Below are 57,671 nucleotides of genomic sequence, written 5' to 3' on the forward strand. Positions count from 1 at the left end.
TTTTTTGGCGCTACTTTTTATAGCGATAGCATTCCAATAGAAGAAGAAATTCCACTTGCTTTAGAAAAAACTGAGACAGCAGAAAAACTGATTAAAGGTGTTATTAATAACTTATTAGAAAGAGAGAGATTAGAGATTCAACCCATCCAGGAATTGGCTGAAATTCTTTCTGATACCATAATCAGAAATCCCGATGCCCTTTTGCTGATTCGCCAATTGAAAAAAGAAAGAATAGAGCAATATGAACGATCGTTGGATGTTTCAGCTTATCTCATCGCTTTTGGACGCCACCTTTGTTTATCTCGGGAGGAATTATCTGATCTTGCTATTGGTGGTTTTCTAATGGACATTGGTTTGATAAAAAATAGAAATCTTGAATGTCAGGATCCTGAACATGTGATAGATGGAGAGCAAATTCTTGAAAAAAATCATATTCAATCTGTCATAGTACAGAATGTTCTTTCACAACATCATGAACATGAGGACGGCACTGGTTTTCCGCGACACTTAAAGGGAAATGAACTATCTCCTATGGGAGGATGGCAGCTATTGTCGATAAGTATGAGTTATTACGGGCAGGTAATAAGAAAACCAGAGCTGTATCTAATGACTCTCTGGAGGCGATAAAAACATTAACTGATTGGTCTAGACGATGGCTAAATATGGCACTTGTAAAAGAATTTATTTGTTCTGTTGGTGTTTTTCCACCAGGGAGCCTGGTGGAATTGAACACTGGGGAATTGGCTATTGTATTGAGCCATAATCGAACCTTGCGCTTTCAACCTTGTTTGATGGTTATTACAGATAATAATAAAAACCCTAATATAACGCCATGGATGCTTGATCTTCGTGAAAGTTGCGAAACTTCCTATTCTATCATCAGGGAGGTCAAGCCAGAGGAATACAATATTAATCCTGAAGCATTTTATTTATAATTTAGGTTTATTTAATGGCAACTAGAGTGGACTACGATGCTTTTTTTAAAAGCTTGGAAAATATGGCTAATGGCTCAGAATCTGCTGCTGTATTAGTGATTGAGTTCACTGGTATGTCAGAATTGGATAGTGTCTTTGGTTATCGGTCAATGGATGAAGTAAGAGATAACCTGTTGGGCAAATTAAGCCAGGAATTGCCATCGAAAGATATTCTCACCTCATTAGGAAGATCACAGGTTGGTATTATTTTGCCGAAAATTGCAAGCGTTCAACAAACTCTTCTTGCTGCCCATAAAATTATCCGTCTCTTTTCATTTCCCATACAATACAAGCAGAATAAGTTAGTTTTTTTACCTATCATTGGAACCGCAATAAAGCCAAAAATCAAGAATTTTAATGCCGATTTATGGTTGGGGCAGGCAAGCATAGCTATGAGAGAAGCTACTAAAAGAAACAAACGCTTTCTTTTTTATGAGGATATCAAACAGGAAGAGCAATTATTAGAATTTAGCCTCTTGGCTGATATTGAAAAAGCCATTGAGGAGAGCGAGTTCTACTTAATGTTTCAACCACAGGTTTCAATAAACACAGAGAAGGAAATACTCTCGTGTGAAGCATTATTACGTTGGGTACATCCGCGGCATGGCCTGATAAATACGGGTAATTTAATAGCATTTATTGAACATAGCACATTAATCAGTAAATTGACTGCATGGGTTATAAAAACCGCAATAAGACACTGTGCCACTTATCGCAAGGCAGGCTTAAAAGGAGGCGTTCACATCAATTTATCCAGTTATAACTTGCAAGAACCGGATCTGGTTGATCTCATTGCGCGAAGTATGGAAATCTGGGAAGTACCTGGAGAGCACATCACTTTTGAGTTGACTGAAACTACTTTCATTACTGAAGAATCTTATGCTTACGAGCAATTACTAGCCCTTAAAAAGCTAGGTCTTCATGTAGCCATGGATGATTTTGGTATTGGTTATTCCTCATTTGAGCGTTTAATTACTCTACCATTCGATGAAATAAAAATTGATCGCTTTTTCATTCAACAAATGGAGCATAATGCTAATGCGAGGGCATTAGTTGAATCTCTAATTTTATTAGCACATAAAATGAATATAAGGGTCGTAGCTGAAGGCATAGAGTGTTTTGAAGAGTTACAAAGATTAAAATCATTTGGTTGCGATTTGGGACAGGGTTATTATTTTTATAAGCCTCTGTATTTGGATGACCTGATGGTTATTATTAAAGAACAGCACCAATAGCTTGTTCGTTGCTCCTGCAATTTGATAGTTGAAAATTGGGCTTCAATTCGCTAAGGGGAATGAGAACAAAATCTCGTAAGTGAAAACGAGGGTGAGGTATTGTTAAATTTTTGGTCCGGATGGATCTGCTGCCGTATAAAATGATATCAACATCTAATGTTCTGGGGCCCCAATGTTTTTTCCTGATTCGCTTATGTTTGTTTTCAATTTTTTCACACCACTTAAGCAGGGTATGTGGCAACAAAGTAGTTTTAATCTCAACCATAACATTGCAAAAATCTTGTTGATTCTTAAGCCCCCACGCCTTATTCCAATACAAGTGAGATGTTTGGGTAAGAAACGTTGAGGGGATTTGTTTAATTTCTTTAATAGCCTGTCGTATTTGACGTTCAGGACATTTTTGATTTGACCCTAGGCTAAGATAACACACATTCATTTTATGACTTTTAATTTACGGCGTTTTCTGGTTTTTTTGGAGTGGTTGTAGCTAACTGAGTCACCATTTGGCTTCTTTCATCATCATCTACTTCTTGAAAAGTAGTCCACCATTGCGCTAAATCCATTGATTCGTCACCGGACAATGCCCTTAATGCCATGAAATCATATGCTGCTCTGAATCGTGGGTGTAAAAGCAAATTGAAGGCTCTTCCGCCATGTCTTTTTTCAAAGCGGTATTGTAAAAGCCAAATTTCTCTTATAACTTGGCTATAACGCTTTGGTATAGAAATAATTTCACTTTGCTCGCTAAGTACTATGGACATTGCTTTTTCAATAGATGGTAGAGGATCAAGCCCCGATTCTTGGAGTTTTTTGGAGCACTCTATCATTGGAAACCATAGTAAAATAGCAATAAGAAACGCTGGAGTCACTGGTTTTTCATCATGTATTCTTGTATCCGTATTTTCAAGAGCAATACCGAGTAGTGGGTTGATTGGATAGCTACTTTCAAATAGGGCAGCTGTTTGAGGGAATAAATGATGAAATAGACCATACTGGACAAGCAGCTTCTGAACTGTTTCAGCCTCTCCACATTGATAAAGTTTAGTTATTTCATCAAATAGTCGCGAATTTGAAACATGAGTAATAAGATGGCTTATTTGAGGAAATGGTGCCTCTGTTTCCGGCGATAAACGAAAATGCAATTTTGCACTAAACCTGACAGCGCGCAACATGCGTACTGGATCCTCTTTATAGCGCGTAATAGGATCACCAATTATTCGAATTAGTTTTTGTTGGATGTCTTGGACCCCCCCTGTGAAGTCAATAATTGAAGAATCAGAAATATTATAATAGAGGGAGTTAATGGTAAAATCTCGTCGCCATGCATCTTCATCCAGGGAGCCGTAAACATTGTCTCTTACAATCATACCGCGCTCATTAAACTGATGGCTAGAATTATCCGAATCATGGCCTCGGAAAGTCGCGACCTCAATTATCTCACGATGAAATAAAATATGAACGAGCTTGAAACGACGACCGATTATGCGGGCATTTCTAAATAGATTTTTAACCTCATTAGGTGTTGCATTCGTTGCAATATCAAAATCTTTAGGTGCTTTATGAAGCAATAGATCTCTGACACTGCCACCAACAATGTATGCTTGAAAGCCATGACTGATTAGGCGGTTAAGAACCTTCAGAGCATTACTACTTATATCCGCTTTGGAAATGGTGTGTTTATTTCTTGGGATAACATAGGCCAAGTTAACAGCATGTCCATGCGACCTGTTTTTTCTTAACAGCTTTTTGATAAACTTGATGATTGTTGTTTCTCTCTTGATTGATTAAACAATTTAATTATAACGAAGCAAATAAACAAAGTGAATCATTTACCTTTACAAATATTTTAGAGAAAATGGTATAACAATACTTATCAACAGGATAGTAAATGGATTTTATTGATGCAGCCCTGAGTTTATCAGCGTTAATTATTCTAGAAGTAGTTCTTGGGATAGATAATTTGGTTATCCTATCAATTTTGACAGAGAAGTTACCGCGTGAAAAACGAAAAAAGGCACGCAGGTGGGGGTTGACCTTTGCATGGATGACCAGATTACTCTTACTGGGATCTGCGGTATTCTTGGTCAAACTAGTAAAACCGATTATGACACTAGGTAGCATGTCTTTTTCTGCCCGCGACTTGTTTTTGATACTTGGCGGCGCTTTTTTAATTTGGAAGTCAACCGATGAAATCCATCAGGATGTAATGGACGAGCCTTCCATAGAGCCTGTTTCACAAAGCATTCATTCTGCAGCGACATTCAGAGGAGTTGTGATTCAAATAGCTTTATTGGATATTGTTTTTTCATTAGATAGTGTTCTTACGGCGGTGGGATTAACGACGCATTTTTGGGTGATGGCATTGGCTATTACGGTTGCAATCATTATAATGATTTGGGCAAGCGAACCTGTAAGTAAGTTTATTAGCGAACATCCTACTATTAAAATGTTGGCACTTAGTTACTTAATATTAATAGGAACAGTATTGGTAGCTGATGGTTTTCAATTCCACGTACCTAGAGGTTATTTGTATTTTGCTATGGGCTTTTCATTAGCTGTAGAATCTCTCAATTTAATTAAAGGTGAGCGATTGAAACGTAAAAAATTAGCAAGGAAATAGAGAGATGTTATTTATTAAAGCATTTCATGTCATTGCATTGGTTGCCTGGTTTTCTGGTTTATTTTATTTGCCGAGACTTTTTGTTTATCATGCCGAGTCTCAAGATGGTATCAGCATTAATCGATTTAAAATAATGGAAAAAAGGCTATATTATGGAATTACCTGGCCTGCTGCTCTTGCTACTACTATCTTGGGATTATGGTTGTTGACCTATAATATGGAATATTATCTTAAAGCAGGATGGATGCATGCCAAGCTTACCTTGGTTTTAGTTTTGTGGATATATCATTTAATTTGTGGCCACTATTTGAAACTATTTTCGATCAATAAAAATGCAAAAAGTTCTCGATTTTTCCGATTTTTTAATGAAATGCCCACATTATTACTTGTAGGCATAGTTGTTCTGGTCATTGTGAAACCATTTTAGTTCATTTCAACCATTTCAAAATCTTCTTTACCTGCTCCGCAATCGGGGCAGAACCAGTTTTCAGGCACATCTTCCCATCTTGTACCAGGCTCAATGCCATCTTCTGGCCAACCTTCAGCCTCATCATAAATAAAGCCACAAATAACACAAATATATTTTTTGTACTCTTGCATAATCTAAACTCAAAAAAAAATGGTAATTTATCTACTGTTATCAGTTATGTAAAGTCAAACTTTATTTAATATTCAAGTCCATTTATAATTTGACTTGTTTTTAAGAAAATTGTTTTTATTTTGTACCAAAATCAATATTAAATAAGTTAAGCATTTTAATTTTTAAAGAATCAATTCCTACATTTTAAGGCAAAAATAATATCTTGCATATTATGTAAATGAATAGCGTCATTCCTACCTGGGGAGTTACCATTTTCATAGAATATTTTTGAATCAAAATAATATGATCTTATTCTGACATCCTAAGATCATTTTTTTGCAAAATGAATGAAATACATGTACCATTGCAAGCCATAATGAATTTAGCTTTAGTTATTATGCCGATGACTTCCTACTTAAGTCATTCTTCGCTTTAGTATTTATCATATGTTGGATCTATTATGAATCGTTCTTCAGATTTGTTTCATCAAGCACAAGCTGTTATTCCTGGTGGAGTTAACTCTCCTGTGCGAGCATTTAAAAGTGTAGGTGGCGAACCTATTTTTTTCAAAACAGGGAAAGGAGCGTACCTGACAGATGTAGACGACAGAGTATATATTGACTATGTAGGATCATGGGGGCCACTAATTCTTGGCCATTGCCATCCTGTGGTTATAGAAGCTGTTAATAAGGTACTGCATAGCGGCATGAGTTTTGGAGCTCCCACAGAACTGGAAATACAACTAGCTGAAAAAATTATATCTCTTATGCCATCAATAGAAAAGGTCCGTATGGTTAATTCAGGCACTGAAGCGACCATGACGGCAATCCGCTTGGCAAGAGGATTTACTAACAAGAAGAAATTCATCAAATTTAATGGTTGTTACCATGGTCATAGTGATGGCCTGTTAGTTAAAGCCGGGTCTGGTTTACTGACACTGGGCATTCCATCAACTCCGGGTATCCCTGAGAGTATCACTGAACATACTTTAACTGCTGATTTTAATGATCTGGATCAAGTGTCTCAATTATTTGAAAAATATCCGGATGATATCGCTACAGTAATTCTTGAGCCTGTTCCAGGTAACATGGGATTTATATTACCCAAGCCAGAATTCTTAAAAGGACTTCGCGAACTTTGTAATCAGCATCATGCTTTATTAATTTTTGATGAAGTAATGACTGGATTTAGGTGGTTTGCATGGTGCACAAGGCTATATGGTATTACTCCAGATATAACAACACTTGGGAAAGTGATAGGCGGGGGTATGCCTGTAGGCGCTTTGGGTGGTAAACGTGAAATTATGTCCTTCTTAGCCCCTGAAGGCCCCGTTTATCAAGCAGGTACTCTTTCTGGTAACCCCCTAGCAATGGCGGCAGGGTTGGCTACTTTAAATGAAATTGAAAAAAATCATTTCTTTAAAAACTTAAGCGATACCACTAAAAAGTTAACTATGGCATTAGCAGCTGCTGCTGAAAGTGCAAGTGTTTCGCTTTTTACTGCATCACTGGGTGGAATGTTTGGATTTTCTTTTACTGCTAAAAGGACTGTTGAAAACTATTCAGATATTGCTTCGTCCGATGAAGCTTTATTTAAAAGATTTTTTCATGCGATGCTTGAGCAAGGTGTGTATTTTGCCCCATCTATGTATGAGGCAGGGTTTGTCTCTGGTGCTCATGGTGATTGGGAAATACAAAAAACATATGAAGCGGCTGAATTAGTACTTAATAAATTAAAAGGTTAAATAATTTATAAAATACTAGACAGTAATTTTTCCCTATGTCATATTCCTGATTTTAGGTCACAAGTATGGATTCTTGTTGGAAAGTCAGATTTAGACCTTAATGAGTGAAAAATACCCAACCGAGTATAGTATAGGCATTAATTTTCGCTATCTTGAAATAGCAAAATCTAAAAAAGCTGCTAAAAATTTTTAAAGATACTTTTCACTCAGATAGGTTTTATATGATTTTTCCTTGATTTATTCACAAGAGACAATGTCGTATTGGGAAGAACTCAGCTAGGAGCAAAGGAAGGCATATTATGTCTATATTGGGTAATAGAAAAAGAGGACTATGGAGTTCCATGCCACAAGGAACAATCGCATTATTTTTTATTCAAGTCGTTTCTACTTTAAGTTTTAGCGTTCTTTACTCAACACTTGTTTTATATATGAAAGGGAAACTTGGTTTACCAATCATTACCGCAAACAGTATAATGGGCGTGTTTATAGCATATAATTTTGCCTTGCACTTATTAGGTGGTTTTTGGGGTGGTCGACTTTTATCCAATCGTTCATTATTTTGCGTTGGCATGGTGGCACAAACTCTAGGATGTGTCTTGCTGTCTGTAGGAGATACTACTTTTTTATATTATGGTTTAGCTGCTTTTTTAACCGGTTCTGGGTTAAATGTTACATGCGTTAATTGCATGTTGACTCAGCAGTTTACACCTGAAGATTCACGACGAGAAACTGCTTTTTTATGGAATTATGCAGGGATGAATATTGGCTTTTTCATTGGATTCAGCTTGAGTGGCGTGTTTCAAATTTCACAAAATTATCAAAGGCTTTTTCTTTTAAGTAGCCTGGGTAACCTTATCGCGTTGTTAATTTGTCTTTATTGTTGGCAGCAACTTTCCGATAAGAACACTGTATACTCAAGAAAAGATAAATCGGCACAAAGAAAAGCAACCATTCTTGGAACTGGATTAATTATTCTGCTTCCCTTTATGCTAAGTCAATTATTGCAATATGCCGATTGGGCAAATAAATTAGTTATTATTACTGGTATTGCAATGCTCATGCTGATATTGGTAATTGCTCGCCAGCAACCCACTAAAGAGGCAAAAGATAAAATTTATGGATTTGCGATGCTAATGATGGTTGGCACAGTATTTTGGATGCTATATCAAATTGGTCCTATGGGGCTAACGGTATTTATCGATAATAATGTGCAAAGACAATACGGTAATTGGGTTATTCCACCTCAATGGTTTCAAAATATTAATACAGTAGTTATAGTGCTAGGAGGACCATTGTTAGGTTTCATATTAAGCAGAATGCGCCAGAAAGGGGCTCAGGTTAATATTCCTACACAATTTGCTTTTGCATTACTATTTATAGGGGTTGCCTTCGCAATATTGCCAATAGGTATTGTTTATGCGAGTTCAGAGGGTCTAGTCCATCCTGGGTGGGTTGTAATGAGCTTCATATTGCAAAGCCTTGGAGAGCTTCTAATATCACCTATTGGTTATGCTATGATTGGTGCTTTGGCTCCAACATCTCTTCAAGGTATAATGATGGGGATGTGGATGTTAAATACTGGGGTAGGGGCTACTTTATCTAGTTACAGTTCCAATTTAATGATTATTGGTCAAGAAAGCACTTCTCCCATATTAACCAATGATGGCTACAGTCATGTTTTTCTAGTGCTTGGTTTATTTGCAGTAGTCTCATCAGTTATACTATTCACTTTAGTTCCTAAATTAAGAAAATTAATCAACGAAAAGAGTTTGAATAACTATAAAGAATCAGACTTGGAAGTACCTGAAAGAGTAGCTTTATGTGAGTAATCCTTTTATCCCAATTAAAACGGCAGATATTGATTGGCGTCATGATCTGCCATATTCCTTACAATTTGATGATATTTATTATTCGGCTGAAAGTGGAATTAAGCAAAGTCGCTATGTTTTTATTGATGGGAATAATTTGATTGATCGTTGGCAACGATTGCCAGTTGATAAATCCAGTGTATTTACTATCGCAGAAACAGGCTTTGGGACCGGTATGAATTTCTTATTAACTTGGAAATTATGGGAGCAATTTGCTCCTCAAAAAGCTCGCTTGCATTATATTTCCTGTGATAAACACCCTTTAAAACAGAGTGATTTAATCAAATGCTTGCAAAAATGGCCCGAATTGGATGCGCACGCAACAAAATTAATAGAGCACTATCCCATTTTAACCCCAGGATATCATTACCTGACTTTTAATAATGGTCAGATTGTTTTGACGTTAATGTTAGGAGATGCATTGGAGTGCTATGAACAATTGCTGTTATGCGGAGACAATAATCTTGAACCGAGATTAAGAAACTCTCATATCGATGCTTGGTATCTTGACGGTTTTTCACCTTCAAAAAACCAAGCCATGTGGTCTGATAACCTATTGGCTGTTTTTGCTATGTTATCCAAGGAAGGCACAACTTTAGCAACCTATACTGCAGCGAGCAGAGTTAAGACAGCTTTAAATAATGCAGGATTTGCTATCGAAAAAAGAAAAGGATTTGGCCCTAAACGCCATATGATTTGTGCTTCCTACCAAAAAACACCCTCATTTTTTAAAAAATATCGTCATACTCCCTGGCATGTAGGCTGCCCAGTCAAACAAAATACCAATTCAGCCATTGTTGTTGGTGGAGGTTTAGCTGGTTGCTTTACTGCAAGTGCTCTCGCTAAGCGAGGATGGACAATCACATTAATAGAAGAGAAACATGAGGTAGGGCAATGTGGTTCAGCTAATCAGCAGGCGGTTTTATTTCCTAAATTGTCTTCTTATAATTCGCCATTCACACAATTTATGCTTTTTGCATTCCTATATGCCAACCAGGTTTATAAGAGAATTCTTGATCAATTTAAAATCGGTGAGCTAAAAGGTTGCTTATTATTAGCACATAATGATAAGGAAAAAAGAACTCAACACAGTTTGATCCAGTGGCTAACTAGCTACCCGGAGTTAGGGCGGCTAGTTGATGAGCAAGAGGCTACTGAACTGGCTGGGCTACATATACGGCATTGTGGTTTACATATTCCTCTTTCTGGATGGATCAATTCACCAGAGCTTTGTAATATCTTAATTAATGATAAAAGAATTTCTTTAATAAATAATATGAAGATTAATTCAATACACTTTGATAAGAAAAACTGGGTAGTTAATAATTTTAATGCTCCTATACTTATTTTGGCTAATGGCCAAAATGTAAACCACTTTCGGGAAACTGAATATTTACCAGTTAAAGCCATTAGAGGGCAAATGACAACTATTCAATCGACTCAAAGCAGCTCTAGATTAAGGATCCCTCTATGCGCAGAAGGACATGTTCTTCCATCAAGAAACAGCACCCATATGGTTGGAGCTACTTATGGTATTGGCATATCGGAACCTCTGATTTGCATTCAAGATGATCAAGCCAATTTAGAAAGATTGAAACAAATAGCTCCTGAAACCACTTGGTCCGACCATGCTTTAGACCACTGGGCTGGTGTACGGGCCGCTTCACCTGATTATTTGCCAATAGTTGGGGCAATCCCAAAGGTGAGTGAATTTGAAAAAGTTTACTCAGGGTTACACACGAACTCAAAGCGGTGGATTGCTCAATCAGGACCGTATTATCCTGGGTTATATGCCTGCGCCGCTTTTGGATCAAGAGGATTAACCACTATCCCTCTGGCAGCAGAGTGGCTGGCTTGCTTAATTAATAATGAAATTTCAATACTACCTAGAAAGCTAATACAGGCGATATCGCCAGCCCGGTTCTTGCGGAAAAGAATAATACAAGGATTGTAATAGATATTCTGCATTCTTGCTGTTATTAAGAATTTTCATTGAAGATCTGAATTGACGTTAATTTAATAAAATCATTGAGATGCATTCACCGTTGAAGCATAATATGAAGCCTATTGAAGTCTATTGGGGGGAAATCCTTAAAAATAGGCTACTGCTTTATTTTTTGTAAACGCCTGTGTGGGGTTTTGGCTGCTTTGCAAAATTATTAAACATCAAAATATGTAAAAAAACTAGACCGACTGATGGAGGAATAAAATGAGTAACAAAAGTGGAGGTTTAGCCGGTGTAGTTGCTGGTCAATCAGCAATTGCCACAGTTGGACTGGCAGGCAAAGGATTGAATTATAGAGGGTATTCAATAAATGATTTAGCTGAATACGCCAGTTTTGAAGAAGTAGCCTATTTATTACATTATGGTGAACTGCCAACTCAAAAAGAGCTTGATGACTATATAAAAAAGCTAGTTAACCTAAGACATATACCAGAAGAGCTTAAGATTGTTTTAAAACTTATACCCAAAAATACGCACCCAATGGATGTTTTAAGAACTGCGAGTTCATTTTTAGGCACTATTGAACCTGAAGAAAACTTCAAACAACAGTATCACATAGCTGACCGCTTGCTTGCCCTTTTCCCTGGAATCATGTGTTTTTGGTACGCTTACCATTTCAAAAATGAAGAAATTTCTGGACTAAGTGATGAACAAACAATAGGAGGACACTTCCTGGCTTTATTACATGGTCGGAAACCCAGTTCAATTGAAAAAGATATGATGAATGTTTCACTTATTTTATACGCAGAACATGAATTTAATGCCTCTACTTTTGCTGCCAGGGTGACTGCAGCAACACTTTCAGATTTTTACTCAGCAATTACAAGTGCTATAGGAACATTACGTGGCCCTTTGCATGGTGGTGCTAATGAAGCTGCCATGGAACTGATTGAGCGTTTTAAAACTCCCGCTGAAGCAGCAAGTGGCGTAAAGCAAATGCTCGCTAACAAAGAGTTAATTATGGGATTTGGCCATAGAGTGTATACCACCTCTGATCCCCGTTCAGATATTATAAAAAAGTGGTCATTTAAATTGGGAGAAGAAAAGGGTGATCTACTTTTATATCGTATTTCAGAATGCATTGAAGAAATAATGTGGCAAGAAAAGAAATTATTCCCCAATCTCGATTTCTACAGCGCATCAGCCTATCATTATTGCGGGATTCCTACTCATTTATTTACCCCAATTTTTGTGATGTCACGAACTACAGGATGGGCTGCTCATATATTTGAACAAAGAGCAAACAATAAATTAATAAGACCTACTTCTGAGTACATAGGCCCTGATCCCCGATCATTCCCCGCTATTGAAACACGAGGTTAATATGCACAAGTATGTAGAAGATAACGTTAAGCCAGATTATGATCAGGTTATAGCGGATATTGCTGATTATGTATTGAATAAAAAAATTGATAGTGCCTTGGCCTATGAGACTGCCAGGTTGTGTTTAATGGACACTCTTGGTTGTGGTATGTTAGCTCTTAATTTCCGAGAGTGTACTAAATTATTAGGTCCAATCGTTCCAGGAGCAACTCTTCCTGGTGGTGCACGTGTACCAGGCACTCATTATGAATTGGAGCCGGTTCAAGCGGCCTTTAACATTGGCGCCATGATTCGTTGGTTGGACTTTAATGATACTTGGCTTGCTGCAGAATGGGGGCATCCTTCAGATAATCTAGGAGCCATTTTAGCTGTTGCAGATTACTTGTGCCGAGAAAACTGCTGTCAAGGAAAAGCTCCAATTTTAATGCATGATGTTCTTACTGCAATGATTAAAGCGCATGAAATACAAGGTTGCCTGGCATTGGAGAACAGTTTTAATCGCGTTGGTCTTGATCATGTCATATTAGTCAAATTAGCGAGTGCTGCTGTTGCGGCGCAATTATTTGGTGCTGATCGAGATATGATGCTAAGAACGCTCTCTCAAGTTTTTGTTGATGGACAAAGCTTGAGAACTTATAGACATGCACCTAATGCTGGTTCCAGAAAGTCATGGGCTGCTGGTGATGCTACTTCTCGTGCAGTTCGTTTGGCTTTAATTGCTAAAGCTGGTGAAATGGGATATCCAAGTGCTCTGACAGCACCAACATGGGGATTTTATGATGTACTGTTTGGTAAGAAGCATTTTAAGTTTCAGCGTCCTTATGGCAGCTATGTGATGGAAAATGTACTATTCAAACTGTCTTACCCTGCTGAATTTCATGCCCAAACAGCAGTCGAATGTGCAGTAAAATTACATCCTCTTGTTAGAGAGAGATTTGAAGATATTGCTAAAATTGAGTTAGTTACTCACGAATCTGCAATAAGAATAATAAGTAAAAAGGGCGCTTTACATAATCCTGCTGACAGAGATCACTGCTTACAGTATATGGTTGCAATCGGACTTCTTTTTGGTGATTTAAAAGCAGAGCACTATGAGGATGATGTGGCATCAGACCCTAAAATAGACGCTTTGCGTGATAAAATGCATGTAATAGAGAATGAGCAATTTTCTCGCGACTACCATGATCCTGAAAAACGTTCTATCGCAAATAGCCTCAAATTAGTTTTTAAAGATGGCTCAGAAAGTGATTTAGTAACTGTCGAATATCCCATTGGTCACAAGCGTAGAAGAGAAGAGGGCATCCCTGTTTTAATATCTAAATTTAAGAAAAATATAAGCACAAGATTCCCTGCAGAACATGTAGAAAAAATTGTTTATGTTATGAGCGACACCAAAACTTTATCTGCCATGAAAGTGAGCGATTTTATGGCAATGTGGGTGATTGATTAAGGACTAGTGATGTCTTGAGAGCATTATCTACTATTTATCTGCTCCCTTTTTTCCAGGATTATAGTTTAACTTGAACTGCACGAAAGGGAGTGAATAAATATCAATAAAACCCATATAAAGATAGTTCCTTTAAATTTAAAAAAGGCCTAATTTTTATTGACAAAAATAGGGTTTTGCCAACCATATTGCCATATTAAGATTTTTCGAAAATTTATTATAAGGTAAAGTCGATGCCGTATTCAAAAATTGATGTACTTGAACGCAAATGGAGTTCATTAGAGGCAATAGTAAAATCATATACAGATCCTGTTGAATATCATTTACCCGAAATCAAAAAATTAATGACGGCAGAGTTTGTTGTTGATTTTAGTAGCCATGCTATTTATCTCCATACCGAATATGTGCATCGTTTCACCCAGCAATTAATTATTTTGCGAAATACCTCGCCAAAGGATGAAGGATTACTTTACATTCATCAGTTATGGACAGATCTGTTAAAATGCAGAAATCAAAATCCTCTTAAAATTAGACACCACAAAAAGTTAGATGGCGAATGTACCTTTAATTTTTCGTTAAAAATGATGGAAAGTAAGCCTATGGCTTCAAAGAAATTCAGATTTTAGATCCCAATAATACTGATGAACTTAATAAAGCAATGGATGAAATTAAACGTGTGGATTCTTTAGCCCATGGAGTAAATTTTGGCGATTTGCCTTTTATAGGGGATATCGTCCTATCTTCCATGTTACATTATAAAGAGACAATTTGTTTTATTGCCAAGGATAAAAACGACGAAGTTATTGGGTATTCTTGGGGAATAATGTTACGAGATATTCCTGCTGGTGAAAAGGATAAAGTCAATGTATTTTGGGTAATGAATTTAGCCAAACATCCAGATTTTTATGATCCTAATATTAAAGTTGGGGAGGCATTGCGACAACATTTAGCAAATACCTTATCTAAAAATCCTGATTGTCATTTTCTGGGTTATGAACATGTTTTAAATCATAACTTTCATTTAGCAATAGTCGATGGAGGAGTACCGAAAAAGCAAGAAACAATTAGCATTGGCCAGAATCAATACCAGGCTAAATCCTTGGTTAAATATGAATCTTTAAAAATGCAATATGATCGCAAACATATCATTAAAGCCAATAACCATCAGTATCCCTACCCCAAAGTGGACGTCATTAGATCCCATTTCTACACGGCTCTTTGGCATGCAGCTCCAACTGCTTTGGATTTTATTTTGGGTGGCATGTTAATTTACGGTCGGGCTTATTATCAGCAATGGACACATTCCATGTTGGGGCAACCGGTAACACATAGAATTGAGAAATCTATTTCCAAAGAGCAACAAATTTGTGACATGAATATTTTAAAGAGAATTATATTGAGCGAAGAATGGGGCCAGCAAGGCACCACGTTGTTTTTTGATGCATGTATCCCTAACACGATTCAAAAGCTACAACAATTAGTCAAAGAAGATCAATGTGAATTCGCTAGTTTACAACAATGTGTCGCAAAAAGTGGTTGGGCTTTATGCAGAAGCAAATTGACCGCTTACTTTTATTTAGCCATTACACAAAGTCCAGTTCCTAGTGCAGCGATTAACTTATTGATAGAAAACGACATTACACCTAAAAAATGGATTGAGTTAATTAGCGAGGAACGTCAAATATCTGCTCATCAAAGCAATGAAAGAGTTCCCATCTAAAGGTAGATTAAATACTCCATCATCCAAGTCACGCTCCACATGAGATGATTTCAATTAAACGAAATAAATCTAGTAATAATAATCATTTGATTTAGATTTTCCTTGACTTAAAAAAGGAAATAAAAACATTCTGAATAGGAAAATACCATACTAGGAAATATCTCAATTAATAAAAAAATTAATACTGGAAGCTGATTTGGTAAAGCGTATGCAAAAGGGTAAAAAATTATTTACCATCCTGCACGAGCCCCTTTATTTGATTTATTCAAAACCATATAAATCTTTATTGTGACAATTAGCCCAAGTATAATTCTTTCATAAATTAATCTGAATGACTTTGGATAATCATCACCAAGTTTTTCAGAATTGACCGTGGAAAAATCAGGGTATTTCAATATATTTCAATGTGCTACATATGATTGACTCCACTGTTTTTACTAAATGTCAGGCTTTTTATTAATCATGCGCTTAAAAGTATTTTCGCAGACTGGTGCCGCATTTCTTGGCGTGATAAAATGGATGTAACAGAAAATGGACAATTTTCTCGCGGCTATCACGATCCTGAAAAACGTTCTATCGCGAATAACCTCAACTTAGTTTTTAAAGGTGGCTTAGAAAGTGATTCGGTAACTGTCGAGTGTGGAAACTTTAATTCACTTAGGGAGCTCTACTATATTGTCAAAGAATTTTAACACGGGACTAGGTAAGATGGACAATAATCCTAAATCAAAGCCTTTTTCAATGAGTTGATATTTTTTCGTGCAGTTAAATTTTTGCTTAAGACAAGCTATGTAAAACTCGACTGTTTTTGCAGAAATTGACAATTTGTTCCCTATGGCTTTGGCAGTAAGCCTCGCAATAAATAAAAATAGCATTCGGCTTCTCGAGAAGAAAGGCCAAATTTACTATAATTATCAATCTCATAAGTCGTTTTAGTTTTAAACTTTAACAGTTCTTGTAAATGCCCAAAGTAAGAGTCTTGAAGCAATAATGCTTGGCCCAATATTCCTTGCAGTTTTCCTTCATCATCAAGAAGAGGAGCTTTGCAACCATACATAATGAATGGCTTGCTATGCGAAATATTATCAATACTTAAGATATGAATAGCTTTAACCGATTCAAGGACTTGGCGATCATGGGCATCATAGAGTTCAGCAAAGTGGGCAACATATGAATTCGGAACTTCTTCATAATTGATCCCAATGTATTCTTGAGGATTCTTAAATCCTAAATAAGAAGCATAAGCTGGATTGCAAAATTGGCTATATAGATTCTTATCACGCACAAAAACAAAACCGGGCAAATTCTTTAGCAAAAGAGACGTTACGGACATCATAAGTACTTTTCTTGGTAACCAATAATGTTTTATACATTTAGATAAAAATTAAACCATTTTAACATACCAAATGGGAAAAGTAATCAATTTTAACGTCTACACAATCTGAGCCACTAGTATTTTTCCCGGGTATGATGATTTAGAATATGAAGATATCATCTCATTTTGACTATAAAGAAATCAATAAGAATTAGGCTAAACAAGGAGCGTAAAACACCATTATCGGAGATAATTGATGAGTTATAAAGAAGAAATTAGAGAGTTACAAGAAGCTTTAAGTAAAGAAGATAAAAATACAAATAAAAATGCTAACAGACTAATCGAATTAATAAAATGTTTGCCAGGTGGAGACGTCAAACGAGAATTCATAGTTGCTTTAACTAGCCGGGCGCTGGATGCAACCAAAAGAGATGAAACATTAAATGAACTTGCAAAATGTCTTGAACAAGTTCGGCTGGTTATGCAAAGAACATATAAGAGACGCAGTGGTAGTCCAGTCACTGAAGAAGAATGGGATAGAGTTGCGGGCATTATCCTTTTGGGCTCGTCTCTGACAACCATACTTGCACCGGTTGTATTCCCACTGGCTATGACATTAAGCCTCGTAAGATACGCTAACCAAGAGGAAAGACAGGCACAAAAAGATGCATATCTTTTGAAGGAATTAAAATCTGCCTGCATCGATTTGGGGTTATTGCCGGAGTTTAAATCTACAATACATAACTTTTTTATTAGTCATTCTGGGAAAATAATTGGCGAGAAACTAGAGCATTCGCCAAAGAGTTATTCCGTAGCCATTTATTGTAACAATACGAGGATCTAAATATGCATTGCGATAATAAAAAATTTCAATATTCAGGTGAGCAAGAGTCTGATATTCGCTTAGTGGAAATTAAAGCAAGTGTTTATGGAACAACAATGACTCTTAATTTTCCATGGAACAAAAAAGAGTATGTAATTGAAACATTATCTAAAATCCCTTTAGATTCAGTTGGATTAACCCGGCTATCAATTAGAACTCCGTTGCATAATACTACTTACATCAAAAAGGCTTTAGAGAAGTTATCTAGTAATGGACTTATAAGCCAGGATTTTGCCCAAGAGATAATTACTAATTATCCCAATGGTCATGGTGGGAAAATGGACTTAAATGATCCTTTTAGAGGGCAAAATAGATTGTTAATGTTGGCCGCATCGAGTATTTTGCATTTTAATGCCCAGTTAGAAGAACAATCACGACGAGAGGAGGATACTTATTTTAGATTTAAATGTGATTGAGAATTTGTAATTTTAAGGGATATGTATTAACTTTCATATCCTAGTAGGGGTCGAAATGAATAGTCCATTGCTAGCCCCCAGCGAAGAGCGCTTAACGTCGAGCTTTGTAGTATGTTTTTTACTTAATGTCAGGCTTTTTGTTAATCATGCGCTTAAAAGTTTTTTCGCAGACTGGTGTCGCATTTCTGGTTTCAAAATATTTAAGTGGTGTAAAAAGTGCTATATCTATATTTAAAGCGGGACATAAAGTTACCCAATCTGCAAAACACTTCTCATCAAACTCATCTTTTCCATACCCAATCAGGGGATGTCCCAGCTTACAATAGGCGATGGAGGCCATAGCCTGTTCTAGTTTTGAAAGCTCTTGTTGTTCATTAGTATTATTATCCATTTCGTGAAATAAAAAGTGAGTGCCACAAGCAACGAGGGCCTTTTTTAAACCAGCGTGGTATCTCTGTAAAAACATAGGCGCAGTAGTATCTTCCTGATTAATACGTTGATCTGATTGCGATATTCGACCTTGGGCAAAATCCTGATAAAACCAAATTAATCTTCGAATAATAATGGCAGTATTTAAGTCTATTTTTAGTGTGGAAGCATCGTCTCCTTCTAAAAATAGACTACCTGGACTTTTTGCTAAATTGAAGGCAACAAATAACCGATCAGCAGAAATTTGAGCCAGACCAAAATTCGTTTGATAATTAAATTGAATTCGATTTTTTATTGCGTTGCTAAACAAGTTTCTCCAGTTTTGTAAATTAGTATGAGCACTATAGGTAGACATCGAATGACCCTGCATGTCAGAGATATTAGTTGAATCCCCGCTGCTCTCTTTTAGGATCATTGCAAGAACATGTGCCCATTTACGCGCAATTTGCTCGTCAAAATAAATATTTTGTTTATTGGCAATATATTGGAAAATCACAAAATGTTGGAAAACCATCATTCTTAAATGAGAATCGATTTGATTACACTGACTGTCTTCCTCTTCTAACACCAAGTCCACTATTGAATTAGTGAGTTGGTCAACCTGTTCTTTATCAGGTAATCCAGTAAGGTTAGGAAGCCAACTATCCTGAAGCTCTTTTGATTGCGGCGAGTGATATGCAAGCCAAGAAGGAGTGTCTTCATCATAGCTTGGAACAGCATAGACCATCAATGAGGCAAAAGTAAAAATTGCCAGCATTTTAGTATATCTTTTCATATTGATCTAAATTAAATCTCAACTAATTAATTATAGACCATAGGTGGCATCTTAGGGTTCGTGCCACTGGCCATACTCCTGTCCGCCACTTTACAAGCATATTCCAGCCAATATTACGCAAAATGTTTACAAAAGAGCAAAAAATAAAATTTAGTCTAAACTTTTATTAACCCGAAAAAATAATGAAGGAGCATTTATGAATAAGTCGTTGAATAAGATTTTTGCCATTCTAATCGGAGCTATAGTTTCTATTGGCTTTAGTCATTTGGCAATTGCAGATGATGTATGTAAAGCAAGATGTGAAGTCCATTCTAAAGGTTGTGTAAAAGGATGTGATGGGGATACTGATTGCATACTAAACTGTTCCGACACTCGAGATGGTTGTGTTAATGACTGTGGTGATTAGCAAGAGGTGTTCTTTTTTCAGCACAAGATGAGTCTTACTCAATATAGAAAAAGGAGTAGTAACATGAGAAAGCAGATCTTTCTGTTCTTATTGCTATTCCTTGTAACCTCTATTAGTTTTGCCAACGAAGTTTCATTCAGTAGCTATTCCAATGCCCGTTATAATTATCAATTAGACTATCCATTATTTTTAATTCCTCAAGGTGAATCTGAAAATGGAGATGGACAAAAATTTATTGGAAACGATGCTGAATTAATAGTTTATGGCTCTTTTTTTCCAATCCTTGACTCGCAAAAAAATCAAAACCAATTCAATCTTGAAGAAGAATTTGATTATGAAAAAAAACGACTGAAACAAGAGGGGTTCGAACTGGATTATACTTATTTTAGTTTAAGCAAAAATATTTTTGTTATTTCAGGTACCAGCAACACTCAAGTTGTCTATTTTAAAAAAATATTTGTTCCCTCTTGTGGCGTACATCTTTATTTTTGGCTTTATTATCCCAAAACAGAAAAAAAACAATGGGATTCATGGGTAACAAAAGCCAGTAAATCGTTTAAATACAGCACCAAAAAATGCCAGGGAGATTTCATACAGAATTGATAGGAGCATGCTGCAAAGAGATCAAATAGGAGTTGTTTATTTTACATCAATTCGAGGTTAAGCCCGACTAAAAACTTTATATTTTTCTTTGCAAGCCAGCAATAGCAAGAACTTTTGTTGATATTTCTTCAATCGAATATTTTGTTGAATTAATATAAGGAATATTTTCTCTTTGATACATGGCTTCTACTTCAGCTACTTCCAGACGGCATTGTTCAGCAGAAGCGTATTTACTATTTGGCCTTCGTTCTGATCGAATTTGTTGTAGGCGTTGTACATCAATTGTAAGACCGAATAATTTGTGTTTATAAGATCTTAATACTTCAGGTAAACGAAAATTGGTCAGATCTTCTTCAGTGAAAGGATAATTGGCAGCTAAAATACCATATTGTAGCGCCATATAGAGGCAACTGGGTGTTTTACCGCAACGCGAGACCCCTATGAGAATAATATCAGCCTTATCGTAACCTCTTGTTTTTATTCCATCATCATGTGACAAAGCAAAATCAATTGCTTCAATTCGGTGAGAATAAGATTTAACATTCGCCACTCCATGAGTTTTACCTACTGTATAAGAAGACTTTTCCCCAAGCTCATTTTCTAATGGTCCAATAAAAATGCTAAACAAATCAAAGACACAGGCATGGGCTTTTTTAATGGCCTGTCTAATTTCTGGATCAATCAGAGTCATAAATACCAAAGGTTTGGTTCCATGCTCAGCAAAACATTGGTTGATGCGGGTTACAACACTGCCAGCTCTCTGTATTGAGTCAATATAGGGTATTGTTATTTTTTCAAATTGGGTATTTTCGAATTGAGTAATCAAGCTATTACCCAATGTCTCAGCCGTAATTCCTGTTCCATCAGAAAGCATAAAAACATAACGCTTCATAAGTAACCCTATATTAATTAAACACAAATTAAATCATGAAATTGAATCAGCAAGTGTACATCTTTATAGTCATCTGCTATCTTAAATTTATAATATTACATCACTTTAAATAAATCGAACTATGGATAGGTACTATGCAAGGTAATATGTATGAAAATAGTAAATTACACATTGTAGGGATTATTTGCTTAGTAATTTCCTTAGGTTTATTCTTCTTTAGTATTTATATCATACCTTACTTAATTTGGGGATTGTATTATGATGTTCCCGATTTTGTAAGCAATATGATCTCCTATGCGGAAGATCAATACTATTACAGCACCGCTACTAGTCGAGTTATTGTTTGGTTGATCTTTTTTGTGCCAAGCTTAATTACCGGTTATTTTTCTTATTACATCTCTAATTATATTGATAAAAAAAACTTAAAGCTTACAGAAGAATTTGAAGAAAAAGCACAGGAAGAATTGAAATCTAAATCGCTCGGGCAGATAAGAGATTCCACTATACTAGGAATTAAAATTATTTTGTTGATGATTTTAATCCTAGCAGTAATTTTTTTGCTACAGACATTAATTAGCTTCTAATAGCTTAAGCAAGGAGTACGAATGTTTAATTTCACACGTTGGAAAATAAAGAGAATTACAAAAAAGATTAGAGCTATGCAATCTAATAGAGTAAGCAATCAACCTGGAGATGAAGCCCTCAAGAAAGAAATTCTCTATTACTTTGAATTGGCTGGAATTTTTAAGAGATTAAAAGGGCATAAAAAATTCCCTTATGCAGAAATCATGATGGTTGAATGCTATAGAGCGGCTGCAAGTTTAGATGATTCGTCCGCTAACTTCCAATTAGGTCAAATTTTTCTTGAAGAAGCGAAATACAGACAAAAACTAGATAATGAAGGGATCTTTAATAGCCAAGCAAATTTAAGAAGGGCTCAGCAACTTTATGACGAAGCCCATGCACACCTCATTGCTGCCGAAAGATTAGGCCATGTAGGCGCTAAAAGATTAAGAGGTTTATGTATCATTAATGGCTGGGGAGTTGCAGTAGACAAAGACGCTGGATTCGAATTAATTGTGGCCAGTATTGAACAAGAGGGGAGCTGGGATAAAGTACCACAAATATTTGCATCTATGGGTTTAAATAAACCAGAATTTTTCTCAGCTATTATGCAGAGGAGAAAGAATCTATCTTAGGTGTTGACAATTATTCCTAATAAACAGTTCCTTAGGATTCTGGCATATAAACAGTTCCTTCAGGTCCTGGCGTATCACCACCCACGGGGCCGAACAGAGTGCCGCCTATAACATCTAATGTGCTTGGCAAAAATAAAAACATGCAAGCTATAAATATAAGTGCAATAGGAGTACCAATTGGTATTTGCGTTGGATTGTCTTTATGTTGTTTAAACTTTATAATGGCTCCAATAGCAAAGGCTATCCCAGCAAGATAGGACCCCGCTGTCATAAATTTGGTTAATGACACCAATGAAGCTGTGATATGGCTGCTGACACCTCCAAGATCCGTTTTTGTCACGAGGGTCACTTCGTCAGCATGGATAATAGAAGAAAAACCTGAAAGCAACAAAAATAAAATACATACGGACAGGTCACGTCTTAATAAAAGAACACGACTCATACAGTAATCCCCCCATTTTTAATTGAAGCGGAAACTAGAAGCTTAGACTACTAGAGCCAATTTATTTTTATAATTAAAGTATAATATATGCCCATGATTTTTCAAAAAGACAGGGCTTGTAATCGCCACCATTTAATTCTGACCTAAGAGCTCTAACCGACGAAAATAATCAAAATCAGGATTTTCTTGCCATAACTATTTAGCTGATTGTTTTGCGTTTAGCTCCAGAATTTAATGTACCAATTTATGATAGATTGTCCCCAAAACATGGCAATTAATCCAGAAATACATAAAAAAGGGCCAAAAGGAATTGCCGTGTCTTTTGACTTTTCTTTTATGTTTAAGTATATCAAGCCTATGATAGTGCCGGTTATCGAGGATAATAAGAGAATTAATGGGAGATACATCCATCCAAACCATGCGCCAAAAGCAGCAAATAATTTAAAGTCGCCATGTCCCATTCCCACCTTACCTGTAATCAGGTAAAAAAGGTTAATGAATAGCCATAAAGCTACATAGGCCCCAGCGCAGCTTAATACTGCAATAGGAAGGCTAACAAATATATCCTGGGTATTTGCAATAAGGCCTAACCATAATAAACCTAAAGTCAAGCTATCAGGCAATAATTGATGATCAAGATCAATAAAAATAAGGGGGATTACTATCCAAATTGCAAATAAAGCAAATAGCAATTGTAAAGTAAATCCAAAATGCCAACTGGCATATAATGATAAAAAAGCAGTTGATAATTCGATGAGAGGGTAGCGAATGGCAATTGGATTTTTACATTGGTAACAGCGACCTTTCAGTAATATATAGCTTAATATAGGAATATTTTGCCAAGCTTTTACCATGGCATGGCAATAAGGGCAAAACGAACGAGGGAGAAAGAGATTAATTTTAACTTTTTCTTCTGTTGGTTGCTCAATATTAAATAATTCGCAACATTGTTCTCGCCACTCTTGCTGAAGCATAATTGGCAAGCGATAGATGATAACATTCAGTAAACTTCCGATAGCCAAAGAAATCAATCCAATTGCTAAATACATAAACCAGGGATGATTTGTTATTAGTGTATGGATCATTTGCACTTTTTGGCCTTATGCATATTAAACTGCGGACCCTAGTTTGAAGATTGGTAAGTACATAGCAACTACTAATCCTCCAACCAAGATACCCAATATTGACATAATTATAGGTTCCAATAAACTGCTAAGAGCATCCACTGCATTATTTACTTCTTCTTCATAAAAATCAGCGACTTTACTTAACATTTTTTCCAGAGCACCAGATTCTTCACCAATAGCAACCATTTGAATTACCATATTGGGAAATAAATGAGTATTTTCCATAGCAACAAACATTTGTTGTCCTGTTGCTACTTCTTCTCGGATTTTATCAGTTGCTTTTGCATAAACAATGTTTCCTGTCGCACCAGCTACTGACTTTAATGCTTCCACTAAAGGCAGGCCGGCAGCAAAAGTAATCGATAGTGTTCTAGAAAATCTGGCAATCGCTGCTTTCTCCAGAATTGTGCCGATCACAGGGAATTTCAACATCGCTTTATCAATAGTTTGAGCAAACTCTAACGAGTGACTTTTAGCATAAAAAAAGCTATAGATAGCTCCGCCTAAAATGCCAAAAATAATATACCAATAGGCTTGCATAAATTCCGACATAGTAATAACAGCTCTAGTCATTGCTGGTAAATCGGCACCAAATCCTTTGAACAAGGATTCAAACTGAGGTACTACAAAAATCAACAACCCAGCAGTGACAAGAAATGCAACGATCATGACTGCTATAGGATAGGTTAAAGCTTTTTTAATTTTCTTCTTTATGGTTTCAATTTTTTCTTTATAGGTAGCTATCTTATCCAGCATGATATCCAATGATCCCGATTTTTCGCCAGCATCCACGAGATTGCAAAATAGTTCATTAAAATAAGCTGGATGTTTGATTAACGATTCTGAGAGTGTTAACCCCGTTTCAACATCATGTTTAATTGTTTCTATTAAGTCTTTCAATCGTTTATTGCTTTGTCCTTTGGCAACGATATCGAATGACTGAACTATTGGTATTCCTGATTCTATCATGGTAGCTAATTGTCGACTAAAAACGGTGATATCACCTTGAGTAATTTTTCTGTTTTTTCTATCAAATAGAGGTTTTCTTTTTTTTACCACTTTATTGGTTACTATCCCTTGCTTACGCAAATCAGCCTTAGCCAGTGCCAAGCTTCTTGCTTGAATATCACCCTCCATTTTTTGGCCAGCTTTATTAATGCCTTGATAATGAAAGGTTAATAAGGAATTAGCATTTTTACTCGTCATTAAATTAATCAACGGTTACCCGGTTGACCTCCTCTATGGTAGTAACTCCTTCTTTCACTTTCTCAATACCAGATTGATATATAGTAAGCATACCTTCTGATTGAGCTAGTTTTAAAATTTCTAGTGAGTTACCGCCGGACATGATCAATTGTCCTAACTCTTTTGTCATTGGTAAAACCTCAAATAAACCAACTCGACCACGATAACCACCAGTGCATTGATCACATCCCATAGCTTTATATAATTTTAGATCAACCAAATCAGCTTCGTTAAAGCCTAATTCTATTAATCCTTGATTCGTAAAATCGTCTCGTAGTATTTTGCATTGCTCGCATAATTTTCTTGCTAATCTTTGTGCAATGATTAAAGTAACAGAACTGGCAATATTAAATGTAGGGATACCCATGTTTACTAAACGGTTTAGTGTTTCAGCGGCACTGTTGGTATGCAAGGTGGAAAGAACCAAGTGACCTGTTTGTGCTGCTTTTATAGCAATTTCGGCAGTTTCAAGGTCCCTTATCTCGCCAACCATAATAATATCAGGGTCTTGTCGTAAAAATGAACGCAAAGCCCCTGAAAAAGTAAGGCCTGCTTTAGGATTAATATTAACCTGATTAATTCCAGGTACTTTAATTTCAATTGGATCTTCAGCCGTAGATATATTGACTTCAATAGTATTTAATATGTTTAAAGCAGTGTATAAAGTCACTGTTTTACCACTTCCAGTGGGGCCGGTGACTAAAATCATTCCTTGTGGGCGTTCGATTGCTTTAACAAAATTAGCACGTTGGAAAGGATTAAAACCTAAAGCTTCTATACCGAGTTTGGCAGCACTGGGATCAAGAACACGCATTACAACTTTTTCACCCCCGGAAGTAGGGCATGTGCTTACCCTAAAATCAATAGCACGTGCCTTAGATATTTTCATTTTGAATCCACCATCCTGCGGTACGCGCCTTTCTGATATATCTAAATTAGACATTACCTTGATACGAGCAGTAATACGCGATGCTAGGCTTACTGGAGGCGTGGCTACTTCGTGTAAAATACCGTCTTGTCTATATCGTATGCGATATTCTTTTTCATAAGGTTCGAAATGAATATCAGATGCTCCCTGTTTTATAGCATCCAATAAAATTTTATTGACGAATTTTACAATGGGTGCATCTTCAGTGACTGAAGTAACGGAATCAACATCTTGATCTTCATCTTCAACACTGATTTCCAAGCCGTCCAAATCTCCTGCATCCCCAACGTATTGAGATAGACCTTGGCTTTCTTTAGCAGATAATAAATTATCAATCAGTTGGTTAAGCTTATCTGTTTCTACAACAATAGCATGGGTACTAAGACCTGTATGAAATTGAATTTCTTTTAATGAGGCTTGTTTGCTAGGATCATCCGTTGCAAGGTACAAATTAGCTCCACGAGTAAATAAAGGAACCATGCTGTGGCGTTTAATCAGTTTTTCGTTCACTAAATTCATAGGTATAGAATCGATATCAATGCAATTGATATCAATCATAGGTACTCCAAAATTCTGCGCAGCGATGAGTGCGATTTGTTCAGCGGATAAAATTTTATTTCTTACAATATATTGTAATAAGGAGATTTTTTCTGACGCAGCTAATTTATGCAGTTCGATCGCTTTTGTTTTATCCAATAGCTTTTCCAGCACCAAAAGCTGGCCAATTCCTTGTAATCTATATTCTTCTGTGGCTAAAACCATTTTCTCAATTCAAAGTGTATATTATTTTTAAATATAGTTAAAAAAATAAATAATTTCACGGTGTTTAAAACGTTTAAAACGTAAAATTTTATTTCATCTTAGGGATAAGTAGTCCATTGTTTTATGAATTATAATTAACTATATCTATTATAATAATGTTGATATTTAAGCAAAAATTTTTATTCATGTTATTATGAAAGAAAGGAAACAATTCAAGCAGATTTGAAATTATTTTATTTCGATCGCAATAATGGGATTTAAATTTTATTCCATATAAAAGGTTTTTAAACTGAAAATAATTGTTTGCATATAAAACTCATTGTATTGTAGTTAATAAAAACAATCCGTCCTAAGGGTCAAATTTTGTTGATTGAACAGCAAATTAAACATTATCGCACTTTGTGTCAATGGTTCCAATCGCCATTAGGCGAATTTGTCTCTAAGGAGTTTACAGAGCAATTTGAACCCTTAAAAGAACTCTTGAAAGGGGAGACCTTATTACAGTTAGGGCATTGTGGGGAAAATTCTTGGCTGAATTTTCTTAATTTTAAAAACAAATGGATAGTATCTCCTTTTTCTGATTCAAGCAAAGTTCACCTTGAATGCTCGCTAAATCAAATACCAGTCAATAGAGATACTTTAGATTGTGTTTTAGTACCATTAACATTGGAACCATTTGGAAGTAATTTTAGTTTAATTGACGAAATTGATCGAATACTAAAACCCATGGTTTTCTGATATTTTTATGTATTAATCCATGGAGCCTATGGGGTGGTGCGGTGAAATGCGGTTTATTGCATTGTTATGCTGACAGAATAGTGAAGATGCGTTCTGCCTTTAATCTCAACAGAATCTTTCTACAAAGAGGTTACAAGCAGTGCTCCCTCACTCATTTTTGTTATATTCCACCTGTGAATAATTGTTCAATAATTAAAAAATTATCTTTCTTTGATGAGATGGGAAAAATGATATGGCCACTTCCTTCCGGATTCTATTGTTATATAGCTCAAAAATATGAACATATTAATCCATCATTAATCCGAGAAGCTGCAACCGAAGCATTAACAAAAGAATATAAGTCACCTCTGCAACCTGCAATAAATTAAGCAGCGCAAAACCACTTAATATTTGAAGATTAGCCCATACTTTTTGTATACTTTACCTTGCTTTAAGGTAAGGTGAAATACATGAAAAAATCGTTATTTAGAATCAGTTTTGCCAATCAAGATGAAATTTTTGAAATTTATGCTCGCTCGATAAAAGAAAGCGAGATGTTTGGTTTTCTGGAGGTAGAAGAACTGGTTTTTGGTGAGCAAACTGCATTGGTTGTTGACCCTTCTGAAGAAAAACTCAAGATGGAATTTAATGGGGTAAAACGAATTTTTATTCCAGTACACTCTGTGTTTCGAATTGATGAAGTATCCAAACAAGGCGTATCTAAAGTAAAGGATAATGTGGGCCATAGTAACAAAGTAAGGCCTTTTCCAGGCGCTGGAAAGATAAAAGATTAATTCATTTTTGCAAAATTTTTAAGGAAATACAAATGACTATTCCTAGTAAAATTAAAGCCGTATATGAAAAGTCAACCTGTCTATACACCTATAATGAAGTGGAAGCAGCATTAGATAGAATGGCAATAAAAATTCATGAAGCATTACAAGATAAAAATCCTGTAATTCTTTGTGTAATGATTGGCGGACTTATTCCTTTGGGGAATTTATTGCATCGGTTAGATTTTCCTTTAGAAGTGGACTATGTTCATGCTACTCGTTATCGTGGGGATTTAACTGGAGGGGAGATTCATTGGAAAGTTCGCCCATCGACTAATTTAGCAGGCCGCACTGTTCTAGTAGTAGATGATATTCTAGATGGTGGAGTCACTTTGGCAGCTATAATTAATGAGATTAAAACGCTTGGTGCTGCGGAAGTTTACAGCGCAGTACTAGTAGATAAATATCGCAAACGTGTTCCAAATGGCCTCCAAAAAGCTGATTTTGTAGGTTTAGAAGTGGAAGATCATTATATTTTCGGTTATGGAATGGATTATCACGAATATTTACGCAATGCCCCTGGAATTTTTGTAGTTCATCCGGATCATGAAGCACAAAAGTAAAGCAGAAAATTTTCAGCTCCAGATTAGAATAATTTAGCCGTGTAGCCAGCGGTCTTCCCAATAAAAAATGGTTGATCGCTGATATAAGAACCCAGATTTGCAGGCCAACCAGGGAATCTATTTTTATACAGGACAAAATAAGAAATTGCTTGAACAAATAATGAATAATTTGCTAATTTTAAATTGATTCCATATCATTGCTTATTCAACTCATCAAATGCCGTAATTTTGCCCTGTGCAAGAAAATCCAAATTTTCATACAAAATCTTAATGTTTTGTTAAGATTAGCTTGCCATAATATGTGCACTTAATAATCAATTAGAATAAATTATATGAAAAGTTCAAATCTGCTAAAGATCCTTGATGAGACTAATTATTCGTTTGAAATTTTAGGCAAACTGAGTGAAGCAAATTTTGCAATCACAGATATTACTGAAGACGGCGATTCAGTTTTACACCTACTGGCAAAATCTCGTCATGCAGAAGCCTATGATTTTTATGAATATCTCGATATAGTGGTGAACGCTGGTGCCGATGTAAATGCTGTCGATAAACAAGGTAATACTTTTCTAAGTTACTATTTAAATTGTATAAAGCCGAGGAATACAGAGGAAACCTTTAATTTATTGCTTAGGAATGAAGAGTTTGACATTAATCAAAGAATTGAAAGCGGTAAAACATTATTTGAATTTACCTGTAATTTAACCTTCAGTGATCCCTTAGAGTCTTTAATCAATCATAAAAAATTCGATCCTAATCAGAAAACATCGAAACATAATTCCATATTGTTGCATATGGTTTCTGAGAATGTATTCACATATACAAATTGCATCCAAAGTGTGATTAATAAGGTACAGACAAATCCCAATATTAAAAATAATGATGGGCAAACAGCTTTAGCTCTGATCTTAAGCAATACTCAATATAAAAATATGGAATGGATAACTGCTTTCATCAATCATAAACAATGTGATATCAATGCAGTAGATCATAATGGGAATAGTTATCTGCAACTTGCAATTATTTACTGTAGCTATCAAGCTGAAGAAGTTGCAAAACTACTTATTGAGAAAGGTATTGACGTTGGACATAAAAATACTGAAGGTAAATCTGTACTTGATTTGATTCATGAGAATGCCGCAGGGAGATCAGAGTATGGAAATAACCGATTATTACTCGAGCTTCTTAAACTTCATCCAGCATCTCTTCTTGAGAAATACTCAAATGGTAAAACCATCTTGGAGGAATTACTCAAAAGTCAGGATTATACTATCCAATCAGAAGTCGGAAATCTCATTAAGTTGTGTAAAAATCAGGGAAATTACGACGAATATCTTAAAAATATAATATCAGATTGTTTTAAAGACTTTCATCAAGGTTTGGTATCTGAGGAAACAATAGAATCTTTAACCAAAATGCTTATTGAAGCAGATATTAATGTAGATATCGAATATTGTTTTGCCCTTATTGCTATCCGTAACCCTACTTTTTATAAGGCGGCAATTAACAACAATTTTAAAATGTTCAGACCTGAGCTTAACCTAAAAGTTGTTATTAATCATATAAAAAATTTAACTAAAGAAGACAGCGAGGAGCGTTCAAATGCATTAAGTTATATTGGCGAATTTGGCTTTTCTTTGAACAATTTCGATGAGGATATACTTGCTATATACTCTAAGACAAAGCCTAATATTGAGAAAGCTACCAAAATGTTGGGTCATTTATTTTCATTAAGCGGCTCAATGCCTGTCAATAGCAATCTTATCGAACTAACCGGAAGTTCTTCTTGGGATGCTGTACCCTTTATGGTGCATTTAATGAATGCTTATGTTTCTCATTGCGAAAAAAATAGTAAGTACATTGACCATTTGGATTCCATTCAGCAAGTAAGAAATATGACAGTGAAGGCAATGCATTTTTATTTTCTATCTCAGATAAATATAAATAAATCCCAGGATGATTTTTTGGTATCCATGATAGAAGACAGCAAAAATTCAGGTGTTGAAATAATCACTGGCTGGCCTGGGCATGTAATAAATCTTATTATCAAACAGGATGACTTTTATCGCAATAACGGTGGTGGGTGCAGTACAGATATCACAACTGAACATTACAAAATATCTAAAACTGAGAATATAACAAAAGAAGTATTGGCAACACTTTATGATGAGAAAGAGAGTGAATCCAATAAAACATACATTCAGAAAGATCTGCACAATATTCTTGGATTGGTATTTTCCGAAGGTATTGCTGGAGATTTTCAAACAGTTGGTAATTGTGGACTTCAGAGTCTGTTAATCGCTTTGAAAATAAAATATAGGTTATTTTTAACTGAACATATTGCTGATGAACTATTTGTTGATACCATGCAATTTTTTAAACAGTTTTATTTGGAAGAATATCTTTCTCATTATTCTAGCCATCCAGTTTTGCCGCACCTGTTAATGCGGTTAATTAATCAAAAATTAATGCCTGAAGGACAATTGGAGTTAGCAGGGAAACTATTAGCGAAATATTTCAGCTCTGAAGCTTCTCAGGAAATCTTACAAACGGAGTTTATGTTGGAGAGGTGGCAGTTAAGAGTCAATGGAAAATCTACAGAACATTTTGACAAGCAGCTTAAGTTGCTTAGTGTGGCTCTAGGATCCCAAATGAATACTCGCCTGAAAATATTGGAGCACTTCCTCGATGATAAAGTAACCACCGAAGATTTGGATGAATTAAAGTCATGGTGCTTAAATGACCAATTTTTCCAAGGGTATAGCCTCTTGCATTTTGCAGTGATAAATAACAATTTATCTCTTGCTTCATCACTTCTTCAAATGTTCCCAGAAGCTGTCAATCAAACCAATTGGTATGATGAAGAACCTTTATGCCTGGTAAAATCTATTGAAATGATTGACATTCTGGTTAAGGCTGGTGCTAATGTCAACAGAACAAAAAGTGATAATGCACTGGATTGCGCAATAAGAGCGAATAGAATAGATTTGGTTAATGCGCTACTTAAACATGGCGCAAAGGCTAGTGAATACAGTGCTTATTATGCAGCCAGCAGGAATTCAAAAATTTTACAATCTTTAATTGAGTTTCACCCAGAAGCCGTTACAACGCGCACTCATAATTACAGTACTAGTGTTCATGCTGCAGCTAGAGTAGGGCATAATGAAAATCTTCGTACGTTAGTCTATTATGGAGGTGTTAATCCAGACGCAAGTGACGTGAATGGGATTACGCCTTTGCAATTAGCACTTAAAAATGGGCATAAAGACACAGCAAGGTTATTGATTCAATATCCAGGGACATTATTTAATCCGCCATATCGCGGGGACTCCGTAGTTAAGATGACTCAGGATGGAGAAATTCAAAAGATGATTGAACTTAAGGAGCAAGAAAAGAAAGCTGATCTTGAGTATTTTAATCTATTCAAACAGAGTAATCCTGGCATTGTTAAGGAGGATATAGATTATCTTATCGTTGCTATTCGTACTAACAATGTACGCGCTATTCGAGGATGTTTGCTTGCTTATCCTAATATTAAGGTTGTTAATATAAGCGATCATTATTGCACTACTCCTTTAACAGAGGCTATACGAAAACTAGGAGGGAGGAAACAAGGAGAAAAAGAATACGACAGCGCATTTGAAATTGTTCAAATGCTTTTAAAAACTCCAGGGATTGATATCAATGCCTGCATGGGCACCTCCGAGCCTATCATGTTCATGGCCACTTCTATTGGTGATGTTGCTGTTCTTGAGCTGTTTCTTGCCGATCCCAAACTGAACCCCAATAAACAAGATGATATTGGATATACAGCTTTGCACGATGCTGTGGAACGGGGACACTTGGACTGCGTGAAGCGCTTACTAGAGGATGAACGTGTTGATAGCACTATTGTCAATTATCAAAATCAAACAGCCGCGGAACTTGACGGTTTCAGATATGAAGTAGAAGAGTGCCGAGAGGAAGTACTCAAACATCAACAGTTTATGTATCGAAATAAGAGGCTAGCTGTTTGATGATCTGGGGTAGGATGGATTAACCTTTCCGGTCCGACCAGTCACATCAGTAACGAAAGTGATTATCCCCTATTATGTCTGATTATTTCGATAATCAGACATAATAGGGGCAACTGTTGGGCGGATTCAACTAGTAAGTGCAACTGCTCGTTTTTTAAAAAATCACTACAAGTTTAACTCGGATTTAATAAAGTTAATATCTGCTTAATTACGATATGTCCTAATTAATTTCCCGCCGGCCGCCTGCATCTGATATAGCCTATAATTAAAAGTATATTAAGAATAAATGGTGAATATAATGCCTAAGTACGGATTCTACTATGGATTCTACTACTCTCTGGAGGATGAATTCCGATTGATGAAATTTATCTTTTCTCAATTCCCACAATTGGTTAAGGTTTCCAGAAAAGTTTGGCCTGATGTGATTGCACAAGCAACACCAGAGCAAATGTCTATTCTAAAGCAACATGGATTCAACCCGAACCATCTGCCCAAGCATTCATACATATGTCAAGAGGACGGTGTTATTTTGGCATTGTCTCGCGGTAAGGAAGGAGGCAGGCTTGGTACTGGCTCACAAGCAATTCAAGTAAAGTTTGCAATTAATGAGCAATCTGCATTGTATGGGTGTAAAATAATGTCCGGAGCCCAAAAAGACGAATTGGAGTGTCAAATCGCTCAAAAGCTTGGATATATGAAACACAAGGTTCTGGACGCTAAAGGACCAGAACGCAATATATCCTCCAAAGATGGTAAATTGGCGTTTTCGAAGATTACATCATATCAGGCATTTACGTATCTTGGTAAATCACTCGATAGGGTTGATTTATCAGTTACACAAAAGAAGCAAGTGGCTAGAAAGTTGTTTTGGCAGTTATATCAACTCCATACTGCCGGTTATATTCACCATGATATCAAGCCTGACAATATTTTAATTGATGATTTTTTTCAACCCTGGATCATTGATTTTGGTTTATCCGAAAAAATTATAAAACAGGAAGGCCATGATTTTAAGTTCGTCTTGGCACCAGAGGAATATCAGCGTGAAGAAGAAAGGCAATATGATTGGTTTTATTTAAGTGAAAAAAATGGAAAAATAGTATTTTCTCTCAGAATGGTTGAGTCAGAAGGATGGATGCTCCCTCGACTGACTGATATTGATGCGCCATCACCGTTTACTCTGGAAGAACTTAATCGACTACCTGATCTTAAAGCTAAAATTATTCAATTTGCCTTGCATCATATAACTACTTACAACAAGCATCGTGGAAATCCAATGGCGTGTCCAGGAGAATTGATTGAAGGATATAGTACAGTTTATTCGAAGTCAGAAAATATGTGGATAAAGGCAGCAATACCTTTGACCATTGAAGGTAAAGATTTATTTGCTCTAAAAAAAACCTTAAGTTATTTTCCTGGTTTCTCTCATTTTTTTACTGAAAAAGAATATGCTAGTTTATCGCAGGAACTTCAAGCTGCACTGGATACAGCCAATGCCGATAAAGCTATCGCAAGACAAGATACCACCCTGTCAATGACTATACGCTTCATTGCCGAAGAATTGGATCAAGACAGCAATCAACTTTTGGCTTGGCCCGAGGAAAAGCAAAAATACCTTTGTGAGATTATTGATGTCCTGGATTTTTTTGAGGTTCACTGCAAATCTGTTCCTTGGTTCAAACGAAAGCCTATAATGAATTTAATCAGGAACGACAGAGCTACATTGCTTTCAGACAGTACAATAGTACTGAAGAACAAAGCAGAGAGGCTTAAAGCTTGCTTTGACTTTATTACAGAGAAAACCCTTGTTCCGCCAATGGTTGATCAGATATGGTTAAATATATCTAATCAATTAAAACAAGCGTCGATTAAACCACAACTTAATGAGTTTTTTCTTTATAAATTGGCACGAGGCTTCCTGCCAGGAAGGCAACACAAACATTCTGAAACACACAAACTGCTTGATGAGGAGTCAGCGCTTGCTACGGTTCTGCTACAGAATCCACACAACCGAGTGAATGACCAGAAGAACAACGATTTATCAGAAAACAAAGACTATTCAATTTCCCTTAAATAATAAGGCAAATTAAAGTTTGCCATGGAATAACTAAAAGTCAGCAAATTTCTGGATTTTGCGACTAATAATGGAGGTTAAGGAAGTAGTCAGGATACGTGTGTAGTTGATGCATTTGACTTGTTAGCTTCACCAAAATCCATCATATCATCATTTGGATGTTGTAAATATTTTTTGCATAATGCATATATTTTGTGTCTTTTTCGTTTAAAAATGTGTATAATGCTAACAATTTTAATTTTTTGTCCTAATGAGAACAGAATCATGAAACCAATCGAAGAGCAAATAATAAATAAGCTTCTGGAATCAAAGAAATTAGATTACTCCGCAAAATCTAAAATTGAGAAGACATTGGAGAAGCTAACTCAAGAGGAGCCACTAGGTACCTCAAGTGCAGAATTTAGAAATCATCCTGCCCTGAATGATTTTATCGCTGAAACCATTGATGAAGACTATTTTAATCTGTGGCTACGAATAGAGGATTATTGTAATAAAAATGATATTGCTTCGGCACAAGAAAAATTGAATCGCGTTGAGGAGGCACTAAAGGAATGCCTTAAAATGATCACGCCGCAAGCCAAAGCTCGTGGTACTGCAATGCTACCGAAAAAGGTTGCTAATGCACAATTTATGAGGAATCTTTACTCATTGAATGATGAAAGTTTAAGTACCCTATTCTTAAAATATTTACCCTCACCCAGAGCAAAAGTATTTGAGGGGCGAGATATGCCAGAAATAATCTCTAAACGAGAGAAAGACTCAACGAAAGCAATAATGAACATTCTAGCAAGGAATGAAAACGATCTGCCTTCGGTCGAAAGTAAGATTATTACGATACAGAGGATATTTAGAGCAAAGAGACGGGAAAAGGAAAACCTGCAACGCTTACCTCATCGTTATAAAAATCTATGGCAACAGCCTGGTATATCAATGACCACTGAGGATGCTGAAAAATTTGCCAAGGAATTATTGACAGACGCCAACAAACCTTATCAACCTAAATGTGAAGAAAATCTAGCCAAACGAATTATGGAAGCAGCAAAAAAAGTAGAATTATTTTCTACAGTACGCCATTTAACAGCTGCTTCTGCACTGGAATCTATTTTTAATGACGGTCTTTATGGACGGCGCAGTATGATACAATTCTATATGCCATTTAGACCAGCTTCTTTATGGCAAAGCGACATTGATGAAGGTGATGCCAATGTTGTTTGTCTGGGAGCTAATGCCATTGATCCGAAAGCAAACCATGGAATCGAACTGCGATTTGATGCAAAAAAAATAGCAGAAAACAATCCATGCGTTTTTTATAAACAAAGAGATTTAGGCTTCGATCTAAAAAAGATAAGAAGTGTTAGGATCGGTGATATCGACTTACATTTCTCACATACAGAGACTTACAGGTGCCAGCCACCAGAAACTTCTTCGCTAGTATTGTGTACTCCAAATGGATGGCAATACGCTTGGTCAAATGTAACAAAAGCTATTTTAATAGCAGATAATATAAATGAAATGCACCAAATCTTAACGCTCAATTTCTTTAGATTTGTTGATCGACTGAGTGATTCAGATTTTTTGGAAAATATCGATGATAAAAATAGAATATACTCTGCGTTAAGCAATCTAAGTGAGCAGGAGTTAGTAGATACATTGCTACAAATAGGGAAAAATATGACGGATACTATGGAGTTTAATTTTTATGGTGCGTATAAGATTAATTTTTCTGCTCTACTCACTATAAAGAATGACATTTCATCTTATACTTTAGACTTGCCTAGTTTTATTAATGAATTAAACGCGGGCAATCTTGAAAAATTAAACGAGGCTAGAACAAAATTACCAGAAATATTCAATAGCTACCGCTTTATTGATTATCTACTGTCAGCTTCGAATAATGAGAGAGTGATTGCTGAATTACAAGAACAAAGAGGGAAATGCACTCTCCCTGCTTGGATGAAAGAAGCAGGTGAAAGTTTCAAACCAATTTTATGAGAAATAGATAATCCCCTACTATTCTTTAACATAAACATCGTAGGTAACCGTTCAGTGCGCCAAGCAAAGCTTGGCCTAGTCCTGCCATAGAAAGGGGACCGATCCCACTATGTATTGAGTCTTGCGTTTCCACCAAAAGATCCAATTCCTTCAAACAGTAACTGCTATTGATAAAGCACCCTTGGATCCCAAAATTGCCGAACTTCCGCGCATCTACTATTTAAACCAAAGTGCTTTCGCCCTGGAACCAGCTAAATTAGATCAACGTTATGATTGGGTTTTATCGGATGCAGCCTGCTGTCCGGATCGGGCCATTATTTTTTATCCAGCTACCTTGTTGCTGGATTCGATTCTAAACAGTCAAAATGGATTTATTTTTATATAACATATAAGACCCAATCCAGGGTAATGCTTTGTACGCAGATAAATACTGCTTATCCAAGATTTTTGCTGTTTTTACTATCTACTTCAAGTACGTCATTAAGTTTTGCATCGTCAGGGTGTTCAGGTGAAAAAAAGCGATTTCGCGATGACCGCAATGAACTATCAGGTTTTGATGGCAAGAGTAAATAATCGCCACCTGCTAACCCTCCCAGTTTGACAAAATGATATGCTAATGAAGGATCGCAGTTGTCTTCTTCAATAAAAAACTGCTTTTCAATATAACTCAGCAGTTCTTTATCAAGCTGATCTCCATACTTTGTTTTGAGATCAGCTATAAAATGATCTTTTTGTTCGGGTGTAATATTCAATTTTTTATATTCTTCTATACCAATATCACTAAGCTCCAGGGTAGATACATAAGAATCATAGATCTCTTTGAGTGATTTTCTATTGTCATCAGTGATACGTTGTCGCCACTCTCTTAACAGAAAAAATTTCAACTCCTGGTTGATTTTATCAATATCTAGTATGTCAATTAAAGGATGGCCAATAACTGATTGGAAGAGGCGCCGTTTTACACCTGAGTAACAACTGGGTTTATCGCCCTGTAAATTATCATACTCCTCCAGTACTTGAATTCCATTTTCATCCAATACAGGATTGCCTTGTTTATCGAGGACAGGCCTCTTATCATCCCAGTTATGCGCTCGACCAACCAAGGCTAATTCTTGAATAAAATTGCTGATACGACCCTCCATGGTTTGGCCATCACAGGGCGCCATCGCTTTATCATCATCTACTGCAGCCAACCAAAACATAGCAATCAGAGACTGATACTCTTCAAATGTTGACCATTTATAGGATGGGTCTTCATCATCAACATAGACATAAGAAGCATTCCCAGCCATCCAATGATTAGGCTTTGAAATATAACGCAATGCTGTATGGTAGGGATTTTGATAATAAGCAATGAGAGCCTTTTGATATTGCTCAGGTTTCAGAGACATCTTTTTGAATTCTGTCCATGTTATCGGCAATGGGGTTTCAATCCCATCAATATCGATAACAGCTGGATTTTGCATATAATAATCCATTAACTGCACCCGCAGAGCAGCCATGATATTATTTACTCCTAGTGCATTTAATTGCGGCTGATAGTGTTGAATGGCACTAGCAAGTCGCTTTTGTTCACCACTTGTCAATGCGGTCATTGATGATTCGCGATCATGGGCCAAGGCGCCCAGATCGATCCCTGCGTATTGTGCATTTGCATAGAAATCATTTGCTTCTGCTAATTGGCGCACTGCTGGAATGTTGAGCAGTAAATCAGCAGCAGTTTGATTTTCAACAGTCATGGCTAGAAGCAGTAATTCGTTAGGGCGACGAGGTGTTACTTCTTGATGTGCAAGATTTTTGATTGATGGATACTCAATAAAAAAATAATTTCATCGTAGAGAGCTGGATCATTACGTCTGATCAGATTTCTGAGGATATAAAAGTAGAATTTTGCCTCTTCATTATCAATATCGAAGATAGCATTTGGATCCTCTTCTTCAAGTTGATTATATTGCTCATGGAGTGACGCAAGTTTTTGCGTTACGAAGGGATAGACGTATTGTGCACCATACTCCCAATCATGCTCCTCAGCATGCATAAAGCAGGAAACTTGTGCCAGTAAATAATCAATACATTCAGATTGATTATTTTGAACAGCCAAGTCAAAACAGGAATTTATTGTTGATAAAAAAGCCTCAGGAAACTCGGTTGCAAGCCATTTTAATATATCAATACTTCCTGATTTTGCTGCTTGTTCAAAATCTTTATTGATAAAGATCACCTTAATTTGATCTTTTGGAACCACTCCAATACCTTAATTTTATTAGATGAAACAGCAAGCGAGAATGGGCTTTCGCCAAATCCCTCATTATGTCCAGGATTGAACATTTTATCTACTTCATCAGGATAATGTTCTTTCAGGTATTGTAATACCTCCACATGCCCCTTCATGGCTGCTGCTGAAAAAGCAACAACGCGATCATTTTTCCTCTTATTTAGGATGCTTGGAGAGATGTGTTCTATAACCCATTCCATGCTAGAAATTTGCCCGGATTCTGCTGCATTACGAAAAATGTATTGCATATCCATTGCAATTTCATCAAGATCATTTGGTGTTATTTTGTTTTTAATCCAATCAAGGATATGCAGATACCCTTGTTTTAACGCAGAATCCAAAATAAGATGGCCGCTAGATGAAAAAATTTTTGTTAAGCTTATTTCAGAAATTTGTTCTGTCAGCCATTGAAAAGCCTCAAGACTACCCTGTTCAACTACAGTACGGAGCGGTGCATAGTTGTAGACTGAAATCATGGCCTCTTTTTTATCTGGCAAAATATCACACAATATTTTTAACAGATCATAATGCTTTAATTCTGTAGCAAGTCTAAACAGCTGAAATCTATTCTCACAAACAGCTATTTCTATTTCATTATTATCAGTTGTGTTAATTTTTGACAGGATATCAGTTCTATTAGTCAAGATAGCGCCTTTAAAGAAAATACTATCAGATAGATTTAATACCTCTGCAATATGTTGAAGATCCTCCTGAGAACTCTTTTGATGAGCTAATAAAATACATATCCATTGGGCTAATTGTATCTCTTTTGTTGATTTAACAAACTCTTCTTTTCGCCCATAAATATCATTTAAAGGCAATCTGGCAAACTCTAAAGCATGCTCAAATACCGCTGGGGAAATATCAAGATCATAAATCATATATCTCGAAAGTATTGGAGGGATTAAACCTGCTTGCGGAGTTGCATGCTCACCTTCTGATAAAGACTTCATGAATGTCTACCTATTATATTATGCAAATTAGTTATGATTAATTTTAGTACATTAATTTGGGTTTTTCATGAATGCACAAAGAGCAGTTAGAGTTTTTGATTGGGGTTCTAAACGCTAATCCCAGAAATTTACGGACTAAATTCAACCACTTTCCTCTTTTTTATTCCATGCAAGAAAACTTTGTTTATTGTTGCATCGAGATCAATGATTTTATCACTAGAAAAGTAGATGCTACGGATCAATTTATCGTATTCAAAAGATGCCTTTCTGGTTCTGTTTGAGGCGCTGTATGTGGCAAGGCAGCTCAGGGGTATTATTTAATCGCTCAGTCAAAGCCATTCATTTTTTTAAAAAAGAAATATGCGGTTGCTTTCGAAACGGCTTAATTTATCGTATTGATCAAAATAACGCTTGCATTTCTGATAGAATGCTTGAAATAATTCTCGTAGCTTGTCATTGTTAAATTTTTTTAATTTTGCTATGTCAAGTTGTTCTTTGATATTGATTATTGAAGATTTAGGCATTTTTACAGAATCAAGCTGAGGAACGGTTGAATTTTAAGAGAAAAACCAAATTATGCCAAATAAATATACAAAATATTTGGGTCAATTGTCAGCCTATAGCTCTAAAAAAGCTACCTAGGAGCAACTAAATGAGGCTATCTTTAAGAAAACAAGGGATAATTATAGCCTTATTTCCCATTATAATCGCACTGGGAAAATTACTAATGATTTGCATCAAAAAAGATCCTGTCGGGTTTATACTGATCTATCTTTTTTTGATCGTTCCTTTTTACTGTATATTCCTATTGGTATCTTTTTATTCAAATCTTCAATATTTATACTTTGAATATTATAAATACACGCAAACTTATAAATTCACGATTATCGTTTTTAGTATTATTTTTTTACTTCTTTTAATTTTGCTAAGCATAAAATTAAAAATTATGTTGTTACCTTATAAACTCATAGGGCCTCATTGTTATGTACCTTTGGCCCCGTAGTCATTACATACACTACAGGGGTGTCCTGTAATGCATTGGAGAAGTGATGGAACAACTCGACGAACAATGCACACTATATGCAGCAACGCTGGAAAGAACTGAATCATTACTTGCTCGACGGTATTCTTGAAATCGACAACAACGCCATTGAAAATCAGATAAGACCCTTCGCTCTTGGGCGCAAAAACTGGTTGTTTGGCAGCGACTCCTAATGGTGCGCACGCCAGTGCTCTTTTTTTATAGCTTCATTGCAACAGCGAACACCAATGGATGAAATCCTTTTGATTACCTGAGAGCGCTCTTTGAAAATATTCGTACCTTTAGAGCTCAGTAGGATTATAGCAAGCTGCTTCATTTTAATTTGAAGTAGATGCCAACATAGTTGGCTGACCGATTACAATGAACCTCTGAAAGAATGGTTTGAACGTGAAGCAAAAGAGGCTGGATATTTAGAGCCTGGGTGCTTATAAAAGAATAGATGCTTACAGCCAGATTACCAGCCATATTATTAATGAATACAATACTATAAAAATTGTAGCGCTAGAGTTATCCCATGCAACAAGTCCGCATTGGACTTGTTGCATAGTCTCTCTTATTAATGGCTAATTGAATTCCAAAGAGCGCTCAGGGTTTTGCTCTAAATACTCCTTCATCAAATTTTTCTGCTCTGGAGCACCCATCATGCCCCAATAGATATCTGTACTAATACCGTTCAGCAACTCATGACGCACAGCTCTGGTTGAAACAGAAACATAGCTTTTAAAATCATTATCTAAGGAACGCCAATCGGAGTGAGCAAAAAGCCCTAATAAACGTACAGGTGAACTAAGCGGATTTTTAGGGTGCAGCTGATTTAAATAGTCAGCGTGTAATTGTAATCGCTCTGGGCCACCCATCATTCTCCAATACTCACTTGTCGCCGCATGAGCAAAATATTCAACTCGTATATCTCTGGTCTGGGTAGAAACATAGGATTTGAAATCGTCTTCTAAAGAATCCCATGCATCCATAATAATAGGACTAGGCTGATTGTTATGGTTTTGTTCAGGCTCTACTACCAGCAGTTGTGGCACCCTCAATGTAAAGACCGCAAATGGATCCTCCTGACAATTTCCAGGATTGTGTTTTTATTCATTGGGCAAACTAAGATAGTAACTTTGTTTAACGCATATCATCTCGCCCTCTACTCGGAAATTGCCTTGTCCATACCCCATTTCCTCATAAAAACCATCCTCAAATACCAGGCAATTTTCATTTCGATAATTAAACCTGCTTTGGCTACCATCCTCCATTAAAATACTTGCATCGTATTTGGCTTTGGCAGCTTCTGCGTCTGAGTTTATGGCTCTTTGGTCAACACCTATACCGCGCAAACTTAATTCTTGCTCAATACGACTAAGGAATTCCTGTATTTTCTGTTGATTTCTTAATTCTTCTTCATAAAAAATAAAGGCTACTTGTTTGCTCGGTTGTCCTGTGGAAGCTAATTGTTTGCCTGCAAATTTTAAACTTACACGCGGAGCATCTGCTTCATTGAGTAGTTCGGCAATAATCACTGTAGCTTCTTTCATTTTAGCGGGATCAATACTAATATGAATTTTCCACCCATTGTTCGGATTTCCTCCACTTGACCCGATTGCTTCAACAGACATTTCATTGGTTTTCGAATCTGGGATCATGGTCCAGGCAATGGCTGCAAAGCTATCATTAGCTACATCGTCATTATAAACAGCTTGCAATCGTTCAAGATCAATCGGCATTCTTAGTTCCTCTTCACATTTTTAAATTTGTGCAATTATAGAACGACCACCTTAAGGTAAAATTAAGGACTGCACGAATTGCAACGACCTTGTATTTTTTTTATCCTTCGGAAACACCTTTCATTGAGGCACACTGCTCCAGTTGGTGGGTGGTTTAGAAATGACTTTATCTTTCTTTAAATAATAGGGAGATGCTCGCTTAATTTATAATGCAGCGGTAGGTGTAGTTCTCGGAGCGTTTACAAATAGATGAATCTAGTTATATACTCTTGAAAGTTGATAACTGAGATATCAACCCCGAAGGTGGGGTACTTTAAGAAAATACCCGCGAAATTGTCTCCTTTGTCTTATTAAGAATGGGTATTTCCAATTGATAAAGATGTAAGATCCCTTATCTTTATCGTACATTTTCTATCCATTCATCAACCATCCATCTATGATCGATATAATATCGGCTGATGCTATTTTTTTGGCTATCAACACTTCGATCTTGGGTGCTCACCTGAACATATCCATAAATTATGCAAACTTCATCCAATTTATACTACTTTGTATTAAGGTATTTTTGCAACAAGGATAATAAATGGGACACCATTGATATCTTTTTCGTTTATTTCAAATTTCCCAGGGATGTTATTAGTAAAAAACTCAAACGCCGTATTACCAAAAAGATGCCTGCCTATCATGTTTTTATTTTATGCGGTTTGATTATACTCAAGGCTTATTACACTACTTATCTATACATTATTATAAGTCGGTGTGGTCAAGCTTTGGTACTTGGTTGCGCACTATCAGAGAAAACACATTACCCTCTGAAATGGCTACAGCTTTAGCTATGACACGAACCTATAATTATTTTCTTGAAGATGACCAATATAGGAGCATCTTTAAAAAATTCTTAGTAGAAAAAACTGAAGATCGGCGATCAACGTATCAAACGACCATTAGCGCAGAGGCTGCCTAGGTGATTGATGAAATACAATTCATCATGGGCTGATAAAAAATTTAGGTAACAACTGAAAACTTTAGACTCTTCAGGGATATAAAGAGCACCATAAAAAGGATGACTCAAAACCAATGACAAATGTATCGAAAATAAATTTAGCCCCTAAAACGCTGGGAGAAGCGATAGAGACCATTGGTCATTTAGCAAAAATAATCGTTGAGCTGAAAGAAGAAAACCTACAATTGAAGGAAGAGAACCGGCAACTTAGAGAAGAAAATGCTTGGTTAAAAGAGCAACTGAATACAAACTCCAAGAACTCATCATTACCGCCCTCAAGAGATCTTAAAAAGAAAAAACAAATAAAGAGGGATTTTCAAAAAATATCTGAACGTCCTAGGGTGCCTGGCAAGATAGGGAAAAAGCTTCTTAAAGCTTATGAGCGCTTGTTCAAGTTTTGGAAAACAGAATATAACCCCAACATGCTCTCGTTTAAAAAACCTAGAAAAAGGTTACGCTATTTTAAAGCGAGAGTGCTTCGTCATGTGCGTGAAGGAATGCGATGTAAACATAAAGCGACTGCCAGAACTTGTACTAATATTTTAGAGTCTGTTGATAGCTTATGGAATGTCTTTGATATCCCTAATGTTCCACCAACGAATAACCATGCTGAACGCTAACTGAGGCCTTTAGTTACTTCTAAAAAGCTGACTTTCGGAACTCAGTCAGAACGAGGAAGTCGTTTTATTGAACGTATTTTTTCTGTTATTGCTACTTGTAAACAACAACAGAAAGACGTCTTAACCTTTATTATTGAAGCCCTACATCAGTGGGCTTTTCCTCAAAAAAATTTAGATATTTTGCAACTGGTCTGAACGGTTACTATTTTCTTTTATCTGTGAGTTCATGTAAAGGCTTAAAAAAATTTATATTAAATCTGGGTGGGCTTGAGTTAAATCAAATCCGAATACTCACTTATCGATTTCAGAAAAAACAATCGCTCTATTCTTACCTTTCTTTTTAGCAACATATAATGCTTGATCAGCGGCATCGATTAATTCTTTCAATGAAGAGCCATCACTTGGATAGATTGAAACCCCTAGCGATATAGTGATATTCGAAACAGCCCCTTCAATAACTATTCGCATTTTGTGCACTTCATTTCGAATACTTTCAGCAGCTATTTTTGCACTCTCTAGATCACAATTGGGTAAAACAAATAAAAATTCTTCACCACCATAGCGGCATATCAAATCACCTTCTCGGACTAATGATAGGAATAAATTGCCCAAACAGGATAATACATAGTCCCCTGTCTCATGACCAAAAGTATCATTAACATTCTTAAAATTATCTACGTCAACCATAATCAACGTTATGGAAGCTTTAGTACGTTTTGATTGCCCTATTTGCTTGATTATATATTCGTCGAGAAAGCGACGGTTCAATAAACCAGTCAGCGGATCACGTATTGATTGAGTATGAAGCAATTCTTTTAGTTTTATATTGGCAATAGCCAATGAAATTGTTTCTGCAATTACTGGAATCAACGTATTGAATCTCTCTGAGCCTCTATATATAAATAACAAGCCAAATATCTCATTCTGAGCCATCAATGGTATACACAAAGAAGTTTGGCGTTCATGCTTCATTTCTTTGATATGACGGCATATAACGCCAGGTTGCTGCCACTGATTTCATGAATGCACCCTCTTCTTAACGCCCAGCATTCATTAGCGGAAAAAATTGCTGGGTAATGATTTGAATCTCCCCATGTAATTTTTTTCTCCAAATAATTGCGCGAATGGTGCATGAGATATAAGGCGCCATCAGAAAAATCCAGAATTTTATTCGCATAAGATGAAAAAGATTCCAGTATTTCATCAATCGTATTACAAGCAAGAAAGGTTTCACTCAATTGAGTAATGACAAACATTTTTTTGTTGATCGATTCTAATTGAAATTTTTCTTCTTCGAGGACCTCATATAATTCGCGAAGAGATTTTTCTTTTTGTTGTAATAACTTATTTTGCTCAACTCGGAGAGTCACATCACGAATAACGGCAATAACAGCCATCTCTTGAGATGTTTGCAAAGGACTTAAGCTGACTTCAATAGTAAATATTTCTCCATTTTTACGTTTTCCATTAAGCTCCAGACCAAGACCCATAGGGCGAACTCGTGGTGATTTGAAATAATTAGACCGATGCTCCGGATGCACTTTTGCCGAACTCTCAGGCATTAATGCCTCCACCGACAGACCTAATAGTTCTTCCTTTGTGTAACCAAACATGATTTCTGCCTGATGATTACAAAATTCAATTTTTCCTTCTTGATTCACTAATAACATGGCATCCGGAATAGCCGATAAGAAAGCAGAATGATAATCTTCCTTTTCTTGCAGTTTTTTATTAGTCACTTGAATATCTTTGGCTCTTTCTACTATTTCAACACCAATTTTGCCTTCATGGCTTTGCAATATTTCTATAATTTTTGATCGTGAGTTATGTGAATAATCAAGATGAATAAATTTTGTAACATCTTCCACTCGATGAATAATGTATTTTACACAGTTCTTTTTCCCTAAAACAGGACAGTTCAGTATGCTCCAGTACCTTGTCTCAAAATCACCACCTAAAGAAGCGGGTCGGCGGATGTCATATTTTTGAATAACCATGGCATCACAAACTTTGTCTTTTAGTACACGATTTAATGAGTAGCGTAAATTATTAACACCTGTGGCTGACTTGTCTTTAGGATTGTCTGGAAAAACATCAAAGATATATTGTCCTAGAATTTCTTCACGGTGAGTCATAGTTGCCTTAAGGTAAGCATCACTGGCTTCAACAATATTCAATTTTGGGCATAAAATAAGATACAAATCAGGAGCCGCTTCTAAAATTGCTTTGGTATCTTCTTTGAAATTTTGAGAATTTTTCATCACTCAATTACTCACCATTTTTTAAGAAGGCTTTGAATAGGCGAATCAGTTGACTCAATAAGGTATTAGCTCCAAAGGAGCTAAGCGATTTTATTTTTCCATTTGTTGAGTCTGACATATTAGTAATCCCTAATAATATGAATATAGTTTAGCATTTTTGATAAATTAAGATCTAATATGCCCCTTGCCAAAGATCACCCACTTATAACTGGTTAATGCATCTAGAGACATAGGCCCGCGAGCGTGCAATTTTTGCGTACTGATTCCTATTTCAGCCCCCAGTCCGAATTGTCCGCCATCGGTAAAGGCCGTCGAAGCATTCACATAAACAGCCGCGGCATCGATATGATCTAGAAAATAATGAATTGCCGTTTGATCTTCAGCAATAATTGCTTCGCTATGCCCCGAACTGTGCTCTATAATATGGTTAACTGCCTCTTCTAAGGAAGACACTGTTTTTATCGCCATTTTATAAGATAAAAATTCCCGACCAAAATCATCAGCTGTTGCCTTATGAAGTAATTTTTCAGGGTAAAAAGTTTTAATTGCCTGGTAGCTAAGGCTATCTGCAAAAATTTCAACCTTTTTGTCAGCCATTGGTTTTACTATTAACGGTAAATTAATCAATTGATCTTTATGAATAATCAATGTATCAAGTGCATTACAAACACTCACTCTTCTCGTTTTGGCGTTATCAATAATTAAACAAGCTTTCTCTATATCGCCACTTTGATCGAAATAAACATGAACAATACCCGCTCCTGTTTCGATAAAAGGTATTCTTGCATTTTCACGCACAAAATTGATTAAAGACTGGCTACCCCTTGGAATGCACACATCCACCAATTGATTGGCTTTTAAAAGAATTTGAGTTGCTTCACGCTCTAAAGGCAATAAATAGACAGTGGCTTCATCAATATCATGATCGCGTAGGACTTGGTGAATCAATGCCACTAAAAATTGATTAGTATGGCGAGCTTCCCTTCCTCCTTTTAAAACACACGCATTACCTGTTTTAAAACATAAAGTAAAAGCATCAATTGTTACATTCGGACGTGATTCATAAATAATAGCCACAACCCCTAACGGAACAGCTACTTTTTGAATGATTAAGCCATTAGGAAGTTTTTTTTGCTCAAGGATTGTTGTTTTTGAGTGTGGCAAGGAAGCTACGTTTTCAATATCGTTTGCCATCGATTCAATTCGTTCTTTGGTTAAAAGCAAACGATCGTATTTAGGATCTTCCTCATTAATCAATTCCAAGTCTTTTTTATTTTCATCAATTAGTTTACTAAGAGAATTGCGTAGTCGATTAGCGAGTGTTAGTAAAATTTGGTTTCGTTTTTCTTCATCAATAAACCTTAAGTTATAACTCGCCTTTTTGGTTGCTTTAAGTTGATTAGTGACTTCTTCCATCATGAAAACACCTTAAAAAATATGTAAATGATCATAATGAATAAACTCTGGTTTGGATGATTTCCCTAAATATTCATTTAATTTAATAGCATCATACCTGGCAAGACCAATCCCTATTTTTTCATTATTGGGGGTCAATATCTCTATCAGATCACCTCGTTTAAAGTCACCAGAAAATTTTTCAATTCCAACAGGTAATATACTTATAACTCGCTTATCTTCTTTTATAATATCTACTAAACAAGAATTTATTGTAATTGATCCTGTCTTTTTTTCGCTATAAGCAATCCACCTTTTTATATTTGATTTTTTCTTGGAAGGCATAATGGTTGTGCCCAAAGGCTCTTCTTTTAGGATACGCATAATCACCGATGGATGATTGATACTTGCTATATGCGTTGTTATCCCTAAATTCGACATTTTACGAGCGGTTCCAAGTTTGCTGATCATTCCCCCTCGTCCAAGAAGACTTTTAACAGCAGAAACCTCAGGCCAATCATTTTTAGAATTAATAATGGAAATTAATTCTGATCCTTCTTCATTAGGATGTTTTGTATAAACGCCTTCAACATTACTTAGAATAATTAATTTATCCGCATTTATCATTGCTGCTATAAGACCAGCTAATTCATCATTATCTGTAAACATTAGCTCTTCAATAGCAACACTATCGTTCTCATTGATGATAGGGACAATGTTTTTATGATTTAGTATTTCGTGAAGCAATCTTGATATATTTAAATAATGCTGTCTCGTTTGAAAATCTTGTTTCGTGAGTAGCAGTTGGGAGGCTAGTATGCTATGTTCTTTAAACATCGAAGCGTAAATATGCATTAGCTCATATTGGCCTAAGGAAGCTAAAACTTGTTTTTCTCCTATCGAACTGCCATATTGACGGCCAAGAAATTGGCTTGCAACTTTTCGGCCTGAAGCGACAGCACCGGAACTTACCAATACAATATGGTGTTCAGCTTTTTGTAGTGTAACAATTTGTTCAACCAAGTGGAGCATGATAGGCTCAAATGGTGTCCCATCGCTTGATAAAATGCTTTGAGTTCCAACTTTTATGACAATTTTCATTTTTTTCTCATCAAGACGCTATGGTGACCTTTCAAATTTGCTGTAATTAATTATATGCATACCAGAAATAAAAAACTAATGTTTCTAGTTAGTTTTATGTAACCAGCTGAGTAATCTCTGTTCAGGATATTAAAGCAGTTATTTTTCAAAGGTTTTCATTATCTGCCCACAGAGTTATCCACAGATTTTGTGGATAACTGAGAAAGCTCATGATAATTAAAATTTTAAATACCCCTTATATTTATTGGGTTTTTCAGGATTTGGAGTGTTTCAGTGGGGACAACTAACATCTTGCTCAAAAAAAATATCCACAGGTAGCTTTGTAGATAAGTTGACAATAATCAGCAATAAATTTTAACAGAGAAAATTTAAAAAAACAGTCTTGACTAAAAGATATTGACTAAAAAGATATTTCTCCTAGTTCCAGCGAGAGGCAGAGCCGGTTGTCATTGAGCCCGCGTAAAATATAAGGATGTAAATTCCAACTAAGCCATGTAATGAAAGCAAGAATGCGAGTAGAGTAGTAGAAATACCCCGAAGCCGGATCACAATACTGTGTTTCTTGATGAGAAGTTATGGTAGTTATTGTCATTTATTCAATCATTAATCATATTAGACACCGTGCTAGTCTACAATGTTCAGTATGCTATTTAAAGTTAATAAACAATGAGGTTCGGCCGGGATCCTGATGAAAAGGAGCATTTCATGTATATTTTTAGCTCAAACTTCTATTTATTTCTTTTACGTTTGAAATGGCAGACTAAGTTTCATATGCAGAGCACCTGCAATCTAAACTAATGCCTCAAGAGAAGGAATAAAGTGAAAATTTTTGACAAACCAAATAATAAAATTTAGTATAACCACGTTTATAGATGGCGCGGGGTGTCGGAAATCCGGCTGAGAGTTACCCGTTGAACTTGATCTGAATCATATCAGCGTAAGGACGCCTTCAAAAAAACTGACCGATTTTATTGGTTCGGTTCCCTTTTGCCATCTCCCTATTTCTAATAATAATATAAGGAGTTATGGCAATGTCATCACTGAAATCCCGAGTTACCCTGTTACTTAATTGGTATACTAATCCTTATCATGCTCCTATTCTTGTGGCACAGCAATTAGGTTTTTATTCGCAGGAAGATATTAAGCTTGCCATTTTGGAGCCTGCTGATCCCAGTGATGTGACGGAAATAGTTGGTTTAGGAACAGTAGATTTTGGTGTAAAAGCTATGCTCCACACCGTCGCTGCTAAAGCCAAAGGCTACCCTGTCACTTCCGTTGGTACACTTCTTGATGAACCACCGACTGGTTTGATTGCCTTAAAATCAAGCGGTATTAATTCATTCCATGATATTGTTGGCAAACGAGTTGGTTTTATAGGTGAATTTGGTAAGAAAATTATTGATGATTTAGCAAGCCTTGCAGGAATTGACCCTAAAAGCTACGAAACAATTCGTATTGGTATGAATGTCAGCGATGCAATTTATCGTAACATTATTGACACAGGCATTGGTTTTATTAATTTTCAGAAAGTTGAATTAGAGCACCTTGGTGGAGAAACAGTCTTTTTACGAATTGATCAATTGGCTGGATTGGGTTGTTGTTGTTTTTGTTCTGTTCAATTTATCGTTCCTGAACGTACCTTACAACAGCCTGAATTGGTAAGAGGATTCCTCAGAGCAACGCAACGTGGAGCAGCATTTACTACAGAAAAACCTGAAGAAGCCTATGAATTATTATGCAAAGCAAAACCGCAACTACGTACACCAGTGTATCAAAAGATCTTTACAAGAACATTACCATTTTTTTCACGTACACTACTAAATATTGATAGAGATTGGATTAAAGTTGGGCGGTATACAAAACATTTAGGGATTATTGATGAATGCTTCGATATCTCTCAATGCTATACCAACCTCTATTTACCCGAGACCCCCTACTCTGATTTGAAGCCGATTGCTTGTTGTCTAGAAGGTTAATCATGGACGCTGGAATCGTAGGAGGAGGAATAATGGGTCGCCTGCTTGCTTTGGCATTGCATAATGCTGGCTGGCGGATATCGCTTTTTGATCATCATACTGAATATATGAACTGTAGTACTGCCGCAGCAGGATTATTATCACCATTTTCTGAATTAGACAGAGCGGAACTAGTAATTTCCCGTCTAGGTCAGGAGGCTATTAAAAATTATTGGCCATGTATTATCAATCAATTACCAGAAAAAATTTATTTTAAAAAAATGGGTACTATTATCGTCAATCACCCCAGTGATAACGCTGAATGGGTTCACTTTAGTCGACGTATAATAAATCAATTAGGGCAAGATTGTTCTTTTTTTCAAAAGTTATCTCCCAAGGATCTCATTGAACTCGAACCGCATCTTACCAAATTTGAAACTGCTTATTATTTTCCAAATGAAGCCCAGATCGACTGCCAATCATTAATGATTAATCTAGCAAAACATCTGAATTCTATTGGCGTGCACTCTATTACTAGTACACCTGTACTAACACTTAAACCACATCTTATTTGTACTAGCGAAGAACAATACCACTTTGATGTCGTTTTTGATTGTCGTGGCTTGGGAGCTCGCTCAGTGTTTTCTGATTTACGCGCATTAAGAGGAGAACTAATATGGCTACATGCCCCAGGAATTCAATTACAGCGTCCCATACGTCTTTTGCATCCGCGCTATAACTTGTATCTTGTTCCCAGACCAGGAAATATTTATCTAATTGGCGCTAGTGAAATTGAAGCAGAAGACTTTAGTCCTATTTCGGTGCGCACTACCTTAGAATTATTGACGGCAGTTTATTATTTACATGGAGGTTTTGATGAGGCCCGGATATTAAAAACCGTGACTCATTGCCGTCCGACTCTAGCCAATCATTTACCTTGCATTAAATTCTCCAATGGCTTTATAGCAGTTAACGGCCTATATCGTCATGGTTATTTAATTGCTCCTACTTTAGCAGAAGAAATTTTACAAGGTGTGACATCCAATTTTGCAAATCTTAATTATCCTGAACTTTGGGAGAACTATTGTGGTTAATATCTATTTAAATGATCAAATTCATGAGATTGAATCCTCTTTATCATTGAGCGATTTTTTAAAGCAGCAGAATAATACCCAACAGCATTTTGCTGTGGCTATAAATAATCGTCATATCCCAAAGGACTCTTATAAAACAACCGTTTTAAAAGCTAATGATCGTGTGGATATCTTACTCCCCATGCAAGGAGGCTAACAATGTGGAAACTAGCTGGAAAAGAGTTAAAAAGCCGTTTGTTATTAGGAACAGCCGGTTATCCTTCGTTAGATCATATGGAGCATGCCATTCATAACTCTGGAGCTGAAATTATTACAATATCAATCAAGCGTCAAACCTCCGTGGGACAAGGTGATGAAATCTTTTGGCAACGGGTGAAAGAATTGGGCTGTCATCTTTTGCCTAATACAGCGGGTTGTCGTAACGCTGAAACTGCAATCAGCACAGCAGAAATTGCAAGAGAACTATTCGGTACATCTTGGATAAAGCTGGAAGTAATTGGGGATGAATATAATTTGCAACCAGAACCATTCGAATTACTTAAGGCGGCTAAAGTTTTAATTAATCGAGGATTTGAAGTTTTCCCTTATTGCACAGATGATTTGGTATTATGCCAAAAATTGGTAGATGCTGGTTGCAAGATTTTAATGCCATGGGCTGCTCCTATAGGCTCAGGGAAAGGGCTAATGAATCCTTATGCGCTGGAAACCTTGCGTCACCGCTTTGCTGATACCCAATTAATCGTCGATGCCGGGATAGGTAAACCTTCTCATGCTGTACAAATTATGGAGTTAGGGTTTGATGGCGTATTACTGAATACCGCTGTTGCTTTTGCGAATCAACCAGCAACAATGGCTAGCGCTTTTCGTTATGCAGTTCTTGCAGGTTATCTTGCTTTTTCAGGAGGGATGATACCTGCCCGGAATATGGCAAATCCAAGTACGCCATTAATTGATACCCCCTTTTGGCATCAGGAATAACATATGAAAAAACCACTTGTTTGGACTATTGCAGGCATTGACCCATCTGGACTGGCTGGTACTCATGCTGATATAGAAACCTTAAATAACTTTAATGTGGACGTTTGTTCTATAACTACTGCTGTAACAGCACAAAATTTCAGCTCAATTTTAGCCATGGAAGCCATTTCCAGCGACCATGTTGCGGCACAGTGTGACGCATTAAAGCTAAATTTTAAACCTGATGCCATTAAAATAGGGATGTTGGGCTCTACCTCAACTTGTGAGAAAATAGCCAATTTTTTACAGGACTATTCTGGATTTGTTGTTCTCGATCCTTTAATTACTTCCTCTTCCGGTTCTAAATTATTTTTTCCAGATCTGAAACAGCATATTGAAAATCTAATCAAATTATTCCCCTACTTAGATATAATTACCCCGAATTTAGTGGAAGCAGAAACTATATTAAATCGAAGCATTTCTTCTTATAAGGAGGTAAAAGATGCCGCTTATGACCTATTAGCATTGGGTGCCAAACAAGTTTTACTTAAAGGAGGACATACAAAGGATAATTTATTCAGTCAAGATTACTGGACAAATGGCAAAGAGTTCTTTTGGATTGCAAACCAGCGTTTCCCTGAAACAAACTATCGTGGCACAGGATGCACACTGTCTTCTGCACTGGCAGCTTGTCTTGCACTTGGATATTCTATAAAAGATGCTATTGTCATTTCGAAAATGTATGTAAGTCGTGGGATACGTCGATCAATAAAGATCGACAAATATACAGCAAAACTATTTCATAATGGCTGGCCAGAAGATGAAACAGATCTTCCCTATTTAGCCAGTACCCCTTTAACAAAATTACCTATCCCATTTAAACCATGTTATACAGGTTTTTATCCTATAGTAGATAGTAGCCATTGGTTAAAAAAGCTACTGCCATTGGGTATTCAATATTTTCAGTTGCGCATAAAGGATATGCCCAAAACATTATTACAAGAAGAGATCAAACAGAGCATCTTATTTGCTAATAAATATGAGGCCAAATTATTCATTAATGATTACTGGGAACTTGCAATTAATCTTGGCGCTGGGGGAGTTCACTTAGGCCAAGAAGATCTGATTGAAGCAGATATTGATAAAATTCATCAATCAGGGTTATATCTTGGGATAAGTACTCATTGCTACCATGAAGTAGCCAGAGCTCATGCTTTTAGACCTTCTTATATTGCATGTGGGCCTATTTATGAAACAACGAGCAAAGTAATGTCTTTTCAAGCACAAGGAATCAACCAACTGAAACGTTGGAGAAGAACACTTCGTTACCCATTAGTTGCTATTGGAGGTATTAGTCTAAGTAATCTTCCCTATGTTTTAAATGCAAAAATTAATGGTGTATCCGTCATATCAGCCATTACAAAATCTCCAGTTCCCTTAATGGCAGCAGAACAATTTTTAACTCAAATCAATGAGTCTTGTAATGAATAAATTAAATTTAACTACAGAAGAATCCGTTCGTTACTCCCAACATATTAAGTTGGAAGAAATCGGTTTAGTTGGGCAGAAAAAGCTAAAAAATGCTCGAGTATTATGTATAGGTCTAGGTGGATTAGGTTCCCCTCTATTACTTTATCTTGCAGCAGCTGGCATAGGGGGGTTAGGCATTGTAGATGATGACATCGTTGAATTAAGCAATTTGCAAAGACAGATTCTTTATAATCGATCACATATTAAACAAAAAAAGACGACCATAGCAAAGGCTCAACTTTTAGCACTTAATCCCTCACTTCAAGTAAACTCTTATTCAAAAAGATTAACAGAAAAAAATGCTGCTGAACTGATTAGTCAATACGACATTATTGCTGATGGATCGGATAATTTTCATACCCGATATCTGATTCATCACATGTGTTTTCAGCTGGAAAAACCGTATGTCTATGCGAGCGCCTCTCAATTCCAAGGTTACTGCTCAATTTTCCATGGCAAACAAGAACCTTGCTTTCATTGTTTGTTTCCAGCTTCGACAACCAATCGCAATATTGCAAATTGTGAGGCAGGAGGTGTGCTAGGTACTTTGCCCGGATTGCTAGGCATTATTCAAGCAACAGAAATAATTAAATGGATACTTCAAATAGGCAACCCACTAAATAGACGTTTGCTGGTTGTAGACCTGTTAAAAATGGCCTTTAAGGAAATTACGCTAACAAAAAATGCTGACTGTGAGTATTGTGTCCATCATCATCCATTGAAAGAATTGATTTATCCTGTAAATTGTCACTCCCAGATTGATTCAAAACACTATTCGATAACTTTAGATGAGCTCAATCAATTATTTCAAAAAAACACAAGCATCCATTTAATAGATGTTCGCACAGCAAAAGAACATGAAATACAAAATATAGGGGGGAAAATTCTACCTTTAGAAGAATTACCTCATCGTCTTGATGAATTAAATCCAATGCAACCTATTGTTTTGTATTGTCAATCTGGTAAAAGAAGCCAGATAGCATTAAGGCTACTTCTCGAAGCTGGATTCACATCTGTAAAATACGTAGTAAATGGGTTAACAGAAATGTGAGGTTTTTCTGATGCTCAGCAAGACAATTTTCGAATTTTTAATCATAACACGAATCAGACAAGATCTTAATCGTGCATCAGCATTCCCTAAGTAAATCGATTTTGCTCTTCAGCAATCTTATTAAGTAAAAAAGCTAATCGACATCCAGCCCAAAATATTTGTTTCTCTGTGATCTTTTGAGTATTGATCTGATATCTCTTGGAAGGTATTTCATGAGGTGAGACAATATAAACTTGTGTCAAGGCCAATTGGTGTGAAGCATTAACCCATTGTCGAGGATCTTTTTCCTTAGTAGCTAATTGACAAGTCCATTTCTTTTCTAATTGTTTCGCTTTATTTTTAATCTGGGAGAGTTTGCCTCTACCCATCAATGCCCCACCACCATTGTCCCAATATTTATGTAAATTGTTCCCAATTGGATTTTGGCCCAATTGAAATAAATTTCCTCCTAAATCACCTTTGGGCAATTTTTCATTTATTTTAGTAACAGTATGTAAAGGTTGATGAATATCTCCAACCAAATGCGTTAATATACGCAAGCTTAATTTCTTATCTGTAACTTTGGCTTTATTGGAAGCCAGTACTTTTACAGACTGCTTAATTCCCCATAACGCATTGATCTCGGGTTGAGGTGGGAGTGCTGTTCCATCTTTAGAAAAAGGGATGTCTATATAATGCAGAGCATCATACCAATGAATATCGTTTTCTCTAATAGAGTCCAGCCAGGAGGCTGATTTTACAAAACTGTTAGATGTCTTAGCCCTGGAATGAGAATATAAATTACACATTCGCTTGGCTGCAGGAGTCAAATTATCATATGCAATTTGAGCAACTAATTGGTGCCCTATGGCGTTCCAAGTGTAACCATAGGGAATGGCTGATAAAAAAAATAAAATGAGAAGCGCCTGTCGCAATCCTAATTTTAAAAACTTTCTGAAGTAGTTCTGTGCCACAGCTTATTCTCTATATTTCTTATCTTTAACTTAAATAAGGAGACCATGCAGGCTCTTGGACATCTCCTTCGCGAGCAGGAAGTCTCATTCGGATTCTGCCATCTATTGAAACTATACCCAAAACCCCTCTGTCCTGGTAGCGAGTTGCGTAAAGCACTAATCGGCTGTTCGGAGATACAGAAGGAGACTCATCTAACCCAGAAAAAGTTAAATTAGAGATTGGACCGCCATCAGTATTTTGTATACCAATATTAAATTGCCTATCCTCTCTATGTAACATAACAATATGTTTCATATCAGGTGTATAGGAGGCCCTCGCATTATAGTTGCCCTCAAAAGTAACCCGGCTTATTTGACCGTCTGATAATGATAAACGATAGATTTGTGGAGACCCACCTCTTCCTGAAGTAAACAATAAACTGCGTCCATCAGGGGCATAGCGGGGCTCAGTATCAATAGAATTGCCAAAAGTCAGTTGCTTCATAGTACCCACACTCAAATCAACATCGTAAATTTTAGGGGTTCCACTCTTTGACAAAACAACAGCTAAATGACGACCATCGGGAGACCATGCTGGAGCTTGATTAAGTCCCGGAAAACTGGTAATTAAACGGCGTTGCCCCGTTT

General features: G+C 36.3%; 52 protein-coding genes, 4 pseudogenes and 1 riboswitch (1 of these 57 running past the window's edge). Of the genes and pseudogenes, 34 read left to right on the forward strand and 22 right to left on the reverse strand.

Translation table 11 applies throughout. The features are described from left to right. The 3 genes from OK13_RS03545 to OK13_RS03550 form a co-directional block, all read left to right on the forward strand. The coding region (locus OK13_RS03545) for an HD-GYP domain-containing protein (protein WP_206538886.1) at nt 1-627 on the forward strand (627 nt) is incomplete at its 5' end. Between the two features lie 35 nt (nt 628-662). Further along, the gene (locus OK13_RS13845; RefSeq protein WP_052117544.1) at nt 663-935 is read left to right on the forward strand and encodes a hypothetical protein; all 273 of its coding nucleotides are present in this window, start codon (nt 663-665) and stop codon (nt 933-935) included. Between the two features lie 14 nt (nt 936-949). After that, nucleotides 950-2,209 carry a GGDEF domain-containing phosphodiesterase gene (locus OK13_RS03550; RefSeq protein WP_035887751.1) on the forward strand — a complete coding sequence of 420 codons (1,260 nt, stop codon included), beginning with the start codon at nt 950-952 and terminating at the stop codon, nt 2,207-2,209. Here the strand turns inward: OK13_RS03550 and folK are convergent. Both folK and pcnB read right to left on the reverse strand, forming a co-directional pair. Further along, a complete protein-coding gene (folK, locus tag OK13_RS03555; protein ID WP_035887754.1) occupies nt 2,190-2,645 on the reverse strand; it encodes a 2-amino-4-hydroxy-6-hydroxymethyldihydropteridine diphosphokinase in 456 nt (151 codons plus the stop codon). The genes OK13_RS03550 and folK overlap by 20 nt on opposite strands. Further along, nucleotides 2,642-3,912, reverse strand: a pseudogene (pcnB, locus tag OK13_RS03560) (polynucleotide adenylyltransferase PcnB). Before pcnB ends, folK begins: the two are co-directional and overlap by 4 nt. Before the next feature lie 185 nt (nt 3,913-4,097). On the opposite strand from pcnB, the gene OK13_RS03565 reads away from it, so the two are divergent. Both OK13_RS03565 and hemJ read left to right on the forward strand, forming a co-directional pair. Continuing rightward, a complete protein-coding gene (locus tag OK13_RS03565) occupies nt 4,098-4,829 on the forward strand; it encodes a TerC family protein (protein WP_035887756.1) in 732 nt (243 codons plus the stop codon). A 4-nt stretch (nt 4,830-4,833) separates the two neighbouring features. Continuing rightward, entirely contained in the window at nt 4,834-5,256 is a 423-nt protein-coding gene (hemJ, locus tag OK13_RS03570) for a protoporphyrinogen oxidase HemJ (RefSeq protein WP_035887758.1), read from the forward strand. Here hemJ and OK13_RS03575 read toward each other — a convergent pair. Beyond that, nucleotides 5,253-5,429: a rubredoxin gene (locus tag OK13_RS03575; protein ID WP_035887760.1), complete on the reverse strand. Its 177-nt coding sequence runs from the start codon at nt 5,427-5,429 to the stop codon at nt 5,253-5,255. The genes hemJ and OK13_RS03575 overlap by 4 nt on opposite strands. A gap of 437 nt (nt 5,430-5,866) precedes the next feature. Between OK13_RS03575 and hemL the strand changes: the two genes are divergently transcribed. From hemL to OK13_RS14705, 7 genes and pseudogenes are all read left to right on the forward strand, one after another. Beyond that, nucleotides 5,867-7,153: a glutamate-1-semialdehyde 2,1-aminomutase gene (gene hemL / locus OK13_RS03580; RefSeq protein ID WP_420911417.1), complete on the forward strand. Its 1,287-nt coding sequence runs from the start codon at nt 5,867-5,869 to the stop codon at nt 7,151-7,153. Nucleotides 7,154-7,494: 341 nt separating this feature from the next. After that, complete coding sequence (locus OK13_RS03585) at nt 7,495-8,982, forward strand: peptide MFS transporter (RefSeq protein ID WP_420911418.1); 1,488 nt, start codon at nt 7,495-7,497, stop codon at nt 8,980-8,982. Then, complete coding sequence (gene mnmC / locus OK13_RS03590; RefSeq protein ID WP_035887766.1) at nt 8,975-10,975, forward strand: bifunctional tRNA (5-methylaminomethyl-2-thiouridine)(34)-methyltransferase MnmC2/FAD-dependent 5-carboxymethylaminomethyl-2-thiouridine(34) oxidoreductase MnmC1; 2,001 nt, start codon at nt 8,975-8,977, stop codon at nt 10,973-10,975. The genes OK13_RS03585 and mnmC overlap by 8 nt, the downstream gene beginning before the upstream one ends. Nucleotides 10,976-11,230: 255 nt before the next feature. Continuing rightward, nucleotides 11,231-12,349, forward strand: coding sequence for a bifunctional 2-methylcitrate synthase/citrate synthase (prpC, locus tag OK13_RS03595; RefSeq protein ID WP_035887769.1), 1,119 nt, complete (start codon nt 11,231-11,233; stop codon nt 12,347-12,349). Between the two features lies 1 nt (nt 12,350). Beyond that, nucleotides 12,351-13,799 (forward strand): bifunctional 2-methylcitrate dehydratase/aconitate hydratase, encoded by a 1,449-nt coding sequence (locus OK13_RS03600; protein ID WP_035887771.1) that lies wholly within the window; start codon nt 12,351-12,353, stop codon nt 13,797-13,799. A gap of 230 nt (nt 13,800-14,029) precedes the next feature. After that, a pseudogene (locus tag OK13_RS03605) lies at nt 14,030-15,516 on the forward strand (lpg2912 family Dot/Icm T4SS effector). Nucleotides 15,517-15,935: 419 nt separating this feature from the next. Continuing rightward, nucleotides 15,936-16,208 carry a hypothetical protein gene (locus OK13_RS14705; RefSeq protein WP_035887773.1) on the forward strand — a complete coding sequence of 91 codons (273 nt, stop codon included), beginning with the start codon at nt 15,936-15,938 and terminating at the stop codon, nt 16,206-16,208. On the opposite strand, the gene OK13_RS16145 is transcribed toward OK13_RS14705, so the two are convergent. Together OK13_RS16145 and OK13_RS03615 are read right to left on the reverse strand one after the other, a co-directional pair. Beyond that, nucleotides 16,170-16,391, reverse strand: a complete 222-nt coding sequence (locus tag OK13_RS16145; RefSeq protein WP_081964851.1) for a helix-turn-helix transcriptional regulator — start codon at nt 16,389-16,391, stop codon at nt 16,170-16,172. The genes OK13_RS14705 and OK13_RS16145 overlap by 39 nt on opposite strands. Further along, the gene (locus OK13_RS03615) at nt 16,349-16,852 is read right to left on the reverse strand and encodes a PAS domain-containing protein (RefSeq protein ID WP_035887775.1); all 504 of its coding nucleotides are present in this window, start codon (nt 16,850-16,852) and stop codon (nt 16,349-16,351) included. The genes OK13_RS16145 and OK13_RS03615 overlap by 43 nt, the downstream gene beginning before the upstream one ends. A gap of 235 nt (nt 16,853-17,087) precedes the next feature. Between OK13_RS03615 and OK13_RS03620 the strand changes: the two genes are divergently transcribed. After that, complete coding sequence (locus tag OK13_RS03620; protein ID WP_035887777.1) at nt 17,088-17,675, forward strand: hypothetical protein; 588 nt, start codon at nt 17,088-17,090, stop codon at nt 17,673-17,675. Between the two features lie 2 nt (nt 17,676-17,677). Beyond that, the gene (locus OK13_RS03625) at nt 17,678-18,130 is read left to right on the forward strand and encodes a hypothetical protein (RefSeq protein ID WP_035887778.1); all 453 of its coding nucleotides are present in this window, start codon (nt 17,678-17,680) and stop codon (nt 18,128-18,130) included. A 118-nt stretch (nt 18,131-18,248) separates the two neighbouring features. On the opposite strand, the gene OK13_RS03630 is transcribed toward OK13_RS03625, so the two are convergent. Beyond that, complete coding sequence (locus OK13_RS03630) at nt 18,249-19,334, reverse strand: hypothetical protein (protein ID WP_152571566.1); 1,086 nt, start codon at nt 19,332-19,334, stop codon at nt 18,249-18,251. Between the two features lie 196 nt (nt 19,335-19,530). On the opposite strand from OK13_RS03630, the gene OK13_RS03635 reads away from it, so the two are divergent. Together OK13_RS03635 and OK13_RS03640 are read left to right on the forward strand one after the other, a co-directional pair. After that, nucleotides 19,531-19,740 (forward strand): hypothetical protein, encoded by a 210-nt coding sequence (locus OK13_RS03635; protein WP_035887782.1) that lies wholly within the window; start codon nt 19,531-19,533, stop codon nt 19,738-19,740. Nucleotides 19,741-19,803: 63 nt separating this feature from the next. Beyond that, nucleotides 19,804-20,343, forward strand: a complete 540-nt coding sequence (locus OK13_RS03640) for a hypothetical protein (protein WP_035887784.1) — start codon at nt 19,804-19,806, stop codon at nt 20,341-20,343. Nucleotides 20,344-20,419: 76 nt separating this feature from the next. On the opposite strand, the gene ppsR is transcribed toward OK13_RS03640, so the two are convergent. Then, on the reverse strand, nt 20,420-21,235 hold the full coding sequence (gene ppsR / locus OK13_RS03645) for a posphoenolpyruvate synthetase regulatory kinase/phosphorylase PpsR (protein ID WP_035887787.1): 816 nt from the start codon (nt 21,233-21,235) through the stop codon (nt 20,420-20,422). 134 nt (nt 21,236-21,369) lie between these two features. On the opposite strand from ppsR, the gene OK13_RS03650 reads away from it, so the two are divergent. Both OK13_RS03650 and OK13_RS03655 read left to right on the forward strand, forming a co-directional pair. Further along, a complete protein-coding gene (locus tag OK13_RS03650) occupies nt 21,370-21,819 on the forward strand; it encodes a hypothetical protein (protein ID WP_035887790.1) in 450 nt (149 codons plus the stop codon). A gap of 21 nt (nt 21,820-21,840) precedes the next feature. Then, entirely contained in the window at nt 21,841-22,434 is a 594-nt protein-coding gene (locus tag OK13_RS03655; protein WP_035887792.1) for an SEL1-like repeat protein, read from the forward strand. A gap of 31 nt (nt 22,435-22,465) precedes the next feature. Here OK13_RS03655 and OK13_RS03660 read toward each other — a convergent pair whose 3' ends face one another. The 4 genes from OK13_RS03660 to pilB form a co-directional block, all read right to left on the reverse strand. Then, nucleotides 22,466-22,876, reverse strand: coding sequence for a hypothetical protein (locus tag OK13_RS03660; protein WP_081964852.1), 411 nt, complete (start codon nt 22,874-22,876; stop codon nt 22,466-22,468). 218 nt (nt 22,877-23,094) lie between these two features. After that, nucleotides 23,095-23,961 (reverse strand): prepilin peptidase, encoded by an 867-nt coding sequence (locus tag OK13_RS03665; RefSeq protein ID WP_035887794.1) that lies wholly within the window; start codon nt 23,959-23,961, stop codon nt 23,095-23,097. Between the two features lie 24 nt (nt 23,962-23,985). Next, nucleotides 23,986-25,209, reverse strand: coding sequence for a type II secretion system F family protein (locus OK13_RS03670; protein ID WP_035887886.1), 1,224 nt, complete (start codon nt 25,207-25,209; stop codon nt 23,986-23,988). Between the two features lie 4 nt (nt 25,210-25,213). After that, entirely contained in the window at nt 25,214-26,938 is a 1,725-nt protein-coding gene (gene pilB, locus OK13_RS03675; protein WP_035887797.1) for a type IV-A pilus assembly ATPase PilB, read from the reverse strand. A 363-nt stretch (nt 26,939-27,301) separates the two neighbouring features. Here pilB and OK13_RS03680 point away from each other — a divergent pair. The 7 genes and pseudogenes from OK13_RS03680 (at nt 27,302) to OK13_RS14815 (ending at nt 37,518) form a co-directional block, all read left to right on the forward strand. Beyond that, a pseudogene (locus OK13_RS03680) lies at nt 27,302-28,044 on the forward strand (methyltransferase domain-containing protein). Between the two features lie 81 nt (nt 28,045-28,125). Continuing rightward, nucleotides 28,126-28,449 carry a DUF1820 family protein gene (locus tag OK13_RS03685; protein WP_035887800.1) on the forward strand — a complete coding sequence of 108 codons (324 nt, stop codon included), beginning with the start codon at nt 28,126-28,128 and terminating at the stop codon, nt 28,447-28,449. 32 nt (nt 28,450-28,481) lie between these two features. Next, nucleotides 28,482-29,051 (forward strand): hypoxanthine-guanine phosphoribosyltransferase, encoded by a 570-nt coding sequence (locus OK13_RS03690; RefSeq protein WP_035887803.1) that lies wholly within the window; start codon nt 28,482-28,484, stop codon nt 29,049-29,051. A 332-nt stretch (nt 29,052-29,383) separates the two neighbouring features. Next, nucleotides 29,384-33,067: an ankyrin repeat domain-containing protein gene (locus OK13_RS03695; protein WP_035887805.1), complete on the forward strand. Its 3,684-nt coding sequence runs from the start codon at nt 29,384-29,386 to the stop codon at nt 33,065-33,067. Nucleotides 33,068-33,365: 298 nt separating this feature from the next. Continuing rightward, entirely contained in the window at nt 33,366-35,144 is a 1,779-nt protein-coding gene (locus OK13_RS03700) for a protein kinase domain-containing protein (protein ID WP_160264732.1), read from the forward strand. A 261-nt stretch (nt 35,145-35,405) separates the two neighbouring features. Beyond that, a complete protein-coding gene (locus OK13_RS03705) occupies nt 35,406-37,133 on the forward strand; it encodes a hypothetical protein (RefSeq protein ID WP_035887808.1) in 1,728 nt (575 codons plus the stop codon). A gap of 121 nt (nt 37,134-37,254) precedes the next feature. Then, a complete protein-coding gene (locus OK13_RS14815) occupies nt 37,255-37,518 on the forward strand; it encodes a hypothetical protein (RefSeq protein ID WP_035887810.1) in 264 nt (87 codons plus the stop codon). 49 nt (nt 37,519-37,567) lie between these two features. Here OK13_RS14815 and OK13_RS03715 read toward each other — a convergent pair whose 3' ends face one another. The 3 genes from OK13_RS03715 to OK13_RS03720 are packed head-to-tail and all read right to left on the reverse strand — an operon-like array spanning nt 37,568 to nt 40,361. Beyond that, nucleotides 37,568-38,872 carry a hypothetical protein gene (locus tag OK13_RS03715; RefSeq protein WP_052117546.1) on the reverse strand — a complete coding sequence of 435 codons (1,305 nt, stop codon included), beginning with the start codon at nt 38,870-38,872 and terminating at the stop codon, nt 37,568-37,570. A gap of 35 nt (nt 38,873-38,907) precedes the next feature. Then, nucleotides 38,908-39,378: a hypothetical protein gene (locus tag OK13_RS13850; protein WP_052117547.1), complete on the reverse strand. Its 471-nt coding sequence runs from the start codon at nt 39,376-39,378 to the stop codon at nt 38,908-38,910. Next, entirely contained in the window at nt 39,351-40,361 is a 1,011-nt protein-coding gene (locus OK13_RS03720; RefSeq protein WP_035887812.1) for an ankyrin repeat domain-containing protein, read from the reverse strand. Before OK13_RS03720 ends, OK13_RS13850 begins: the two co-directional genes overlap by 28 nt. 289 nt (nt 40,362-40,650) lie before the next feature. On the opposite strand from OK13_RS03720, the gene OK13_RS14535 reads away from it, so the two are divergent. Both OK13_RS14535 and OK13_RS14065 read left to right on the forward strand, forming a co-directional pair. Further along, entirely contained in the window at nt 40,651-40,824 is a 174-nt protein-coding gene (locus OK13_RS14535) for a hypothetical protein (protein WP_160264733.1), read from the forward strand. 614 nt (nt 40,825-41,438) lie between these two features. Continuing rightward, a pseudogene (locus OK13_RS14065) lies at nt 41,439-41,561 on the forward strand (IS66 family transposase); the annotation flags it as partial. A 405-nt stretch (nt 41,562-41,966) separates the two neighbouring features. Here the strand turns inward: OK13_RS14065 and OK13_RS03735 are convergent. Continuing rightward, nucleotides 41,967-42,437, reverse strand: a complete 471-nt coding sequence (locus tag OK13_RS03735; protein WP_035887816.1) for a hypothetical protein — start codon at nt 42,435-42,437, stop codon at nt 41,967-41,969. A gap of 54 nt (nt 42,438-42,491) precedes the next feature. Next, nucleotides 42,492-43,124, reverse strand: coding sequence for a hypothetical protein (locus OK13_RS03740; protein ID WP_035887817.1), 633 nt, complete (start codon nt 43,122-43,124; stop codon nt 42,492-42,494). Nucleotides 43,125-44,201: 1,077 nt separating this feature from the next. Here OK13_RS03740 and OK13_RS03750 point away from each other — a divergent pair. Continuing rightward, nucleotides 44,202-44,747: a DUF6444 domain-containing protein gene (locus OK13_RS03750; RefSeq protein WP_035887821.1), complete on the forward strand. Its 546-nt coding sequence runs from the start codon at nt 44,202-44,204 to the stop codon at nt 44,745-44,747. A gap of 291 nt (nt 44,748-45,038) precedes the next feature. On the opposite strand, the gene OK13_RS13855 is transcribed toward OK13_RS03750, so the two are convergent. The 4 genes from OK13_RS13855 to proB all read right to left on the reverse strand — a co-directional run bounded on the left by OK13_RS13855 (nt 45,039) and on the right by proB (nt 49,504). Continuing rightward, complete coding sequence (locus tag OK13_RS13855) at nt 45,039-45,719, reverse strand: GGDEF domain-containing protein (protein ID WP_052117548.1); 681 nt, start codon at nt 45,717-45,719, stop codon at nt 45,039-45,041. Beyond that, entirely contained in the window at nt 45,716-47,008 is a 1,293-nt protein-coding gene (locus OK13_RS13860; RefSeq protein ID WP_052117549.1) for a PAS domain-containing protein, read from the reverse strand. Before OK13_RS13860 ends, OK13_RS13855 begins: the two co-directional genes overlap by 4 nt. A gap of 165 nt (nt 47,009-47,173) precedes the next feature. Continuing rightward, nucleotides 47,174-48,427 carry a glutamate-5-semialdehyde dehydrogenase gene (locus tag OK13_RS03760; RefSeq protein ID WP_035887823.1) on the reverse strand — a complete coding sequence of 418 codons (1,254 nt, stop codon included), beginning with the start codon at nt 48,425-48,427 and terminating at the stop codon, nt 47,174-47,176. A 9-nt stretch (nt 48,428-48,436) separates the two neighbouring features. Next, nucleotides 48,437-49,504, reverse strand: coding sequence for a glutamate 5-kinase (gene proB, locus OK13_RS03765; protein WP_035887826.1), 1,068 nt, complete (start codon nt 49,502-49,504; stop codon nt 48,437-48,439). Nucleotides 49,505-50,372: 868 nt separating this feature from the next. After that, a riboswitch (TPP riboswitch) is annotated at nt 50,373-50,465 on the forward strand. 70 nt (nt 50,466-50,535) lie between these two features. Here proB and OK13_RS03770 point away from each other — a divergent pair. Genes OK13_RS03770 through OK13_RS03795 form a run of 6 tightly spaced genes read left to right on the forward strand, consistent with a single transcriptional unit; the run spans nt 50,536 to nt 56,091 of the window. Beyond that, a complete protein-coding gene (locus OK13_RS03770) occupies nt 50,536-51,480 on the forward strand; it encodes an ABC transporter substrate-binding protein (protein WP_035887828.1) in 945 nt (314 codons plus the stop codon). A 2-nt stretch (nt 51,481-51,482) separates the two neighbouring features. Next, the gene (locus OK13_RS03775) at nt 51,483-52,553 is read left to right on the forward strand and encodes an FAD-dependent oxidoreductase (protein WP_081964855.1); all 1,071 of its coding nucleotides are present in this window, start codon (nt 51,483-51,485) and stop codon (nt 52,551-52,553) included. Further along, nucleotides 52,546-52,749, forward strand: a complete 204-nt coding sequence (gene thiS / locus OK13_RS03780) for a sulfur carrier protein ThiS (RefSeq protein WP_035887831.1) — start codon at nt 52,546-52,548, stop codon at nt 52,747-52,749. Before OK13_RS03775 ends, thiS begins: the two co-directional genes overlap by 8 nt. A gap of 2 nt (nt 52,750-52,751) precedes the next feature. Beyond that, a complete protein-coding gene (locus OK13_RS03785; protein WP_035887833.1) occupies nt 52,752-53,531 on the forward strand; it encodes a thiazole synthase in 780 nt (259 codons plus the stop codon). 3 nt (nt 53,532-53,534) lie between these two features. Next, nucleotides 53,535-55,001: a thiamine phosphate synthase gene (thiE, locus tag OK13_RS03790; RefSeq protein WP_035887836.1), complete on the forward strand. Its 1,467-nt coding sequence runs from the start codon at nt 53,535-53,537 to the stop codon at nt 54,999-55,001. Further along, nucleotides 54,994-56,091 carry a ThiF family adenylyltransferase gene (locus OK13_RS03795; RefSeq protein ID WP_052117550.1) on the forward strand — a complete coding sequence of 366 codons (1,098 nt, stop codon included), beginning with the start codon at nt 54,994-54,996 and terminating at the stop codon, nt 56,089-56,091. The genes thiE and OK13_RS03795 overlap by 8 nt, the downstream gene beginning before the upstream one ends. Nucleotides 56,092-56,177: 86 nt before the next feature. Here the strand turns inward: OK13_RS03795 and OK13_RS03800 are convergent, their stop codons facing one another. Continuing rightward, nucleotides 56,178-57,044, reverse strand: coding sequence for a S1/P1 nuclease (locus OK13_RS03800; RefSeq protein ID WP_420911416.1), 867 nt, complete (start codon nt 57,042-57,044; stop codon nt 56,178-56,180). A 25-nt stretch (nt 57,045-57,069) separates the two neighbouring features. Then, on the reverse strand, nt 57,070-57,671 hold the 3' portion of the coding sequence (tolB, locus tag OK13_RS03805; protein WP_035887840.1) for a Tol-Pal system beta propeller repeat protein TolB. 658 nt of this gene lie beyond the right edge of the window; 602 of the gene's 1,260 nt are visible here — the last part of the coding sequence; its start codon lies beyond the right edge, outside the window — the gene reads right to left on this strand; its stop codon occupies nt 57,070-57,072.

The organism is Legionella norrlandica (assembly GCF_000770585.1).
GTDB lineage: Bacteria > Pseudomonadota > Gammaproteobacteria > Legionellales > Legionellaceae > Legionella > Legionella norrlandica.

Coding starts and splice junctions, on each gene's coding strand:
- OK13_RS03615 (WP_035887775.1), bottom strand. CDS start 16,852: ATGATGTCCGTAACGTCTCTTTTGCTAAAGAATTTGCCCGGTTTTGTT.
- OK13_RS03750 (WP_035887821.1), top strand. CDS start 44,202: ATGACAAATGTATCGAAAATAAATTTAGCCCCTAAAACGCTGGGAGAA.
- OK13_RS03550 (WP_035887751.1), top strand. CDS start 950: ATGGCAACTAGAGTGGACTACGATGCTTTTTTTAAAAGCTTGGAAAAT.
- OK13_RS03665 (WP_035887794.1), bottom strand. CDS start 23,961: ATGATCCATACACTAATAACAAATCATCCCTGGTTTATGTATTTAGCA.
- OK13_RS03575 (WP_035887760.1), bottom strand. CDS start 5,429: ATGCAAGAGTACAAAAAATATATTTGTGTTATTTGTGGCTTTATTTAT.
- OK13_RS16145 (WP_081964851.1), bottom strand. CDS start 16,391: ATGCTATTTTTATTTATTGCGAGGCTTACTGCCAAAGCCATAGGGAAC.
- thiE (WP_035887836.1), top strand. CDS start 53,535: ATGAAAAAACCACTTGTTTGGACTATTGCAGGCATTGACCCATCTGGA.
- OK13_RS03600 (WP_035887771.1), top strand. CDS start 12,351: ATGCACAAGTATGTAGAAGATAACGTTAAGCCAGATTATGATCAGGTT.
- OK13_RS03640 (WP_035887784.1), top strand. CDS start 19,804: ATGAGAAAGCAGATCTTTCTGTTCTTATTGCTATTCCTTGTAACCTCT.
- OK13_RS03695 (WP_035887805.1), top strand. CDS start 29,384: ATGAAAAGTTCAAATCTGCTAAAGATCCTTGATGAGACTAATTATTCG.
- OK13_RS03690 (WP_035887803.1), top strand. CDS start 28,482: ATGACTATTCCTAGTAAAATTAAAGCCGTATATGAAAAGTCAACCTGT.
- proB (WP_035887826.1), bottom strand. CDS start 49,504: ATGAAAATTGTCATAAAAGTTGGAACTCAAAGCATTTTATCAAGCGAT.
- OK13_RS03650 (WP_035887790.1), top strand. CDS start 21,370: ATGCAAGGTAATATGTATGAAAATAGTAAATTACACATTGTAGGGATT.
- OK13_RS03795 (WP_052117550.1), top strand. CDS start 54,994: ATGAATAAATTAAATTTAACTACAGAAGAATCCGTTCGTTACTCCCAA.
- OK13_RS03760 (WP_035887823.1), bottom strand. CDS start 48,427: ATGATGGAAGAAGTCACTAATCAACTTAAAGCAACCAAAAAGGCGAGT.
- OK13_RS03685 (WP_035887800.1), top strand. CDS start 28,126: ATGAAAAAATCGTTATTTAGAATCAGTTTTGCCAATCAAGATGAAATT.
- OK13_RS13855 (WP_052117548.1), bottom strand. CDS start 45,719: ATGAAGCATGAACGCCAAACTTCTTTGTGTATACCATTGATGGCTCAG.
- pilB (WP_035887797.1), bottom strand. CDS start 26,938: ATGGTTTTAGCCACAGAAGAATATAGATTACAAGGAATTGGCCAGCTT.
- OK13_RS03715 (WP_052117546.1), bottom strand. CDS start 38,872: ATGACTGTTGAAAATCAAACTGCTGCTGATTTACTGCTCAACATTCCA.
- OK13_RS03740 (WP_035887817.1), bottom strand. CDS start 43,124: ATGCCGATTGATCTTGAACGATTGCAAGCTGTTTATAATGACGATGTA.
- OK13_RS03670 (WP_035887886.1), bottom strand. CDS start 25,209: ATGACGAGTAAAAATGCTAATTCCTTATTAACCTTTCATTATCAAGGC.
- OK13_RS03620 (WP_035887777.1), top strand. CDS start 17,088: ATGAGTTATAAAGAAGAAATTAGAGAGTTACAAGAAGCTTTAAGTAAA.
- OK13_RS03720 (WP_035887812.1), bottom strand. CDS start 40,361: ATGAAGTCTTTATCAGAAGGTGAGCATGCAACTCCGCAAGCAGGTTTA.
- OK13_RS03655 (WP_035887792.1), top strand. CDS start 21,841: ATGTTTAATTTCACACGTTGGAAAATAAAGAGAATTACAAAAAAGATT.
- OK13_RS03770 (WP_035887828.1), top strand. CDS start 50,536: ATGTCATCACTGAAATCCCGAGTTACCCTGTTACTTAATTGGTATACT.
- OK13_RS13845 (WP_052117544.1), top strand. CDS start 663: ATGGCACTTGTAAAAGAATTTATTTGTTCTGTTGGTGTTTTTCCACCA.
- OK13_RS14535 (WP_160264733.1), top strand. CDS start 40,651: ATGTGGCAAGGCAGCTCAGGGGTATTATTTAATCGCTCAGTCAAAGCC.
- OK13_RS13860 (WP_052117549.1), bottom strand. CDS start 47,008: ATGAAAAATTCTCAAAATTTCAAAGAAGATACCAAAGCAATTTTAGAA.
- OK13_RS03785 (WP_035887833.1), top strand. CDS start 52,752: ATGTGGAAACTAGCTGGAAAAGAGTTAAAAAGCCGTTTGTTATTAGGA.
- OK13_RS03565 (WP_035887756.1), top strand. CDS start 4,098: ATGGATTTTATTGATGCAGCCCTGAGTTTATCAGCGTTAATTATTCTA.
- prpC (WP_035887769.1), top strand. CDS start 11,231: ATGAGTAACAAAAGTGGAGGTTTAGCCGGTGTAGTTGCTGGTCAATCA.
- folK (WP_035887754.1), bottom strand. CDS start 2,645: ATGAATGTGTGTTATCTTAGCCTAGGGTCAAATCAAAAATGTCCTGAA.
- OK13_RS03625 (WP_035887778.1), top strand. CDS start 17,678: ATGCATTGCGATAATAAAAAATTTCAATATTCAGGTGAGCAAGAGTCT.
- OK13_RS03630 (WP_152571566.1), bottom strand. CDS start 19,334: ATGAAAAGATATACTAAAATGCTGGCAATTTTTACTTTTGCCTCATTG.
- OK13_RS03585 (WP_420911418.1), top strand. CDS start 7,495: ATGCCACAAGGAACAATCGCATTATTTTTTATTCAAGTCGTTTCTACT.
- ppsR (WP_035887787.1), bottom strand. CDS start 21,235: ATGAAGCGTTATGTTTTTATGCTTTCTGATGGAACAGGAATTACGGCT.
- hemJ (WP_035887758.1), top strand. CDS start 4,834: ATGTTATTTATTAAAGCATTTCATGTCATTGCATTGGTTGCCTGGTTT.
- OK13_RS03775 (WP_081964855.1), top strand. CDS start 51,483: ATGGACGCTGGAATCGTAGGAGGAGGAATAATGGGTCGCCTGCTTGCT.
- OK13_RS03700 (WP_160264732.1), top strand. CDS start 33,366: ATGCCTAAGTACGGATTCTACTATGGATTCTACTACTCTCTGGAGGAT.
- OK13_RS03635 (WP_035887782.1), top strand. CDS start 19,531: ATGAATAAGTCGTTGAATAAGATTTTTGCCATTCTAATCGGAGCTATA.
- OK13_RS03660 (WP_081964852.1), bottom strand. CDS start 22,876: ATGAGTCGTGTTCTTTTATTAAGACGTGACCTGTCCGTATGTATTTTA.
- OK13_RS03705 (WP_035887808.1), top strand. CDS start 35,406: ATGAAACCAATCGAAGAGCAAATAATAAATAAGCTTCTGGAATCAAAG.